Below are 41226 nucleotides of genomic sequence, written 5' to 3'. Positions count from 1 at the left end.
CGCCTCCCAGTCAACAGCTGCCCGTCCCCCTCCGCCACCCCGCCCGACGCCGCCGATCCCCTCACCGGCGAGGACCCGGTCCGCACGCCGCCCCTGCTCCACGACCTCGACGGAGTGGACGTCGACGTCGACATCACCCCTCCGGCGCAGCCCGGCTCCCTCTCGCTCTCCGTCGCCGCCGACGCCGTCGACCTCGCCGAGTCGGGCTCCACCGCCCTCCAGCGCCGGTTCACGGGCGGGCTCCCCACGGTCACCGTCACCGACTCGCGCGTCGGCGCGCAGAACGACTGGTACGTCCTCGCCTCGGCGAGCGCCCTCACCGGCCCGAGCGCCTCGATCGGAGCCGACCATCTCGGCTGGACCCCGCGCCTGATCACCGGCACCGGCGCCGTCGCGGGCGATCCGGTCGCCTCCTCCCTCGAGGGCGGCGCGGGCCTGCGCGACGCGCTGCTGCTCGGAGCCGCCGGCGGGGCCGGCACCTGGAGCGCCGACGCCGAGCTGCGGCTGCTGGCCGAGCCGGACGTCGAGGCCGGCTCCTACCGCTCGACGATCACGCTGTCGCTGTTCGCCTAGGCGCGGACCAGCGCAACGGCCGGGGACCGCGCCCCGCGGTCACTCCTGAGCGACCGCGACCGCCACGACGAGCGCGGAGTGGACCGTCGGCTCCGAGACGGCGAAGTAGCGGCTCGAGCCCTCGATCCAGGCCTCGGTCGCACCCTCCCTGGTGCGGAAGCGGACGGGCTCGTCGCTCGAGGTCCCGCGCCCGTCGGCCTTCGCGACCGCCTGCGAGCGCAGATCGGCGAGCACCTGCTCCGCCGTCGTCGCCCCGGAGGCCACGCGGTCGCGGACGGTGCGGGCGCGCACCGCGTCGATCCCGATGTCGCGTCCGGTCGCCAGCGCCGCGACCACCGCGCCGTCGCAGTGCGCGATGCTGATCCGCATCCGCTCCAGCGCCGGGTGCTCGCCGCGGAGCACCGGGCGGCCGTGCGGTCCGGAGCAGCGCTCGCAGCGCGCGTCCACGGCGACCTCGAGGGGATCGATCCCGAGCGTCTCGGCGGCAAGCTCGCGCACGAGGACCCGGCCGAGGAGGAAGCCGTCCCGGACCTCGCGCCGACTCGTCGCCTCGTAGCGCAGGCGCTCGGCGAGGGTGAGCAGGCGCAGCATCCGGTGGCGGGCGGAGTCGAGGACCTCGGGCCGCGCCCAGCGCAGCTGCACGTCGTCGGTGGCGAGGAGGGGGAGTCCGGTCATGGCCCGGACGCTACGCACGCCAGGCGACATCGGCGTGACGGGAGGGTGGCCGGAGGGAGACGGGCAGCTGTTGACTGGGAGGCGTGCAGACCTTCCTCCCCTACCCCGACTTCCACCGCAGCGTCCGCGCCCTCGACGGCAAGCGGCTCGGCAAGCAGCGCGTCGAGACGCTGCAGGTCATGCGGGCGCTGACCGTTCCGGGGTACGGCTGGCAGAACCACCCCGTCACGCGGATGTGGCGGGGCTACCGACCGGCGCTGATGACCTACCAGCGCGAGACCTGCGCGGAGTGGACGGAGCGCGGCTTCGCCGACACGTGCCTCGTGAAGACCGAGGAGGCCCTCGCCGCCGCCCCGGAGGATCTCGCCGCCTACCTGACCGGCGACTACCCGCTCCCGCCGTGGTTCGGCGACGAGCGGCTGCACCTCTCGCACCGCTCGAAGCTCGTGGCCAAGGACGAGGACCACTACGGCCCGCTGTTCCCCGGCACGCCGCCGGGGCTCGACTACCTCTGGCCCGTCGGCGCCTGAGCTCAGGCCGCGGGCGGGCGGAGGAACGGGATCGCGACGCGCGGACGGAACACCTCGCGCTGGTTCGCCTTCACCAGTCCGCAGATGATCAGCACGAAGTGCACCAGCCAGAGCACGGCGAACAGCGTGATCGGGATGCCGATCGGGTAGAAGCCCTTCGCGAGCGGGGTGTCGGAGGCGGCGAAGAGCAGCACGACGTGCGCGCCGAGCGTCACGACCCCGATCAGGATCACCGTCAGACCCCAGTTCGCCGCGTTCCGCGCGTTCTCGGCGGCGAGCCCGCCCTTTCTCCGGGCGGAGGGGTACACGGACGCCATGACGATGCCGCCCACGATCAGGCTGAGGAACGGGATCCCGATGAACGCGAGGAAGCCGAGAGCGTACGAGAGGGCGCCCGTGGGCGGTGCGGGGACGGCCTGCGGGGGCGCGACCGGAGCGGCCTCCGGGGTCGTCGCGTCGGCCGGTCCGGGGTCGGAGGAGGGGCTCGCCATGCCGACAGCCTAGGGAACACCGTCCCCCGGGTGGCGGTCAGGGTCTTTTCAGGCCTCTGGCCGGGCCTTCGTCTTCGGGGGCTCTCGGGTTAGTCTGTCGAGGTTGACCTGCCGCACGGAGCGTGCAGGGCGTCGGCCGCGGTCGTCGCAGCATCCGGGGGGATTCGCGAAGGAGAAGGTTTGGCGTCCGACAGAAGGACCACCGGTGGTGTGGTCAAGGCGATCGTGGGCTTCCTGGGCATGAGCGTCGTGGCCGGAGTCCTCGTGACCGCCACCGTCACCCCGGCTGTGGCGCTCGCCGGAGTCGCCGCGAACCAGTCGATCGGCGTCTTCGACGGCCTGCCCGACTACCTCGAGGTCGACAAGCTCTCCGAGAAGAGCAACATCTACGCGACCGGCTCCGACGGCCCTCAGCTGCTCGCCTCCTTCTACGTCGAGAACCGCGTCGAGGTGCCGCTCGACCGCATCGCCCAGGCCGCCAAGGACGCCGCCGTCTCGGGTGAGGACCCCCGCTTCTACGACCACGGCGGAGTCGACCTCCCCGGCACGCTCCGCGCCGTCGCGCAGACCTACGTGCTCGGCAACGACGTGCAGGGCGGATCCTCGATCACCCAGCAGTACGTGAAGAACGTCCTCGTCGAGAAGGCCGTCCGCAACATCTCGGACGACGCCGAGCGCGCGGCCGCGATCGACGAGGCCACCCGGACCTCCCCCGAGCGCAAGCTCCGCGAGATGAAGCTCGCCATCGGGCTCGAGAAGCAGTACACGAAGGACCAGATCCTCCAGGGCTACCTCAACATCGCGTTCTTCGGAGGCACCACCTACGGCCTCGAGACCGCCGCGAACTACTACTACGCGACCTCGGCCGCGGACCTCTCGATCGCCCAGGCCGCGAGCCTCATCGCGATCGTCAACAACCCGGCCGTCCTGCGGATCGACCAGCCCGACAACCCGGACAACGGCGCCGCGAACGGCTACGCCCGCAACAAGGACCGCCGCGACTACATCATCGGCAAGATGCTCGAGGAGGGGAAGATCTCGCAGGAGGACCACGACGCCGCCGTCGCCACTCCGATCGAGCCCCGCATCACCCAGCCCAGCACCGGCTGCTCGACCGCGGGCAACGCGGGCTTCTTCTGCGACTACGTCACCAACGTCCTGAAGAACAACGAGATCTTCGGCGCCGACGAGGACACCCGCTGGACGAACTTCCGCCGCGGCGGCCTCGACGTCTACACGACGCTCGACGTCGGCCTGCAGGACGCGGCCGTCGCCGCCGTCGACGCGCAGGTCCCGCAGACCTGGAACTTCGACGTCGGAGCCGTCTCCGTCAGCGTCGAGGTCGGATCCGGGCGCGTGCTCGCGATGACGCAGAACAAGAAGTACTCGCAGGATCCGGACGTCCTCACGACCGACCCGTCCTACAGCGCCGTGAACTACAGCACCGATCGGGCCAACGGCGGATCCTCCGGGATCCAGCCGGGCTCGACCTACAAGCTCTTCACGCTGGTGGAGTGGCTGAAGGAGGGCCACAGCATCAACGAGTCGGTCGACGGGACGCGCAAGTCCACCTGGGGCACCTTCACGGACTCCTGCGTCTCCGGCGGCACCGACACGAGCAACGAGACGAGCGCGAAGAACGACGAGGGCGGAACCGGCGAGGTCGGCACCCCGGTGTCCTTCACGAAGACCTCCCTCAACACCGGCTTCGTCGGCATGGCCCGTGAGCTCGACCTGTGCGGCATCCGCGACACCGCGGTCGACATGGGCGTGAAGCAGGGCAGCGGCGAGGAGCTCGAGCACAACCCGTCGTCGGTGCTCGGCACGAACTACGTCTCGCCCCTCTCGATGGCCGGCGCCTTCGCCACCATCGCCTCCGGCGGCACGACCTGCGACCCCGTCGCGATCGACCGCATCACCGACTCCGCCGGAGCCGACCAGCCGGTGCCCCCGGCGAACTGCCGCCAGTCGATCGACCGCAACGTCGCCGCCACCGCGGCCGTCGCGCTGCAGGCGACCTTCACCGGCGGAGGGACGGCCGTGGCCTCCCGCACCGGCGACGGCGTTCCGCTGATCGGCAAGACCGGCACCACCGACGACGCGAAGGCCACCTGGATGACCGGAGCGAGCACCCGCGTCGCGACCGCCGTCGGCGTGTTCAACGTGAAGGGCGACGCGAACCTGCGCCTCGGCCGCTACTCCTTCGACTCCGGATCCGCCGCCACCGCGCGCCACCGCATCTGGCCGGTCGTCATGCGCGCCGCCGACGCGACGTACGGCGGGACGGCGTTCCCGGAGGCCGACGGCTCGCTGCAGGTCGTCCCGAAGGTCGACATCCCGGATGTCGTCGGGCTCTCCTCCGCCGACGCCGAGGCCAAGCTCGAGGCGGCCGGCTTCGGCGTCGTGCAGGGCGGCACGGAGGCGAGCGACGCCGCGGTCGGGACGGTCACCCGCGCCGACCCGTCGGGCTCGGCCCCGCGCGGCACCGCGATCACCGTGTTCACCAGCTCCGGCAACCAGAAGACCGTGCCGAACGTGACGGGCCAGGATCTGGAGGCCGCGAAGAACGCCTTCGGCGCAGCCGGCTTCACGAAGATCACGCTCGCCTGCGCCGAGAACCCGAAGGCGCCCGACGCCGGTCAGGTCACCGGGCAGGAGCCGGCCGGCGGCTCCCCCGTCGCTCCGGACGCCACGCTGAAGGTGACGATCACCGCGAAGAAGTGCCCCTGACCGGCGCCTGACGGCTCGCGAGAACGCGTCCGGCCCGCGAGGATCCTCGGATCCCGCGGGCCGGACGCGTTCCTGTCGGACGACGGCGTCGGAGCCGGCGCTACTGCCCGCGGCCCCGGATCGCGCCGACCATCGCGACGGTCGCGAAGTAGACGATGAGGGCCAGCACGCCGAACGAGGCGAGCGCCCCGCTGGCCTCGGCCCAGGGCCGTCGCTCGTCCGTCATGGTGCCGGGCATGACGATATCGAGGGCGAACATGCCCACCGCCAGGGCGAAGCAGACGAGGCTCAGCACGAGCAGCGCCCGGACCGCCTTGCCCACGGGGTCGTAGTAGCGCGGGTTCGACATCGTGCCTCCGGTTCTCGTGCTCTCGTGTCTATCCCGCCCGGACCGCTGTGGCAAGCCGTGGGGACGCGAAGACCCCCGCCCCTCCCCCTCCGCGGGCGCCGCTCGCGACGACGGGCGGTGCCGTCGTCACGAGCGGTGTCTCGCGGGAGGAGGGGGACGGGGGTCGGAGCGGGACCGGCTACGCGGCCAGCGGGAGGGCGGCGGCCGAGGTCACCAGCAGTTCGCCGCCGACGGCGTCGACGCGGACCGCGCCTCCGTCGGAGACTTCGCCGCTGACGAACAGGTCGGCGATCCGGTCGTCGATGGAGCGCTGGACGAGCCGGCGCAGGGGCCTGGCGCCGTACTGCGGCTCGTAGCCGTTCTCGGCGAGCCAGTCGACGGCCGCCTCCGTCACCTCGAGCGTCACCTCGCGGGGAGCGAGGCGGGAGCGCGTGGTGTCGAGGACGATGCCGACGATCTCCCGCAGCTGCTCGCGGCCGAGGCGGCGGAACAGGACGATCTCGTCGATCCGGTTGAGGAACTCGGGGCGCATCGCCTCGCGGAGACGGCCCATGACGCGATCGCGCAGGTCCTTCTCCGAGGCGAAGCCCTCGGCCGACGCGTCGCTCTGAGCGACGAAGCCGAGCGCACCCGACCGCGAGGCCAGGAACTCCGAGCCGAGGTTCGAGGTCATGATGATCACCGTGTTGCGGAAGTCGACCGTCCGCCCCTGGCCGTCGGTCAGACGCCCGTCGTCGAGCACCTGCAGCAGCAGGTTGAACACGTCGGGGTGCGCCTTCTCGATCTCGTCGAAGAGGACCACCGAGTACGGGTTCCGGCGCACGCGCTCGGTCAGCTGACCGGCCTCGTCGTAGCCGACGTACCCGGGAGGGGCGCCGACCAGCCGCGAGACCGTGTGACGCTCGCCGAACTCGCTCATGTCGAAGCGGATGACCGACTGCTCATCGGCGAAGAGGGAGCCCGCGAGGGTGCGCGCCAGCTCCGTCTTGCCGACACCGGTCGGGCCGAGGAAGAGGAACGAGCCGACCGGGCGCGAGGAGTCGCCGAGGCCTGTGCGGCTGCGACGGACAGCCCGGGCGACCGCGGTGACCGCGTCGTCCTGGCCGATGACCCGCTGGTGCAGCTCGGTCTCGAGGTGCGCGAGGCGCTCGCGCTCCCCCTCCGTGAGCCGCGACACCGGGATGCCGGTGGCGCGGGCGATGACGGCCGCGATCTCGGTCTCGCCGACGACCGCTTCCGCGGGGGCACTGCCGGTGGCCGCGTCGAGCTCCGCCTGCACGGCGCTGATCTCGTCGCGGACGCGGGACGCCTCCTCGTAGTGCTCGGCCGAGACGGCCGCGTTCTTGTCGGCCTCCAGGGTCGCCAGACGCTCGAGCAGAGCTCCGGTGTCGACGCCGGCTCCGAGGCGGAGGCGGAGGCGCGCGCCGGCCTGGTCGATCAGGTCGATCGCCTTGTCGGGCAGCACGCGGTCGGTGAGGTACCGGGCCGAGAGCTCGACGGAGGCGCGCAGGGCCTCGTCCGTGAAGCGCACGCGGTGGTGCTCCTCGTAGGCGGGGCGCAGGCCGTGCAGGATGGCGACCGCGTCCTCGATGCCGGGCTCGCCGACGCGGACCGCCTGGAAGCGCCGCTCCAGTGCCGGGTCCTTCTCGATGGTGCGGTACTCCTTGAGCGTGGTGGCGCCGACGAGGTGCAGCTCGCCCCGGGCCAGACGCGGCTTGAGGATGTTGCCCGCGTCCATGCCGCCCTCGCCGCCGCCGCCCGCACCGACCACGGTGTGGACCTCGTCGATGAAGACGATCAGCTCGCCGGAGTGCGCCGCGATCTCGTCCATGGTGCCGGTGAGGCGCTCCTCGAAGTCGCCGCGGTAGCGGGTGCCGGCCAGCATGCCGGGGAGGTCGAGCGAGATCACGCGCTTGCCGCGCAGCTGCTCGGGGACCTCCTCCGCCACGATCGCGCGGGCCAGGCCCTCGACGATCGCGGTCTTGCCGACGCCGGCCTCGCCGACGAGCACCGGGTTGTTCTTGGTGCGGCGGCTGAGGATCTCGACGGTCTGCTCGATCTCGTCGGCGCGCCCGATGACCGGGTCGAGCCGGCCCTCGCGGGCGAGAGCGGTGAGGTCGGTACCGAACTTGTCGAGCAGCGGAGTGTCGGAGGCGGGCTGTCCCGCCTCCTGCTGCTGCGGGGCCTCGGTCTCGCGCATGCCCTGGGTGAGGGCCTCGGCGGTGACGCCGGCGCGGGCGAGGACCTGCCCGGCGGGGGCGTCCTGGCCGAGCACGAGCGCGAAGAAGAGGTGCTCGGGCTCGATGTAGGTCGAGCCGCTGGAGCGGGCGACCTGGTAGGCGTGGAACAGCGCGCGCTGCGCGCTGGGGGTGATGGTGGCCGCGTTCTGCGAGGCGTGGGCCTCGTCGGCCTGCGGGAGGCGCGCCTCCGCGGCGGTGGCGATGGCGGCGGGGTCGACGCCGATGCGGCGCACGGCCTGCGAGACGGTCTCGTCGTCGATGAGCACGCGGAGCACGTGCAGGGCGTCGAGCTCGGTCTGGCCGCGCTCGAGGGCGAAGCGTCCTGCGGACTGCAGGATGTCGCGGGTACGGGCGGTGAGGAATCGGCTGAGGTCGATCGACCGCGCCGCGCGGGCGCGCTCACCGTCGAGGTAGCGGGCGAGGAAGTCGTCGAACGAGCTCGCTCCGGCCTCGCTGTAGTTGTCGGGCACCTGTCCTCCTGAGGAAGTTGAGTCGGTTACGCTCAAGTTCAACGCAGGGGTGCCGTTCCTATTCCCGCCCCTCCCCCGCGAGATGCCGCTTCGGTCCGCGGCACACCGCGGCGGGCGTTCCGACCGGCGTCTCGCGGGGACGGGAAGAGGCACGGACTCCGGGGAGTCCGTGCCTCTCTGCGCCGACGCGCATTTCCTCCGGGGTGGGAGCTCTAGGGGACGAGGTAGCCCGCCGCGCGGAACAGCTCGTACCACTCCGGCCGCGTGAGCGGCAGATCGGAGCCGAGGGCCGCATCGCGCACGCGCTGCTCGTTGGTCGTGCCGAGCACGACCTGCATGCCCGCCGGGTGGCGGGTGATCCAGGCGGTGGCCACGGCGATCGCCGGGACCTCGTAGGTCGCTGCGAGCCGGTCGATGACGGCGTTCAGCTCGGGGTAGGCCGGGTTGTCGAGGAAGACGCCGGTGAAGAACCCCGCCTGGAAGGGCGACCAGGCCTGGACGGTGATGTCGTTCAGGCGGCAGTAGTCGAGGATGCCGGCGTCGCGCATGACGGACTGGTCCTCGCCGACCATGTTGGAGGCGACACCCTGCGCGATCAGCGGCGCATGGGTGATCGAGAGCTGCAGCTGGTTCGCCACGATCGGCTGGTTCAGCGACTTCTTCAGCAGCTCGATCTGGTACGGCGTCTGGTTCGAGACGCCGAAGTGCTTCACCTTGCCGGACGCGTGCAGCTCGTCGAACGCGCGGGCCACCTCATCGGGCTCGACGAGCGCGTCGGGCCGGTGCAGGAGCAGCACGTCGACGTAGTCGGTGCGCAGCGCCTTCAGCGAGCCCTCGACCGAGGCGATGAGGTGCTCGTACGAGAAGTCGAAGTAGGGGCCGTCCGGGACGATGCCCGCCTTGGTCTGCAGGACGACGTGCTCACGCTCCGACGGGGTGAGCGCCATCGCCTCGGCGAAGCGCTCCTCGCAGCGGTGCAGTTCGCCGCCGTACACGTCGGCGTGGTCGAAGAAGTCGATGCCGGAGTCGCGGGCGGCGCCGACGAGGCCGCGGATCGCCTCGTCGCTCATCTCGGGGATGCGCATGAGGCCGAGGACGACGTTCGGGGAGTCGACACCGGAGGTGCCGAGGGGGACGTGCTTCACAGGGAGTGCTCCTTCGTTGGATACCTCGTCCACGGTAGGCGCCCCGCCTGGGCGCCGTCCAACAGGGGGCGCTGGTGCGATTCATGCGGTGGAGTGGTGAATCGGCGGAGTGCGTTCACGATGCAGGACGAACGTGGTGCCACGACCCCGATTCCGCGGCAGGGAGGAAGTCCTTCGTCGTTCGTCCTGAGTTCTGAACGGCTTGTCCGCGCACCCCGACGGTGGAAGGCTGCGGCCATGACGATCGAGGTGCGCGCGGCCACCGTCTTCGACGACCTGGCGACGATGGTCGGCCCGAAGCGCCCCGACGCGAGCGTGTGCTGGTGCCTGAGCTACCGGCTCCGCTCCTCCGTCGAGAACCGGGCTCTCGCCGGTCCCGCTCGCGGTGCCCGGGTGCGGGAGCTCGTCGCGGAGGACCCTCCGCCCGGCGTCCTCGCGTACGACGGCGAGGAGGTGGTCGGCTGGGCGGCGGTGCACCCCCGGGCCGACACGAGCTACTCGACGAACCGGCGCATCCCGCACGTGGACGCCCTCGACGTGTGGAGCGTGTGGTGCCTGCGCGTGCGGCCCGGCTTCCGCGGGCGCGGGATCTCGCATCCGCTGCTCGAGGGCGCCGTCGAGTTCGCCCGAGCCCACGGGGCACCGGCGATCGAGGGCTATACGGTCGACAACCGCTGCGCGAAGGTCGAGCAGACGACGGCCAGCGTCGGCTGCACCGCCCCCCTCCGAGCGCGTCGGCTTCGCGTACGCGTCCGACGCGACCTCGGTGCTGAACGGGTTCCCGCGGGTCGTGATGCGTCTTTCTCTCGCACCCGTCAGGACCAGTCGCCGACGTACTAAGAGCGGGCACGCAGCAATGCCCAAAATGCAACAATCCTCTCGTCAGACGGTTCGTCCGATCCGATAATTACTGACGGTTCAACCACAAAAGAAATCTTCGCTTTCGCGAATCCAGCTGCATTTATCCGTTTACGCTGAGCCACACCCGAGTCGACGAGAGCATTCACTAACAATGGCCAGAGCGGGTCATCCGGCCGGGGGATCCAACTAGAAGCCGTTTCACCGGGCGTTGAAAATCTGTCATCAATAACAAAATTCATAGCTTGCCGACTTACGACCTTGCTGAGGAAGCTTTGGCTGAACACCTCTAGCGGCGTTAAGCCTCGATTCTGAACGACGAGTCGATCCAGCCCGTCGAAGCCGATGCGCGTGAGTTCCTCGGCCACTTTGCTAAGACCTGAGACAACCTCGAGCACCCGTCCGGTCGAATCGTCTACGATATGTAGCTCGCCTACGTCGATGCCTTCGCCCGGTTCGAACGTCAACGCTGGATCGGCTGCCCTAGAACCACTTACAATACGCAACACGTCCACTCGCGACCCGCTGAGACCAATAATACCGGTGGTTTCGAAATCAATAGTAAGGATGCGAACTGCACAGCGCACCAACTCAGTCCGCCCGACACTTAGGCCGACCATGTTCAACTTATCAATCGACAGATCGAGAAGCGCCGCGCCTCCCGCAAACCATTTCTGCGTCTCGGCATACGCCGAAATCATCGACCCCACATTCGCCGAGACATTCCCACCAAACTCCGAACCGGCGCCTGCTAAATTGACAAGCCGAGAGTGCATCTCGCCTTCCTGCCGAACAATAGCCTCGACAATTGAAGTGCCGAGAACTTCCTTACCGAATGTTATCCGGTCAGCCGCAAGCGATTGATTACCACTGCGGATACGTCTTAGAAGAAAAGGCACGATGAGCGCATCGTAGTACCGCTCGTGGTCGAAGGTGAAACTTAGGCGGTTTTCTTCTGCCGTTGCCGCGGAGATTCCGCAAAGCACAGTCAGGCGGTCACCCAAATACTGGTGACGTCCCGAAAAGGCCTCTATGCCCAACCCAACTAAAGCAGCAAGGAGGAAGTCCTCCTTGGAGAGCTCCCGCTCACCCAATTCCCACATCTGGCCCGCGCATTCAATCAAGATATCTCGAAGGTCTTCCACAGTCACGCCGACTACTCGCCCATGAGTAAGCTTATTCAGCTCGCGACGCAAGTATGCGTCGAGAAGTATATCGACGAGGTCGACCGTGTTCACCGCCGAATTCTGAATCCGACTCGTCTGTACAAAGTGGTCGAATACCCTTGCGAAAAATGGCAGACGGAGGAGCTCTTTATCCTGCTGCGTCAACGCGAAACGATAGTTGAACCAGGACGGATTTGTCTCAAATATCTGGTTGATTGTCTCAACAGGCCACCGTCCCATTTCGAGAATCCAATGGTCCGTCGACTCGAACGGATCAGCCGCGCTATCTAAGCTTGCACGATATTGGTTGGCAAGATACGAGGACCGCGCCGAGATAACAATCGTGCCATTATGTCCGAGCTTGCCGAGTAGCGGCTTGAGAGTGTCATAGGCATCTCGATAGCCAGCTCCACCCAGGAGTTCATCGAATCCGTCGATGACGAGAACGACAAGTCCATTTCGGCATAGGGTAGCAATTCGATCTGCAGTGAGTACGATGGTTGCCGCCACAGTCGCGTCAAGGACTGCCTCCAACGAAGAGAGTCGTACACCTGAGCAATCGATGTAGAGAAAAAGCGGCTCAATACTCTGAGACTCAGAAACATGGCGCAATCTTGTTCGAGCCATGTTGATGAGGTTGTGGGTCTTACCCACGCCGGCCTCACCGCTCAAGAAATATATTTGTGAAACCCCCTTATGAAGGGCTACCGACGAATCAAGCTTATTCACCAGCGTTGATTCGGAAGAAGCTCCTTGCAGTAAAAAGCTTTCTCCAATGCGATCAATATCTTTAACAAATGGCTCGAGTGGCAAAAGATTTTCTGGCACCGAAAATGAGCCAAAATTCTCCAGATCCCACCGGCTCTTAGTCTGGTAAGAATCAACAACCGCTTCTAGAAGTCGCGGTACGAGCACCGTCCAACTACTGATCTCCCGGAGAAGGTCCAAATATGACCCAAAACGATCGTCTGCTCCTTCTCTTTTCCATTCGCGAGCGCGGTCACCTGCGCGGATTCGAAAAGTGTCTACCCTCCTATCAACCCCTTCACTAATTCGTCGCTGCCATGTGACGACAAAGGGGCTAGTGGTCGACGCCACGTCAAATTGAATTGGCTGACCTCTTTCGGAAAATGGCTCAAGGTCGCGTCGAATTGCTGACTTGAACTGCTTTATCTCAGGATCTTCAGGCGCGATCGACGTCTGTAGGAAAGAGCGCAGCAATTCAAGCCTATCGGCATCTTCTATCTCCACTTCGCACTCGGGCTGCCAGCGATCGAGCATGTAGTAGTTCGCGGCAAAAATACCATCATTCACTCGAAGACTTTGAAAAAAGCCTATTGATCCATTCCTGATGCACACGAGCGGATTTTCGTAGACAACTCCCGTGTACGTTACTTTCAAAAACGGGGTGGAATCGTCCAGCCCAATTTCTTTACCTATTAAAAGCTGCTTTAAAGCATGAAATATTTCGCTGACGGCCGAGCGAAGCGCCTGAAAATCTTCCGGTGGAATGGGCGATGCAATGCCGCCATGACTGAGGAAATTTCGCAGTTGGTTTGCCGACTTGTCTCCTACCATCAGGCGAGCTGCGTCGAGCTGCAACGTGACAAGTCGTAAAATGTTTGGGTTGTGAGAAAACCGAACAGATACACTCCCAAGCAAATTCAAGTACGTTCGATACCCCCCTGAATTGGGGATTCGATCATCCGTGCCACGTAGGCCAATAAGAGGCAGTAGAAGGCAGTAGCTCAAACGCGCTTCCGCTTCGAGAAAAGAAAGCATTTCCCGCAACTTGTCTTCAGTGGGCTCGTTAAGCCCCACTTTTTGAAGTGTCAGGTCTAACGGTAAGGGCGTTACATGCGCATCCATTTTCAAATATTATCGCTCTGAGCGCCGTTGCTGCAAGCAGTGATTACCTAGGTTTATAGATCGAGCGAAAGGCTCCTCACGCGAAAGCAATACTTCGCTTGCCGCCCGCCGCCCGGAGACGAGGAACGGCCCCTCACCCGCGAGGGGAGGGGCCGTTCGCCGTGGAGGCCGGGACGTGGTGTCGACGCCTAGAAGTCCCAGTCCTCGTCCTCGGTGTTCACGGCCTTGCCGATCACGTAGGAGGAGCCGGAGCCCGAGAAGAAGTCGTGATTCTCGTCCGCGTTGGGCGAGAGGGCCGACAGGATCGCGGGGTTCACATCGGTGACCTGCTTGGGGAACATCGGCTCGTAGCCGAGGTTCATCAGCGCCTTGTTGGCGTTGTAGTGCAGGAACTTCTTGACGTCCTCGGTCAGGCCGAGCTGGTCGTAGAGGTCCTGCGTGTACTGCGCCTCGTTGTCGTAGAGCTCGTAGAGCAGCGAGAACGTGTAGTCCTTGATCTCGTCGCGCTTGGCCTGGTCGACCCGCTCGAGCCCCTTCTGGAACTTGTAGCCGATGTAGTAGCCGTGCACGGCCTCGTCGCGGATGATCAGGCGCACGAGGTCGGCCGTGTTGGTGAGCTTGGCGCGCGAGGACCAGTACATCGGCAGGTAGAAGCCCGAGTAGAAGAGGAACGACTCCAGCAGCGTGGAGGCGACCTTCCGCTTCAGCGGGTCGTCGCCGCGGTAGTAGTCCATCACGATGGACGCCTTCTTCTGCAGGTTCGGGTTCTCCATCGACCAGCGGAAGGCCTCGTCGATGTCCTGGGTGTTCGACAGGGTCGAGAACACCGAGGAGTACGACTTGGCGTGGACCGACTCCATGAACGCGATGTTCGTGTAGACGGCCTCCTCGTGAGGCGTGATCGCGTCCGGGATGAGCGAGACGGCGCCGACGGTGCCCTGCACGGTGTCGAGCAGGGTGAGCCCGGTGAACACGCGCATGGTGAGCTGCTGCTCCTGGTGCGTGAGCGTGTTCCACGACTGGATGTCGTTCGACAGCGGGACCTTTTCGGGCAGCCAGAAGTTGCTCGTGAGGCGGTTCCACACCTCGACGTCCTTGTCGTCCTGGATCCGGTTCCAGTTGATCGCCTGGACGGAGTCGACGAGCTTGAGCTTCTCGGGGGGAGTCATGATTCCTTCTCGCTGCTGCGGATGGGTCGTGCGGAGGGGGGTGGGGCTGCGTGCTCTAGAGCATGCACGAGACGCACTGGTCGAGCTCGGTGCCCTCGAGCGCCAGCTGACGGATGCGGATGTAGTAGATCGTCTTGATGCCCTTGCGCCAGGCGTAGATCTGAGCGCGGTTGACGTCGCGGGTGGTCGCCGTGTCCTTGAAGAAGAGCGTGAGCGAGAGGCCCTGGTCGACGTGCTGCGTGGCGGCGGCGTAGGTGTCGATGATCTTCTCGTAGCCGATCTCGTACGCGTCCTGGTAGTACTCCAGGTTGTCGTTCGTCATGAACGGCGCCGGGTAGTAGACGCGGCCGAGCTTGCCCTCCTTGCGGATCTCGATCTTCGACGCGATCGGGTGGATCGAGGACGTCGAGTTGTTGATGTACGAGATCGAGCCGGTCGGCGGGACGGCCTGCAGGTTCTGGTTGTAGATGCCGTGCTCCATGACCGAGGCCTTGAGCGCACGCCAGTCGTCCTGGGTGGGGACCACGATGCCCGAGTCGGCGAAGAGGCGGGAGACGCGCTCGGTGGCCGGCGCCCACTCCTTCTCCGTGTAGGTGTCGAAGAACTCGCCCGAGGCGTACTTCGAGTCGGCGAAGCCCTCGAAGGTGGTGCCGCGCTCGATGGAGAGGTTGTTGGAGGCGCGCAGGGCGTGGAACAGCACCGAGTAGAAGTAGATGTTGGTGAAGTCGATGCCCTCCTCGGATCCGTAGTGGATCCGCTCGCGGGCGAGGTAGCCGTGCAGGTTCATCTGGCCGAGGCCGATGGCGTGCGACTTGTCGTTGCCGTCCTCGATCGAGCGGACCGAGGTGATGTGCGACTGGTCGGACACCGAGGTGAGGCCGCGGATCGCGGTCTCGATGGTGCGGCCGAAGTCGGGCGAGTCCATCGTAAGCGCGATGTTCAGCGAGCCGAGGTTGCAGGAGATGTCCTTGCCGATCTCCGCGTAGGAGAGGTCCTCGTTGTAGGTCGTCGGGGTGTTGACCTGGAGGATCTCGGAGCAGAGGTTGGACATGTTGATGCGGCCCTTGATCGGGTTCGCCTGGTTCACCGTGTCCTCGAACACGATGTAGGGGTAGCCCGACTCGAACTGGATCTCGGCGATGGTCTGGAAGAACTCGCGCGCCGAGATCTTGGTCTTCTTGATGCGCGGGTCGTCGACCATCTCGCGGTACTTCTCCGAGAGGGAGATGTCGCCGAAGGGGATGCCGTAGACGCGCTCGACGTCGTAGGGCGAGAAGAGGTACATGTCCTCGTTGTTCTTCGCGAGCTCGAACGTGATGTCGGGCACGACGACGCCGAGGGAGAGCGTCTTGATGCGGATCTTCTCGTCGGCGTTCTCGCGCTTGGTGTCGAGGAAGCGGAGGATGTCGGGGTGGTGCGCCGAGAGGTACACCGCTCCCGCGCCCTGGCGCGCGCCGAGCTGGTTGGCGTAGCTGAAGCTGTCCTCGAGGAGCTTCATCACGGGGATGATGCCCGAGGACTGGTTCTCGATCTGCTTGATCGGGGCGCCGGCCTCGCGGATGTTCGAGAGCGAGAGGGCGACGCCGCCGCCGCGCTTGGAGAGCTGGAGCGCGGAGTTGATGCCGCGGGCGATCGACTCCATGTTGTCCTCGATGCGCAGCAGGAAGCAGGAGACGAGCTCGCCGCGCTGGGCCTTGCCGGTGTTGAGGAAGGTCGGGGTCGCGGGCTGGAAGCGGCCGGCGACGATCTCCTCGACGAGGGCGGTCGCGAGCGTCTCGTCGCCCTGGGCGAGGCCGAGGGCGGTCATCACGACGCGGTCCTCGAAGCGCTCGAGGTAGCGCTTCCCGTCGAACGTCTTGAGCGTGTACGAGGTGTAGTACTTGAACGCGCCGAGGAAGGTCGCGAAGCGGAACTTCTTCGAGTACGCCAGGTCGTTGAGCTGCTGGATGAACTCGAACGAGTACTGGTCGAGCACGGCCTGCTCGTAGTACTCCTTCTCGACCAGGTAGTCGAGGCGCTCCTTGAGCGTGTGGAAGAACACCGTGTTCTGGTTGACGTGCTGCAGGAAGAACTCGCGAGCGGCCTCGCGGTCCTTGTCGAACTGGATCTCTCCGTTCGGGCCGTAGAGGTTCAGCATCGCGTTGAGCGAGTGGTAGTCCATCTGTGCGGCGTCGCGGGGAGCGTCGATCACTGCTGCGTCCAAAACGTGTCCAATCCTTCGTCGACGGCGCGGACGTCGTCGGGTGTTCCGAATACTTCGAATCGATAGAGGTGCGGCACCTCGCACTTGCGGGCGATGATGTCGCCGGCGAGGCAGTACGCCTCGCCGAAGTTCGTGTTGCCGGCGCCGATGACGCCGCGGATCAGGGAGCGGTTGCACGGATCGTTGAGGAACCGGATGACCTGCTTGGGGACCGCTCCCCCGCCGTTGCCGCCGCCGTAGGTGGGGAGGACGAGCACGTACGGCTCGTGGACGTGGAGCGTGTCGAGGGCGGCTCCGTCGCGGCGGGCGTGGAGCGGGATGCGCTGCGCCGGCCGTCCGAGCTTCTCGATGAACCGGTGCGTGTTCCCCGAGCTGCTGGAGAAGTACACGAGCCCGCTCATCCTTCGGCCCCTCTCCCCGTCAGCTGCTGTTCTCGGTCCCGCCTCTGAGGCGGCTGCGCGGTGAGCCGCAAGGCGGAGGAGGAGGCCGCAGCGGCGCTACGGCGTCCGCCGACGACGCCGCGGATCGCCGTCCGTGCGCCTCAGAGGGTCGCGATCTTGTCGGGGCGGAAGCCGGACCAGTGGTCGTCGTCCGTGATGACGACCGGCGCCTGGAGGTAGCCGAGGGCCTTGACGGCCTCGAGGGCCTTCTCGTCCACGGAGAGGTCGAACACCTCGTAGTCGATGCCCTTGCTGTCGAGGGCGCGGTACGTCGCGGTGCACTGGACGCAGGAGGGCTTGGTGTAGACCGTCACAGCCATGGGTGTCGCCTTTCGGAGGGGGTGTCCCGGTGCCGCTCCCCGACCGGCGGCCCGCGATGCGGGCGGGGTCGGAGGGTGGTCCGGGTGAGTTCTGGGTGCCGGTGGGGCTCTCGCTCCGACCTGCTCAGCAATACTACATATAGGGGGCGGGCCGGTGTCAGCCCACTAGACGTAGTAGTTACAGCCGTGTAGTTATCCACCGGTTCCTCCCCCGTTCATCCACAGGCCGGAGCCCGTGGAACCGCGGGAGGACGCGGATCCGGACGAACCATCCACAGGTGTGGACAGAAGGATCCCGTTCACTGTGTACAACGCGCCACGGCGTGTCGGCATGCCCGACCGGTGGGGTCCGCGCGGCGGCTCGACCACAAGATGTGGTGGTCGGATCGCATCTCGGGGCATGCCCGGACGGTACGCCCGACCACCGACACCGCGAACGGTCAGAGGAGCTGCGCGGCCCACTCCCGGGCGACGGCGCGCAGGTGCGGGAACGGGTCCGCGAGGGCCGCGGACGAGGAGCCCGCCGCCTCCGTCAGCGACACCGCAGCGGTGAAGCCGGGAGTCGGCGCCGCGATCGCCCCGGCGACGAGGAGCGTCCGCGCCCCGGCCGCCTCGGCGAGCGCGAGGACGTGCACCGGGACCTTGCCGGCGGCGGACTGCGCGTCGAAGCGCCCCTCCCCCGTGATGACGACGTCCGCGCCCGCGAGGAGCGCCGGGAGCCCGATCGCCCGTCCGACGGCGTCGGCGCCGGAGGTCGGGCGCGCGCCCCAGGCGAGCAGCCCGAAGCCCGTCCCGCCCGCCGCCCCGGAGCCCGGCGCATCGGGATCCGCGTCCAGGTGCGCAGCGAGACGGCGGAGGCCGCTCTCGAGGAGGAGGACGTCCTCGGGGCCGGCCCCCTTCTGCGGTCCGAAGACGCGGGCCGCCCCGGAGTCGCCGAGCAGCGGGGTCGCGACGTCGCTGAGCACGACCGCGCCTCCGGGCGGCAGAGGACGCAGCCCGCGGACGTCGGCGGCGGCGAGCGCGGGCAGCGCACCGCCTCCCTCGCCGAGGTCGCGGCCGGAGGTGGTGGAGAAGCGTGCGCCGAGCTCGCGGAGCGCTCCGACTCCGCCGTCGGTCGAGGCGCTGCCGCCGATCGCCAGCAGCAGGGCGTGCGCCCCCGCGTCAAGGGCGGCGGCGATCGCGCGGCCGAAGCCGCGCGTGTGCGCGGTGAGCGGTCGGAGCGGGTCGAGCAGCGTGATGCCGCTCGTGGAGGCGAGCTCGACGACGGCTGTCCCGTCGGGGAGCAGCAGCCACCAGGCGCGGACCGGCCGGTCGTCCGGGCCGGGCACGACGACCGGCCGCCGAAGCGACCCCGGGACCGCGAGCGCGAAGGCCTCGACGGTGCCCTCTCCCCCGTCGGCCATCGGCGCGAGGACGATCTCGTCCCCCGCGCGCGCAGCGCTCCAGCCCTCGGCGATCGCCCGCGCGACCTCGACCGCGCTCGCCGACCCCTTGAAGGAGTCGGGCGCGACGACGACCCTCAGCCTGCCCACGCGCTCAGTGTGGCACCGCGCCCGGCGCGGCCTCGAGCGGTCGCCCGTCCGCGACCTCGGTCGCGTCGCCCCCGTCGCGCGTCCACTCGTGGTGAGCGGCGTGTGCCGAACGAGCGGAGTCGCGGCCTCCTCCGATCGACCCCTGGAGCCGCGCGAACGCGCGTGGAGAGGGCCGCAGCCGCACTGCGCCGCCGCTCAGAGCGGGGTCGCGAGCCGGTAGCCGCGCTTGATCACCGTCGCCACGAGCCGCGGTTCGGGGAGGGCCTGACGGAGGCGGCTGACGGCGACGTCGACCGCGTGGTCGTCGAGAGCCTCCGGCGCGGAGGCCGCGAGGACGTGACGCGCGACGGTCGCGCCCTCGGCGGCGACGAGAGTCCGGAACAGCGCGAGCGCGACCGGGGTCAGCGCCACCCGGGTCCCGGCCAGGACCGCGTGCCGGCCTCGGAGCTCGAGAGTGCCGAAGGCCGTCTCGATGCGGGGCGACGCCTGCTCGAGGTGCTCGCAGGTCAGGCGGATGAGCGCGCCCATCCGGAACCGGTCCGGCACGACCGGGAGGATCCCTGCCTCGACCAGGGGTGCTGCGGTCACCGGGCCGACGGCGGCGGCGACCACCGTCTCGCGGAAGGCCGCCTGGAGGTCGTCGAGGCGGCCCGCGGCCTCCGCGACCGTGAAGAGCGCCTCCACCGCCGGCGCGCTGGTGAAGGTGACGGCGTCGATGCCCCCTCCGCAGACCGCGTCGATCAGCCGCAGCACCCGGGCGGAGTCCTCGTGCACGCTCCAACGGTAGGGCGCGGCCGTGAGCACCCGGGCGCCGGCGTCGCAGAGACGCTGCAGCTGAGCCGGGTCGGTGAATCCGTGCAGCTGCACCGCGATCGTGCGGCCGGCGACGCCCTCGCGCAGAGCCAGGTCGACGAGGGAGGTGGTCGTCTCGCGCTCGCTCATCCCGTGGTCGTCGAGACCCGCCGCACGGATCGCTCCGCGCGCCTTGGGCCCGCGGACGAGGATCCGCGCGGAGGACAGCGCGTCGGCCAGCTCGATCCCCGCGGCGTCCGCGGCCTCGAGCCAGCGCCGCAGGCCGTAGGAGGTGGTGGCGAGGAGCACGTCGGGACGGGCGGCGACGATGGCGCGGGTCTCCTCCTCGAGCGCGCCCTCGGTGTCGACGCCGCGCATGCGGATGGTGGGGGCGTGCGTCACGGCGGCACCGCGGCGCTCGAACGCGGCGATCAGGTCCTCGGAGCGGCGGTCGGAGGTGACCCCGATGCGGAAGCCGTCCAGCTGGTCGGGTCGGAACCCCACGGCGGCGTCGGGATCGGTGCCGGTCATGCTCGGCCCCCTCGAGATCTCACGCGGTCAGTGCATCGACCGCTCGGGCGATGCTCTCGGGGTCCCCCGCATCATGGCACGCGGCCTGCCGGACCACCTCGCCGATGACGATCACGGCGGGCGAGCGCGGTGCCAGCTCGGCGAGCAGGCCGAGCACTCCGCCGACCGACGAGACCGTCGTGCGCTGGTCGCGCGACCAGCCCCGCTCGACGATCGCGAGGGGCGTGTCGGCGCGCATCCCCGCGCGCTGCAGCCCGGCGACGAGGTGCGGGAGGGTGTTCACGCCCATCAGCACCACGATCGTCCCGCCCAGCCCGGCCAGATGGCCGAGCTCCTGCTCGCTGAACGGCGCATGGCCCGAGACCACGGTGAAGGCCCTGCTGACCTCGCGATGGGTGACCGGGATCCCGGCGGCGGCGGGCACCGAGATCGCGCTGGTCACTCCGGGGACGACCGTGGAGCCGACGCCGGCCAGCCGGCACGCGCGCACCTCCTCCGACCCGCGGCCGAACACGAACGGATCGCCGCCCTTCAGGCGCACGACGTCCAGACCCGCGAGGGCCCGCTCGATCATCAGCCGCTCGATCTCGTGCTGCGGCACCGCGTGATGACCCGGCGTCTTGCCGACGTCGATCAGCTCGGCGCCGGGCGCCCACTCGGCCAGGCCCTCGTGCGGACCGAGCCGGTCGTAGAGCACCACGTCCGCGTCGCGGAGGGCGCGGCGGGCGGCGAGGGTCATCAGATCCGGATCGCCGGGGCCGCCGCCGACGATGCTGACGTGCCCGACCGGCCGGGTCGGCGCGGGGGCCTCGTCGACGATCCAGGGGCAGAGCTCGGCCGCCGCTGCTCGGAGCGGCGCCGGCCCCTCCACCCACACGATCAGGGCCGGGGGCGCCGGGGTGAGCGCGTCCTCCGCCTCGTGCCGCTCGACGAGTGCGCCGGCGGCTCGGTAGCGGGCGAGCACGCGGCGGGTCCCGGAGGCGGTGCCGATCACGAGCACACGGCGTCCGGCGAGGTCGAGGGAGAGCTGCATCACGAGTCCGATCCGATCCCGGCCGGACCGACGGGGATCCTCGGCCCCGCGACCAGCACGGGTCCGTCCGGTCTCTCGTCCCGGCCGGCGGGCCGGACCTGCCCGCGCTCGCGCACGGTCGCGACGCGCGGATCCGCGGTGTCCGGGGCGTTCACGAAGGAGCGGAAGCGGCGGAGCCGGTCGGGATCGGCGAGGGTCGCCGCCCACTCGTCGACGTAGGTGTCGACGTGCGTGGCCATGGCGGCCTCCAGCTCGGCGGCGATGCCGAGCGAGTCCTCGCAGACCACCTCGCGCACGTGCTCGAGTCCGCCGGGGAGCTCCTCCTGCCAGCGGGCGGTGCGCTGGAGCCGCTCGGCCGTGCGCACGTAGTACATGACGTAGCGGTCGATGTAGCGCACCAGGGTCTCGTCGTCGAGGTCCTGCGCGAGCAGCTGGGCGTGCGCCGGCTGGTAGCCGCCGTTGCCGCCGACGTAGAGGTTCCAGCCGAGGTCGCTCGCGATGACGCCGATGTCCTTCCCCCGCGCCTCGGCGCACTCGCGGGCGCAGCCGCTGACCCCGAGCTTGAACTTGTGCGGCGAGCGGAGACCCCGGTACCGCTCCTCGAGGAAGACCGCCATCCCGACCGCGTCCTGGACTCCGAAGCGGCACCAGGTCGATCCGACGCACGACTTGACCGTGCGCAGCGACTTGCCGTACGCCTGACCCGACTCGAAGCCGGCGTCGACGAGGAGGCGCCAGATCTCGGGCAGCTGCTCGAGGCGGGCGCCGAACATGTCGATCCGCTGCCCGCCGGTGATCTTCGTGTAGAGGCCGTACTGCTCGGCGACCTCGGCGATCACCTTGAGCTTCGCCGGCGTGATCTCGCCCCCGGGGATCCGCGGGACGACGGAGTAGGTGCCGTCCTTCTGCATGTTGGCCAGGGCGCGGTCGTTGGTGTCCTGCAGCGGCGCCTGGCCGCCGTCGAGGATGTAGGCGTTCGTCTGGGTGGCGAGGACGGAGGCGATCACCGGCTTGCAGACGTCGCAGCCCAGCCCGGAGCCGAAGCGCTCCATCACCTGCTCGGCCGAGTGCAGCCCGAGGATGCGGACCGACTCGAACAGCTCGCTGCGGCTGAGCGCCACGTGCTCGCAGAGGGCGCGGGAGACCTCGACGCCCGCACGGATCAGCTCCGTGTCGAGCAGCTTCTTCACCAGGGGCACGCACGATCCGCACTGGGTGCCCGCGCGGGTGCAGGCCTTGAGCGGCCCCAGCTCGGTGCACCCCTCGCCGATCGCGTGGCGGACCTCGCCGACCGAGACGTTGTTGCACGAGCAGACCTGGGCGTCGTCCGGAAGGTCGCCCGAGGGCGCCTCCGCCCCCGCCGCCGCGAGGTAGGCGCCGGGCTCGGCCGGCAGCTCGCGCCCCAGCAGCGGGCGGAGGGAGGAGTAGGGGCCCGCGTCGCCGACGAACATCCCGCCGAGCAGCGTGCGCGCATCGTCCGAGACGACGACCTTCTGGTAGAGACCGCGGGCCGGATCGGCGTAGACGACCTCGAGCGCTCCCTCCGTGGTGCCGAGGGCGTCGCCGAAGCTGGCGACCTCCACGCCCGAGAGCTTGAGCTTGGTGGCGTCGTCGACCCCCGGGAAGGTCGCGTCGCCGCCGAGGATCCGGTCGGCGACCACCTCCGCCATCGCGTTGGCGGGTGCGACGAGCCCGACCGTGCGGCCGGCGATCGCGGCGACCTCGCCGATGGCCCAGACTCCCGCCCTGCTGGTGCGGCAGGCCTCGTCGACGACCACGCCTCCGCGCGGTGCGACCTCGATCCCGACCGCTCGGGCGAGCTCGTCGCGCGCCGTGATCCCGATGGAGAAGACCACGAGATCGGCGCTGATGCTGCTGCCGTCGGTCAGCGCGACGCCGAGCACCGTCCCCGTCGGCGAGGTGAGGATCGCGGTGGGCCGGTTGCCGAGGTGCAGCGCGATCCCCTGCGCCGAGATGATGCGGCCGAGGGCCTGCCCGGCGCCCTCGTCGAGCTGCGCGCTCATCAGCCAGCGGCCGGAGTGGACGAGGGCGGTGCGCGCACCGAGCCGGTGCGCGCCTCCCGCCGCCTCGAGGCCGAGCAGACCGCCGCCGACCACGACCACGATCGCGGGGCGTCCGCGCCGGGCGCGGAACGCGGCGAGCTCGGCGACGAGCCCGTCCACGTCCTCGAGCGTGCGGTAGACGCGGCCGTGCTCGGCGCCCTCGATCGGCGGGACCGTGGCGGAGGAGCCCGTCGCCAGGACGATCTCGTCGCCCTCGAGGGAGCGGCCGTCCGCGAGCTCGACGCGCAGGCGGTCGGGATCGATCGCGACGACACGGGAGGAGGTGATCAGCCGCGCCGACTCCCACAGAGCGCCGTCGCCCAGAGTCAGGTCGTGCTCGCCGTCGAGGCGCTTCGAGAGTGCGACGCGGTCGTAGGGACGGTGCACCTCCTCGCCGAGGACGGTGATCTCCAGCGCCTGGTCGCCGGCCCGGGCGACGAGCGCGTCGACCAGGCGGTGCGCGGCGGGTCCCGCTCCGACGACGAGCACGCGTCGGGGCCGGGCGGCGGGGTTCGCTCCAGGAGTCATGACGTCCACCGTAGGGACGGCCCGTTTCCCCGCCGTTGCCCCTGTGTAACAGCGTGTGACGCGCGCCTCTCGGCGAGCGCCGCAGGCCGTGAGGGCTTCGTTACGCCCGTGACACCGGAGGCGTGCTCGCACGAAACGCGCGATCCCTACCGTTGCCTCATCGCGTCCGACCGGATGCGGTGGCCCACCCGCAGGAAGAAGGCGCAGCGATGACCCTCCTCGATCGGCTCGCCCCCGCGACCGCCACCACCTGGGTGCCGGTCTGCGCCGTCGGCGACCTCGAGCCGCTCTGGGGCGAGGCCGCCCTGGTCGGCGGTGTGCAGCTCGCCCTGTTCCTCCTGCCCGACGGGCGGGTGCGGGCCGTCTCGAACCTCGACCCCGCGACCGGCGCCGCCGTGCTCTCACGCGGCATCGTCGGCTCGCGTCTGGTCGACGGGGTGCAGCGGCCCACGATCGCCTCGCCCCTGCACAAGGACGTCTTCGACCTCGAGACCGGCGCCTGCTTCACACGAGCGGAGCTGCACCTCGCCACCTGGCAGGTGCGCGAGAGCGACGGCACGATCGAGGTCGCCCAGCGGACCGCTGTGGTCGCCGCGTCCCACGGGACCTCCGACGACGACGGGAGACGTGCCGTCGCCGCGCTGGTCGAGGCGGTCCGCCGGGCCAACCCGGCGCTGGACGTGCTCGACTCCTTCGTCGACGTGCAGCAGCCCGACGTCCCTGCGACCCTGGGCTCTCTCGAGCCGGGCCGGCCGGCGGTGGTCGTGCCGCTGCTGCTCTCGGCCGGCTACCACGTGCACGTCGACCTGGCCGAGGCCGCGGCGGAGGCGGAGCGGCCGGTGCGGGTCTCGGGCGCGCTCGGACCCGATCCCCGCCTGGCGCGCGTGCTCGCCCGCCGGCTCCACGAGGCAGGGCTCGACGACGGCGACCGCGTCGTGCTCGCCGCTGCCGGCTCGAGCGACGCCGGTGCCGTCGCGGACTGCTGGACCACCGGCCGCCTCCTCGCCGCCGAGCTCGGCCGCGAGGTGAGCACCTCGTTCATCTCGGCCGCCGAGCCGCGGATCGCGGAGGCGGTCGCCGCCGAGCGCGCCGCCCACCCCGGCGCGCGCGTCGTGGTCGCCACCTACCTGCTCGCGCCCGGCTACTTCGCCGGCCTGGCCGCCTCCGCGGGGGCCGACCTCGCCTCCGCTCCCCTCCTCACCGCCGTCGATCCGCCCGCCCGCGAGCTGGTCGACATCGTCTCGGAGCTGTTCGGGCGCAACGCCTGACGCCTCCTCCCCGCACCACCACCGCTCCACCTCCCCGTCCCGAGCGCGCCCTCGCGCGCGCCGCCCACCCTCCGGAGGACCACGATGACTGCTGCACCCCCGACCACCGTCCCCACGACCGCCGCCACATCCACCGGCATCATCCGACGGCCGGGCCGCTGGATCGACGGCTGGAACCCCGAGGACCCCGCCCAGTGGGAGGCGGAGGGACGCTCCGTCGCCGCTCGCAATCTGAGGTGGTCGATCTTCGCCGAGTTCCTCGGCTTCGTCGTCTGGCAGCTCTGGTCGGTCGTCGTCGTCTCGCTGCCGGCGGCCGGGTTCGCCTTCGACACCGGGCAGATCTTCTGGCTCATCTCGATGCCGAGCCTCGTCGGCGCCACCCTGCGGATCCCGTACACGTTCATGGTCCCCCGCTTCGGCGGCCGCAACTGGACGATCGTGTCGGCGGGCCTCCTGCTGATCCCGAGCGTCGGACTCGGCATCGCGGTCTCGAATCCGGAGACCCCGTTCGGCGTCATGCTCCTGGTGGCCGCGCTCGCCGGCTTCGGCGGCGGCAACTTCGCCAGCTCGATGGCGAACATCACCTTCTTCTACCCGCACGCGCAGAAGGGCTGGGCTCTGGGGCTCAACGCCGCGGGCGGCAACCTGGGCGCCTCCGTCGCGCAGCTCGTCGTGCCGATCGCGATCACCGTCGGCGCCGCGGCCACGCTGAACCTGCCGATCGCCGGCTTCCTCTGGGTCCCCCTGATCGTCGTGGCGATGATCGGCGCCGCCAAGCGCATGGACAACCTCTCGACCGCGAAGTCCGACGTCGCCGCCTCCCTCGCCGCGCTCCGCGAGCCGCACCTCTGGCTGCTGGCCGTGCTCTACATCGGCACCTTCGGGTCCTTCATCGGATTCGCCGGCGTGTTCCCGAAGCTCATCGCCGACACCTTCCCCGAGTTCTCCGGCTTCGCCGTCGGCTCGGCGACGGTCGGCCTCGCGTTCCTCGGCTCCCTGGTGGGCTCGCTGTCCCGCCCCTCCGGCGGCCGTCTGGCCGACCGCTTCGGCGGAGCGCCTGTCACGGTCCTCGCCTTCGTCGCCATGGGCGCCGGGATCCTCGGCGTGATCGCGACACTGCCGCTCGGCAGCTTCTGGCTCTTCCTCGCCTGCTTCCTCGTGCTCTTCTCGGCGGCCGGCATCGGCAACGGCGCGACCTACCGCATGATCCCCACGGTGTTCGCCCTCCGCGCCCGCCAGCGCGGTGACGACGGCATCGGCGCCCAGCGCACGTCCGCCGCGGCGCTCGGCCTGATCTCGGCGATCGGCGCCTACGGCGGCTTCGTGATCCCCCAGCTGCTCGGCTTCTCCAAGACCGAGTTCGGCGACTACACCACGGCGCTGGGCTGGTTCGTCGGCGCCTATGCGGTGATGCTCGCGATCACGGCCGGCGTCTACCTCCGCCTCGCCGCGAAGACGGGGACCCGGATCTGACGATGAGCGCACCCGCCCCGACCGACTCCCACTGCCCGTACTGCGCCCTGCAGTGCGCGATGACGCTGACACCCGCGGCGGGCCCCGTGCCCCTGGCGGTCGAGGGGAGGGAGTTCCCGACGAACCGGGGCGGGCTCTGCGCCAAGGGCTGGACCTCCGTCGAGCTGCTGGCGAGCGGACAGCGCCTGGTCTCCCCGCTGCTGCGCGGCGCCGACGGCGTCCTCGCGGAGGCGTCGTGGGAGGAGGCGCTCGACGCGGTCGCCGGGGCGGTGCGCGGCGTCCGGGAGCGGCACGGCGCCGACGCGGTGGCCGTCTTCGGCGGCGGGGGCCTCACCAACGAGAAGGCCTACCAGCTCGGGAAGTTCGCTCGGATCGCTCTCGGCACCTCCCGGATCGACTACAACGGCCGCTTCTGCATGTCCTCGGCCGCGGCGGCCGGCAACCGCGCCTTCGGCGTCGATCGCGGACTGCCGTTCCCGGTGTCCGACCTCGACGACGCCGACACGATCCTGCTCCTGGGCTCGAACGTCGCCGCGACGATGCCGCCGCTTCTCGCCCACTTCGCCGGTGCCCGCTCGCGGGGCGGCCTGGTGGTCGTCGACCCGCGCCGCTCGGCCACCGCGCGGCTGACGGAGGACGGCGCCGGCACGCATCTGCAGCCCGCTCCCGGGACGGATCTGCCGCTCCTCCTCGGGCTGATCCACCTGGTCTTCGCCGAGGGCCTCGCCGACACCGCCTACCTCGCCGCGCGCACGACCGGCGTCGAGGCCCTGCGCCGCAGCGTCTCGTCGTGGTGGCCGGAGCGCACCTCCGCGGTCACGGGCGTGCCGACCTCGCTCCTCCGCTCCCTGGCGCGCCGGCTCGCCGCGGGGCGGTCGTTCGTGCTGACCGGCCGCGGGGTCGAGCAGCACGTCGACGGCACCGACACCGCGACCGCCGCGATCAACCTCGCTCTCGTGCTCGGCCTGGTGGGTCGCGAGGGGTCGGGGTACGGCACGCTCACCGGTCAGGGCAACGGCCAGGGCGGACGCGAGCACGGACAGAAGGCCGATCAGCTCCCGGGGTACCGCTCCATCCGCGATCCGGAGGCGCGGCGCCACGTCGCCGCCGTCTGGGACGTGACGCCCGAATCGATCCCCGGCCCGGGCCTGCCCGCCACCGCCCTGCTCGCCGAGCTCGGACGCTCCGTGCACTGCCTGCTGGTGCACGGCTCCAACGTGGTCGTCTCGGCTCCGGACGCCGACGCCGTCCGCGCCGGGCTCGAGGCCCTGGACACGCTGGTCGTCTGCGACTTCTTCCTCTCCGAGACCGCCGCGCTAGCCGATGTGGTGCTCCCGGTGCCGCAGTGGGCGGAGGAGGAGGGCACGATGACCTCGCTCGAGGGCCGGGTGCTCCGCCGCCGCCGGGCGATCGACCCGCCGGCGGGAGTGCGCAGCGAGCTCTGGATCATGAGCGAACTGGCGCGCCGTCTCGACGCCCCCTCGAGCTGGTCGACCGTCCCCGCGGAGGTGTTCGACGAGCTGGCCCGCGCGTCCGCGGGAGGCGTGGCCGACTACTCCGGCCTCTCGCACGCCCTGCTCGACACCGGGATCGCCGCCCACTGGCCCTACCCAGCGGGCGGCACGGGGACGCCGCGCCTCTTCGCTGAGCGCTTCGGGCACCCCGACGGCCGGGCGCGCCTGGTCGCCGTCATCCCCGCCGTCCCCGTCGTCGTGGACCGCGGCGAGGAGCTGACCCTGGTGACCGGCCGCTACCTCCAGCAGTACCAGTCGGGCACCCAGACCCGGCGGGTCGCGGAGCTCGATGCGGCCCGCCCCGAGGCTCGGCTCGAGATCCACCCGGCGACCGCCTCCCGGCTCGGCGTCCGCGACGGAGCACCTGTGGCGATCGGGAACGCGCGCGGCGTGGTCCGCGCCCGCGCGAGCGTCACCGCGGACATCCGCCACGACACGGTGTTCCTGCCCTTCCACTACGCGGGTGAGCAGTGCGCGAACCTCCTCACCGAGGCCGTCGTGGACCCGGTGTCGTCGATGCCCGAGTTCAAGCGCACGCGGGTCTGGGTCCGCGCGGAAGGGACGGCACATGCCTGAGACACCTCCCGAGCGGATCGTCCTGATCGGCTATGGCCCCGTCGGCTCGCGCTTCGTCGAGGAGCTGCTGCCGGCCGTGCGGGCCGGTCTGGTCGCGCTGACGGTGGTCGGCGCCGAGAGCGACGACCCGTACAACCGTGTCCTGCTCGCGGAGTACGCCGTCGGCCGGGCGACCCGCGAGCGCCTCGACCTCGGCGACCGGACGGCGGCGGAGGCGGCGGGCGTCGTCCTGCGCCTGGGAGCGGCCGTCGTGGGGATCGACCGCGCGCGGAACGTCGTGCGGCTGCACGACGGCGAGCGGCTGCCCTACGACCGCCTCGTCCTGGCCACCGGCGCCCGGGCGAACGTGCCGACCCTCGCCGGGATGGAGCGGTCCCGACGCGAGCGGACGGTGCGCGCCGCCGATCCGGAGTCGCTCGACGCGGGCTCCCGGCCCCTCCCGGAGCGGGTGGTGGCGCTGCGCGACCTGGCCGACGCCCGGGTGGTCCGCGAGTCCGTGCGCTCCGGCGCTCGCCTCGTCGTGCTCGGGGCGGGAGTGCTCGGGATCGAGTTCGCCCTCGCCGCCGCCGAGCAGGGCGCGCAGGTGGTGGTCGTCTTCCACGGCGACATCCCGATGGCCCGCAATCTCGACACGGGCGGGGGGCGGATGCTGGCCGCGGCCGCTCGCGCGGCCGGCGTCGAGATGGTGGCGCACGCCCGGTCCGAGAGCGTCCTGCTCGCGCACGACGACCGCGGCCGTGCGCACTTCCAGGCGCTCGTCTGCGCTGACGGCAAGCAGATCGAGGGGGATCTGCTGGTGCTCTCGTGCGGTGTCGGTGCGCGGGTCGAGCTGGCCGCGGGCGCGGAGCTCGCCGTTTCGACCGGGATCCTGGTCGATGAGCAGCTGCGCAGCTGGAGCGACCCGGACGTCTTCGCGATCGGCGACTGCGCGCACGTCGCCCCCCGCGGCTCGGCCCTGCCCGACGGCCGCGTGCCCGGCGGACCGAGCGGACTGATCGGTCCGGGATGGGAGCAGGCGGACCGGCTCGCAGCGCGGATCCGGGCGGAGGCTGAGGGCCGCTGCGGCGAGGAGCGCGTCCCCGACGCCCGACCGGCGGTCGTGATGCTGAAGGCCGAGGGTGTCGACCTCGTGGCAGGAGGCGACGTGGCCCCGGAGCCGTGGGACCCGCACCGCCCGGGCGAGGAGCACCTCGAGGTGACGCTGTGGGCTGACCCCGCCCGCGGCGGCTACGCCAAGCTCGTGACCGCAGGAGGAGTGCTGCGCGGGTTCGTCTCGGTGGGTCTGCCCCGGGTCGGCGCCGAGCTCAGCCTCCTCTTCGAACGGGGCTCGGAGCTGCCGGCGGACCGGTCGAGCCTCCTGCGTCTGGACGCCCCGGATGCGGGCGCCGCGGCGACCGGCGATCCGTTCGCCCCCGATGCCACGGTCTGCTGGTGCAACGGCGTGACGGCGGCGGTGATCACCGATGCGGCTGCGGCGGGACACGGGACGGTCGCCTGCGTCGGGCGGGCGACCCGCGCCGGCACGGGCTGCGGCGGCTGCACCGGGCGTATCGCCGAGCTGCTCGCGCGGACGGCGGTCCCCGCCTGATCGCCGCGAGGACCGGGCCTCGCCGCCTCAGCGGTCGAGCGCCTCCGCGAGGCGCCGGGTGACCGCCCGCAGTTCGAGCTCGACCCCGCGGACGCGCTCGTCGAGAGCCGCTGCGCTGTCGGCGGCCTGCTCGGCGGCCGCCGCACCCGCCGCCTCGGACGAGGCGCGGTCGGCCGCGACCGACGCGCTGAGCTCGTCCAGCGCCTCCCGGAGGCCCGCCGACTCGTCGCGCAGCACGGAGACGTCGCCCTGCACCGCGCTCAGCTCGCCGCGGAGCCCGGCCACCTCGTCGCGCAGGGCCGCCGTCTCGGCGCGCAGCTCCTCCGTGCGCAGCCGCGCCTGCTCGAACCAGGGGGCGACCAGCCGGTGCACGGCGTCGCGGAGCACGACGCCGCCGCGGCCGAGCCGGGTGGGCGCCGAGCCGGGGTCCTGGAGGAAGTCGTGGTCAGTGGTCATCGTCGTGGTCCCGTCCGGAGAAGCGGCGGTGGAGCACGTCCATCGCCCGCAGATCCTTGTCCATGATGTCGGCCTCGAGGGTGGTGTCGGCGAGGCGGTCGGCGAGGCCCGGCCGGGAGCGGCGCTCGAGCGAGGCCTCGATCAGCTCGACGGAGCGCTCGAACGAGAGCGGTCCGCGCGCCGCGGCCCGGCCCCGCCGACCGAGCGCCTCGAGGTCCACCGCCCCGCTCGCCACGTCCCGCATCGCCTCGAGGAGCGCCGGGGCGGAGCGGGTGATCTTGATGCAGTCGACGCCGTCGATGAGGAACTCCGCTACTCCGCTGGCCGCCGTCACGATCGGCACGGCGCCCGCCGCGGCCGCCTCGACCGGCGCGACGCCGAACGCCTCTCCGGCCCAGGTCGGGAAGAGGAACGCGTCGGCGCGGCCGTGCGCGGCGAGCACCTCGGCGTGCGGCGTCGCTCCGTGGAACTCGACCAGGCCGGCCAGGCCCGCCTCGTCCGCCCGGGCGCGCCAGCCGTCCACGTCTCCGTCGCCGTAGAGGTCCACGCGGAAGTCGCGGGTCTCCTCCGCGAGAGACGCCGCCGCCTCCAGCACCAGCCCGACGCCCTTGTGCTCGCCGAGCGACGCGGCGAACGTGAACCGGGTGGTCCCGCCCTCGCGGTAGCGCCGCGGCTCCGCGGTGTCGGGGGGAACGGACACTCCGCGCCCGATCACCTCGACCTCGCCCAGGCTCAGCCCGCCGGCCTCGATCGCGTCGACGAGGGAGCGGCTGACCGCGACGATCTCGCCGCGGTCGAAGTGGTCGGGGGCCTGGGCGCCGTAGACGCGGAGCACGCGCTCGGGCAGCCCGTCGACCAGGGCGTTCGGGATGCGGTCGCCGAGGTTCCACATCCACGGCGCCTCCACCGCCCGCAGCAGGTCGATCATCGCGAGGCCGCCGATCCCGAGCAGGTTGAAGGCCACCACGTGGGTCGGCGCGAAGTCGCGCAGCTCCTCGAGCAGGATGCGGGTGTTCTCGAACCGCGAGACGGCGCTCTCGTGGTGCAGCAGCTGAGCGATCTCGCCGCCGGTCTGCGGCAGCGGGAAGTAGGTGCGCAGGCTCAGCGTGCGGTGCACCTCGACACCCGAGGGCTCCGGCGGCAGGTAGGTCGGCGTGGTCAGCACGCGCACGGTGTGGCCGCGGGCCGCCATCGCCTCCGCGACGCGCGCACAGGTCATCTCGTATCCGCCGAGCACCTGCGGCGGGTAGAGGTTGCTCACGAACAGCAGGCGCATCAGCGCACCTCCCCTCTCGCGGAGGCGTCCGCCGCGATCCGCGCCGTCACCTCGGGCGTGTAGGCCGCGCGGGCCTGGCGGTCGTTGCCGCCGTCCCAGTAGTTGACGAGGTAGAGCCCGGACTGCTGCGTGCGCGGCACGAACGGGAACAGCTGGGCCCGGGGCTCGATCTGCGCGATCCGGTAACCGGCGTCGACCGCGCGCACGTGCAGCCAGATGTCGTCGGCGTCCGGGGCGATCTCGCGGAACGCCTCCCCGTGCGCGGCGATCTCGCCGAGGAGCGGGGCGGGCAGCAGCTGCCCGGAGACGGAGGTGCCGAAGACATCGGTCGACGCGCGCGTGTCGGCGACCGGCGTCCAGCTCGTGTACGGAGCCACGGCGCCGTCGACGATCCCCACCCGGTGGGCGCGGTAGCAGAGCACGGTCTCTCGTGGGTAGCGCGAGCGGGCGTCGAGCAGGCCCCTCAGCCAGGTGCGCGGGTACACGATGTCGTCGTCGGAGGTGACGAGGTCGCGCTCCCCCGCCCGGCCCGAGAGCAGGTGCGGGTAGTACTTCGTGTGCACGCGGTAGCCGTCGACCAGGCGGATCTCGACGCCGCGGCGGCGGAGGCGTCGCAGCGGCGCGGGCAGGTCGGCGTGCAGGGCCGGGTCGTCGAGCCAGAGCACCAGGCGCGCGGGCCGGGCGTCGCCGCGGGCGATGGACTCGAGCGCCACGTGGACCCGCTGCAGCCGCTCGCCGTGCGTGGTCATCGTCACCACGACCTCGCCCGCCGGATCGACCGCGGAGCGGCGGGAGAAGCGGTTGGCCAGATCGAGCAGCAGCAGCTCGCGCCGGAGCGCGGGCGAGGGGTGGTCGATCGGCCGGGCGGCGATCACGGCGGCGCGGCGCTCCGAGAGGCGCTGAGGGGCGGAGCAGACGACCCGGGCCGCGGAGCGCAGCCGCGTGCGGGGGCGGACACGACGGCCCAGCGCCGCGAGGCGCGTGCGGGGCCGGACGCGCCGGCCGACGGCGGCGAGAGCGGGATGCATCGGTCCAGGTTAGCCGGAGGCGCCCGGGGCCCCTGCGCCGGTCAGGGCTCGTCGACGACCGCGAAGGCCCGCACCGGGAAGGTCCCGAAGCCCCGCACCTTCGGCGGCACGGCGGTGAAGCGCGCCCCTGTCGCCGGCAGCCCGCCGAGGCCGGTGAGGTGCTCGACGACGTGCACTCCCGCGGCGAGGAGTGCCGAGTGCGCGGGCCGCGATCCGCCCGACTCCGTGTCGTCGATGTTCACCGAGTCGATGCCGACCAGCACCGCGCCGGCGGCGACGAGCGCCTCCGCCGCCTCGCCGCTGAGGAAGGGGGCGCCCCTGCCGTACCCGGGCGTGGCGAAGTGCGCGTCCCAGCCGGTGCGGAGAAGGACGGCGGCGCCGCGGACGTCGAGTCCCGCGACCGCGTCAGCACTGATGCCCCGTCCGGTGGCTCCGGTCGCGTCGACCACGACGGCAGGCAGATCGACCAGCGTCTCGAGGCGGAGAGCGGCGAGATCGGCTCCGCCCTCGTAGCGGTGGAACGGGCTGTCGAGGTAGGTGCCCGTGTTCCCGATCATCTCGATGACGTCCATCGCGAACTCGGTGCCGGGCGCGTAGGAGGCGCGGGACGCCTCACGCGTGAGGTGCGGCCGGATGCGCGGAGCGGGCAGGCCCGGGTAGGTCACCAGCCCGTCCGCGACGGTGTGGCTGAGGTCGACGAAGCGGCGCGAGGAGGTCATGCGCCCGATCCTGGCAGGGGCCGGCTCGGGCGCACCATCGAGATGCCGCCCCGCGGGGCGGCGTTCCCGCCTCTACTTCTTCGGCAGCGCCGCCGACAGGTCCGCGATCAGGTCGGACGAGTCCTCGAGGCCCACCGAGAGGCGCACCAGCGACTCCGAGACCTCCAGCGGCGTGCCCTTCACCGACGCGTGCGTCATCTCGCTCGGGTAGCCGATCAGCGACTCGACGCCGCCCAGTGACTCCGCGAGCTGGAACAGCTCGGTCGACTCGGCGAACTTCCGGGCCGCGCGCGGCGTCGCGAGCTCGAGCGAGAGCATCCCGCCGAACCGCGACATCTGGCGCTTCGCCAGCTCGTGGCCGGGGTGCGAGGGCAGGCCCGGGTAGTGCACGGCCGTCACCGCCGGGTGCTCGACGAGGAACTCGGCGACCGCCTGCGCGTTGACGGAGTGGCGCTCCATCCGCACCCCGAGGGTCTTGATGCCGCGGACCGTGAGCCACGCGTCCATCGGGCCCGAGATCGCTCCGACCGCGAACTGCAGGAACGCGATCTTCTCGGCCAGCGGCCCCGAGCGCAGGGCGAGCGCGCCGCCGACGACGTCCGAGTGGCCACCGAGGTACTTCGTGGTCGAGTGCACGACCACGTCGGCACCGAGGGCCAGCGGCTGCTGCAGGGCGGAGGAGGCGAACGTGTTGTCGACGACGACGATCAGGTCGTGCGCGTGGGCCAGGTCGGCGAGCTCGGCGATGTCGCTGATGGTCATCAGCGGGTTCGACGGGGTCTCGACCCAGAGCATCTTCGTCTCACCGGGGACGATCGCCCGCTGCACCTCGCGGAGGTTCGACATGTCGACGGCCGTGTTGCGCACGCCCCAGGCGCTGTGCACCCGGTCGATCAGGCGGTGGCTGCCGCCGTACGCGTCGTTGCCCAGGACGACGTGGTCGCCGGGCGCGAGGGCGGCGCGCAGCAGGGTGTCCTCGGCCGCGAGGCCGGAGGAGAAGGAGTAGGCGACGTCCGCACCCTCGAGCGAGGCGATGAGCTCCTGGAGCGAGTCGCGCGTCGGGTTCGCCGAGCGGGCGTACTCGTAGCCGCCCCGGAGACCGCCGATGCCGTCCTGGACGAACGTGGAGGTCATGTAGACGGGCGGCACGACCGCGCCGGTGGTCGGATCGAACTCCTGGCCGGCGTGGATGGCGCGGGTGTCGAAGTGCTGCTTCTTGGGCATGGTGCGGGCTCCCTGGGTCGGAGGTGCGGAGGCGGCGGCCGTCAGGCCGTGGCGTAGGTGAGGAGGTCCTGTCGGGTGATCACCGCGACGGGCTTGCCCTCGTCGGTGACGAGGAGGGCGCTGCGCTCGGTGAGCGCGGCGCGGGCGGCGGTGATGCTCTCGCCGAGCCCGATCAGCGCGAGCGCGTCGCCCACGCAGTCGCCGAGCGGGTCGTTCATCGAGGCGGATCCGGCGAAGACGCGGTCGAGCAGCTCGCGCTCGTCGACGGCTCCGACGACCTCGCCCATCACGACGGGCGGCTCGGCGGTCAGCACCGGCAGCTGCGAGACGCCGTACTCGGTCATGATGCCGATCGCGTCGCGGATCGTGTCGGTCGGGTGAGCGTGCACGAGCGCCGGGAGGTCGGCCTGCCCGCTCGCCGCCCGCGCGCGGAGCACGTCGCGGACGGTGCCCTCGTCGCGCATCTCGAGGAAGCCGTAGGAGCGCATCCAGCGGTCGTTGAAGATCTTGCCGAGGTAGCCGCGCCCGCCGTCCGGAAGGAGCACGACGACGACGTCGTCCGGCCCGAGACCGGCGGCGGCCTTGAGCGCGACGGAGACGGCGAGCCCGCTCGATCCGCCGACGAGCAGCCCCTCCTCGCGGGCGAGGCGGCGGGTCATCGCGAACGACTCGGCGTCGCTGGAGGCGATGATCCGGTCGACCACGCTCGGGTCGTACGCGCTCGGCCAGAAGTCCTCGCCGACGCCCTCGGTCAGGTACGGGCGACCGCCGCCGCCCGAGTAGACGGAGCCCTCGGGGTCGGCGCCGACGATCTGCACGCGGCCCTCCGACACCTCCTTGAGGTAGCGGCCGACGCCGCTGATGGTGCCGCCCGTGCCGACTCCCGCGACGAAGTGGGTGAGCCGGCCGGCGGTGTCGCGCCAGATCTCGGGGCCCGTGGTCTCGTAGTGGCTGAGCGGTCCGTTGAGGTTCGCGTACTGGTTGGGCTTGAAGGCGCCGGGGATCTCGCGGGCGAGGCGGTCCGAGACGGAGTAGTAGGAGGCGGGGTCCTCCGGAGCGACGGCCGTCGGCGTCACGACGATCTCGGCCCCGTAGGCGGTGAGGACGTTGCGCTTGTCCTCCCCCACCTTGTCCGGCAGCACGAACACGCAGCGGTAGCCGCGCTGCTGCGCGACGAGGGCGAGGCCGATGCCGGTGTTGCCGCTGGTCGGCTCCACGATGGTGCCGCCGGGCTTCAGCAGCCCGTCGCGCTCGGCGGCGTCGATGATGCGGGTCGCGATGCGGTCCTTCGACGAGCCGCCGGGGTTCAGGTACTCGACCTTGACGAGCACGGTCGCCTGCACGCCCGCCGCGACCGGACCCAGCTTCACCAGCGGGGTGTCGCCGATGAGGTCGAGCACCGAATCGGCGTAGGCCATCCCGGTCTCCGGGCGTGCGGGAAGGGCGCGATCCAGGCTCATCCCGCCAGCGTAGCAACCGGCTGCGGGCGTGTGACGGGGGTGGGCGGAGGCACAGGGAGCGGTCTCGGGAGGGGAGTGCCGCCGGTCGCGCCGGTGCCCTATCGTGGGGGTCCGCGAGCGCCGCGGTCGACCCGGAACGGACCCCGAATGACCTCACCGATCGCCGCACCGCCGCGGCGTCCGGCCGACATCCACCTCCTCCGCCTGCTCGGCCCGGCGCTGGTCGCCGGAGTCGCCTACCTCGACCCGGGCAACGTCGCCAGCAACATGACGGCCGGCGCCCGGTTCGGCTACCTCCTGGTCTGGGTGGTGGTGCTCGGCAACCTGATGGCCTGGCTCATCCAGTACCTCTCGGCGAAGCTCGGCCTGATGACCGGCCGCAGCCTCCCCGAGCTGCTCGGCGACCGCCTGCGCGGCCGCTGGGGCCGCCGGGCCTACTGGCTGCAGGCCGAGACGGTCGCGATGGCGACCGACCTGGCCGAGGTGATCGGCGGCGCGATCGCGCTGAACCTGCTCTTCGGACTGCCGCTGCTGGCCGGCGGCGTGGTCACCGGCGCGGTCTCGCTGGTGCTGCTGCTCGTGCAGACGCGGGGCGGGGCGCAGCCGTTCGAGCGGGTGATCACGGCGCTGATGGTGCTGATCGCCGTCGGCTTCACGGTCGGCGTGGTCGTCGATCCGCCGGACGCGGGTGCGACCGTCGCCGGTCTCGTGCCGCGCTTCGAGGGCTCGGAGTCGGTGCTGCTCGCCGCCTCGATCCTCGGCGCGACCGTCATGCCCCACGCGATCTACGCCCACTCCGCGCTCGCCCGCGACCGCTTCGGCCACGTCGAGGGCGTCGGCGCGCGCCGGAGGATCCTGGTCGCCACCCGGATCGACGTGACGATCGCCCTCGCGATCGCCGGCACCGTGAACCTCGCGATCCTGCTCCTCGCCGCGCACTCCCTCGCGGGAGTCGCCGGGACCGACAGCCTCGAGGGCGCCCATGCGGCCATCGGAGCGGCGCTCGGACCGGTGGTCGCGACCCTGTTCGCCGTCGGCCTGCTCGCCTCCGGCCTCGCCTCGACCTCGGTCGGCGCGTACGCGGGGGCCGAGATCATGCACGGTCTGCTCCAGGTGCGGGTGCCGCTCGTCGCCCGTCGTCTGGTCACGCTGATCCCGGCGCTCCTGGTGCTCGCGATCGGCTTCGACCCGACGCGCGCGCTGGTGCTCAGCCAGGTGGTCCTGTCGTTCGGCATCCCCTTCGCGCTCGTGCCGCTCGTGATCCTGACCCGCGACCGCCGCCTGATGGGCGACCAGACGAACCGCTGGTTCACCACCCTCGCCGCCGCCCTGGCCGCCGTCTTCCTCATCGTCCTGAACGGCCTGCTGCTCTGGCTCACCTTCGCCCCCTGAGCGCAGCCGCGGCGCATCCTGCGGATCGAGCGGGCCCGTTGGGCATCCCGCTGATCGAGCGGCCCGCTCCTCGGGCGCATCGAGATTCCCCTGACCGCGCATTGATCCGATCCGAAGCCTCGCTCGTTATCCTCTGAGAGCGCCTCTCAGGCGCCTGCGCCCGCCCCAGGCGCCTTCCGCCCTCAGAACGAGAGACGCCGCCGTGCCCAAAGACACGATGTCCGCCAAGAACCGCGCCCGACAGGAGAAGCTCGAGGCCTACAAGCGCGAGCAGGACCGCCGCAAGCGCGGCTCCCGCATCTGGATCTGGTCGCTGTCGGCCCTGGCCGTCCTCGCTGTCGGCGGGATCGTCGCGGTCACCGTCTTCGGGAACCAGCAGATCGTCGAGGCGCGCGAGATCGACGGCCTGCAGACCTTCGACAACGACGCCACCCACGTCGCCGGCGCCGTCGACTACCCGCAGACCCCGCCGGCGGGCGGCCCGCACAACGCCGTGTGGATGAACTGCGGCGTCTACGACGAGCCCGTCCCGAACGAGAACGCGGTGCACGACCTCGAGCACGGCGCCGTCTGGGCCACCTACGACCCCGAGCTCCCGCAGAGCGAGGTCGACGCGCTGATCGCCGCGATGCCCGACACCTACTCCGTCGTCTCGCCCTACGAGGGCCTCGAGTCGCCCATCGTGCTGAGCGCCTGGGACGCCCAGGTCGCGATCGACTCGCCCGAGGACCCCCGCATCGACGCCTTCGTCGAGCGCTTCTGGCAGTCCTCGAGCGCTCCGGAGCCCGGCGCCCCCTGCACCGGAGGGATCGATGCGCCCGGCAAGCAGTAGGGGCCGGATCCTCGTCGCCGCGGTCGCCGTGGTCGCGCTCCTCCTCGGGGCGGCCGGCGGCTACCTCTTCGGCGCGCTCGCTCCGTTCGCCTCCGCCGCGACGCCCTCGAGCGCCAGCGCCGAAGCGGGCTTCGCGCGCGACATGCAGGTGCACCACCTGCAGGGCGCCGAGCTGGCGATGATCGCCCGCGAGCGCAGCGCCGACGACGAGGTCCTCACCGTCTCGAAGGACATCCTGCTCACCCAGCAGCAGCAGGCCGGGCAGCTCTTCGGCTGGCTGAACTCGTGGGGCCTGCCGCAGGCTGCTCCAGAGCCCTCGATGACCTGGATGGGCCGGCCGACCCTGGCCGGAGCCGCCGACGAGCACTCGTCGATGGGGATGGGGACCGAGGACGGCGTCGTGCCCGCGAGCATGCCCGGTCTCGCGACACCGGACCAGATCACCGCCCTCAGCAGCGCGTCGGGCCGAGACTTCGACCGGATGTTCCTCGAGCTGATGATCGCCCACCACCGCGGCGCGATCGACATGGCCGAGGCGCTGCTCGCCCGGAGCCGCGTGACGGTCGCCACCGACTTCGCCTCCTCCGTCGTGAAGGCCCAGGAGGCCGAGATCTCGCTGATGGAGCAGATGCTCGAGGACCGCCCGGCGGAGTGACCGCCTCCGGCGCGCACGACAGCGGCTGAGAGTGGTGCGCCTCCCCACCAGGGAGGGGCACGTGCTCTCCGCCGACGTCGTGCACGGGGCCCGGCGACTCAGACGGCGTCGGCTGCGAGTAGCCCCGCGGAGTCCGGCCGCCGATCCGCGGCTCAGCCCTGGAGGGCCGACTCCGTCTGCTGCGCGTAGAGCGAGGCGTAGAGTCCGCCGAGGCCAAGCAGCTCGCGGTGGGTGCCCGATTCGACGATCCGGCCGCCCTCGACGACGTGGATGACGTCGGCCGACACGATGGTCGAGAGCCGGTGAGCGATCGCGATGGTGGTGCGACCGCGGGCGGCGTCGTCGAGCGCGGTCTGGACGATCCGCTCCGAGACGGTGTCGAGGGCGCTGGTCGCCTCGTCGAGGATGAGGACCGCCGGGTCCTTCAACAGGACGCGTGCGATCGCGAGCCGCTGCTTCTCGCCTCCGGAGAGCCGGTAGCCGCGCTCGCCGACCAGCGTGTCGTAGCCGTCGGGGAACGACGTGATCGTCGCGTGGATGTTCGCGGCGCGGGCGGCCGCCTCCAGCTCCTCCTGCGTCGCGTCCGGGCGGGCGTAGCGGAGGTTGTCGCCGATCGTCGCGTGGAAGAGGTAGGTCTCCTGGCTGACGATGCCGATGTGCGAGACGAGCGACTCCTGCCGCAGCTCGCGCACGTCGGTGCCGGCGAAGCGCACCGCTCCCCCGGCCACGTCGTAGAGGCGCGGGACGAGGTACGAGATGGTGGTCTTGCCCGCGCCGGAGGGACCGACGAAGGCGACGAACTGGCCCGGCTCTATGGCGACCGAGACGTGGTCGAGCGTCGGGCGCGCGTCCTCCGCCTGGTCGGGGTAGCGGAACACGACGTCGTCGAGCTCGACCCGGCCGAGCTCGCCCGAGACCTCGCGTGCATCGGCCCGGTCCGTGATCGCCGGGCGCAGGTCCAGGTACTCGAAGATGCGGGCGAACAGCGCTCCGGCCGTCTGCAGGTCGAGCGCGACGCGCATCAGGCCCAGGAGCGGCCACATCAGGCGCGCCTGCACGGTGGTGAAGGCCACGACGGTCCCGGCGGTGACGGTGGTGCCGCCGAGGATCAGCCAGGCGGCCACGAGGTACACGATCACGGGGATGACGGAGAGGAAGATCTGCACCATCGCGAAGAACCACTGGCCGGACATCTGCTGCCGCACCTGGAGCTCGATCTGCCGGCCGTTCTCGTCGGCGTAGCGCGTCACCTCCGACTCCTGGCGGCCGAAGCTCTTGGCCAGGAGGATGCCCGAGACGCTCAGGGTCTCCTGGGTGATCGCGGTCATCTCGGACAGCGACTCCTGCGTCTTCGTCGCGATGCGCGCCCTCACCTGGCCGACGCGGCGCTGGGCCACGACGAGCACCGGAGTGAGGACGAGGGCGACGATCGTCATCTGCCACGAGAGCAGGAGCATCGCGACGACGGCCGCGATCACGGTGACGGTGTTGCCGAGGACGCTCGAGACGGTGTTCGTGAGCACGTTGGCCACGCCGCCCACGTCGTTGGCGAGGCGCGACTGGATGACGCCGGTGCGGGTGCGGGTGAAGAAGCCGAGCTCCATCGCCTGCAGGTGGCGGAAGAGGCGGATGCGCAGCTCCCCCATGACCGTGTTGCCGACGGTCGCGGTGAGGTAGGTCTGCCAGACGCCGAGGATCGCCGAGAACGCCCAGACCAGCACCATGACGCCGACCAGCTCGAGCAGCACCGGGAGGTTCGGGCGTCCGCCTGGCGGGAAGAGCCCACGGTCGAAGGCCAGCTGAGTGAGGAGCGGGGGCACCACCGTGAGGGCGGCGCCGACGAGCACGAGGATCACGGTGAGCGTGAGCTTGGGGCGGTGGTCGCGGAAGAGTCCCGCGATGCGCCGGAGCAGGTCGTCGACCTTCGGAGCCGCCGCGTTGATCTCCCGCTGGCTGTCCGGATCGCCATGACGGTGCTCTCCGCCGCCATCAAGGGCGTCCCCTCCGAGCAGCTCGAAGCGGCCTCGCTCGACGGAACCAGCGCGTGGCAGTCCTTCT

The 41226-nt window shown here is 70.8% G+C and carries 31 protein-coding genes and 1 pseudogene; 11 read left to right on the top strand and 21 right to left on the bottom strand.

Features of this window, described 5'->3' with window-relative positions:
• A partial coding sequence (locus C5C35_RS17065; protein WP_104263470.1) for a hypothetical protein occupies nt 1–573 on the top strand: 573 nt, incomplete at its 5' end.
• A 39-nt stretch (nt 574–612) separates the two neighbouring features.
• On the opposite strand, the gene C5C35_RS14915 is transcribed toward C5C35_RS17065, so the two are convergent.
• The gene (locus tag C5C35_RS14915; protein WP_104224364.1) at nt 613–1248 is read right to left on the bottom strand and encodes a 4'-phosphopantetheinyl transferase superfamily protein; all 636 of its coding nucleotides are present in this window, start codon (nt 1246–1248) and stop codon (nt 613–615) included.
• 83 nt (nt 1249–1331) lie between these two features.
• On the opposite strand from C5C35_RS14915, the gene C5C35_RS14910 reads away from it, so the two are divergent.
• Complete coding sequence (locus tag C5C35_RS14910; protein ID WP_104224363.1) at nt 1332–1778, top strand: MSMEG_6728 family protein; 447 nt, start codon at nt 1332–1334, stop codon at nt 1776–1778.
• Between the two features lie 2 nt (nt 1779–1780).
• On the opposite strand, the gene C5C35_RS14905 is transcribed toward C5C35_RS14910, so the two are convergent.
• Nucleotides 1781–2269, bottom strand: coding sequence for a DUF4870 domain-containing protein (locus C5C35_RS14905; RefSeq protein WP_104263469.1), 489 nt, complete (start codon nt 2267–2269; stop codon nt 1781–1783).
• A gap of 180 nt (nt 2270–2449) precedes the next feature.
• Between C5C35_RS14905 and C5C35_RS14900 the strand changes: the two genes are divergently transcribed.
• Complete coding sequence (locus C5C35_RS14900) at nt 2450–4999, top strand: transglycosylase domain-containing protein (RefSeq protein WP_258066424.1); 2550 nt, start codon at nt 2450–2452, stop codon at nt 4997–4999.
• 100 nt (nt 5000–5099) lie between these two features.
• On the opposite strand, the gene C5C35_RS14895 is transcribed toward C5C35_RS14900, so the two are convergent.
• The 3 genes from C5C35_RS14895 to C5C35_RS14885 form a co-directional block, all read right to left on the bottom strand.
• On the bottom strand, nt 5100–5348 hold the full coding sequence (locus C5C35_RS14895) for a hypothetical protein (RefSeq protein WP_104263468.1): 249 nt from the start codon (nt 5346–5348) through the stop codon (nt 5100–5102).
• A 178-nt stretch (nt 5349–5526) separates the two neighbouring features.
• Nucleotides 5527–8058: an ATP-dependent Clp protease ATP-binding subunit gene (locus tag C5C35_RS14890; RefSeq protein ID WP_104263467.1), complete on the bottom strand. Its 2532-nt coding sequence runs from the start codon at nt 8056–8058 to the stop codon at nt 5527–5529.
• A 212-nt stretch (nt 8059–8270) separates the two neighbouring features.
• A complete protein-coding gene (locus C5C35_RS14885) occupies nt 8271–9203 on the bottom strand; it encodes an aldo/keto reductase family oxidoreductase (protein WP_258063708.1) in 933 nt (310 codons plus the stop codon).
• A 237-nt stretch (nt 9204–9440) separates the two neighbouring features.
• On the opposite strand from C5C35_RS14885, the pseudogene C5C35_RS14880 reads away from it, so the two are divergent.
• Nucleotides 9441–10011: pseudogene (locus C5C35_RS14880) on the top strand (GNAT family N-acetyltransferase); the annotation flags it as partial.
• Between the two features lie 28 nt (nt 10012–10039).
• Here the strand turns inward: C5C35_RS14880 and C5C35_RS16790 are convergent.
• The 9 genes from C5C35_RS16790 to nirB form a co-directional block, all read right to left on the bottom strand.
• On the bottom strand, nt 10040–13096 hold the full coding sequence (locus tag C5C35_RS16790; RefSeq protein ID WP_146079003.1) for a hypothetical protein: 3057 nt from the start codon (nt 13094–13096) through the stop codon (nt 10040–10042).
• Between the two features lie 188 nt (nt 13097–13284).
• Nucleotides 13285–14265: a class 1b ribonucleoside-diphosphate reductase subunit beta gene (nrdF, locus tag C5C35_RS14875; RefSeq protein WP_104224358.1), complete on the bottom strand. Its 981-nt coding sequence runs from the start codon at nt 14263–14265 to the stop codon at nt 13285–13287.
• 55 nt (nt 14266–14320) lie between these two features.
• Nucleotides 14321–16426, bottom strand: a complete 2106-nt coding sequence (nrdE, locus tag C5C35_RS14870; protein ID WP_104227189.1) for a class 1b ribonucleoside-diphosphate reductase subunit alpha — start codon at nt 16424–16426, stop codon at nt 14321–14323.
• A gap of 26 nt (nt 16427–16452) precedes the next feature.
• On the bottom strand, nt 16453–16869 hold the full coding sequence (gene nrdI, locus C5C35_RS14865; protein WP_104224357.1) for a class Ib ribonucleoside-diphosphate reductase assembly flavoprotein NrdI: 417 nt from the start codon (nt 16867–16869) through the stop codon (nt 16453–16455).
• A 140-nt stretch (nt 16870–17009) separates the two neighbouring features.
• Nucleotides 17010–17228, bottom strand: coding sequence for a glutaredoxin-like protein NrdH (gene nrdH / locus C5C35_RS14860; RefSeq protein WP_068255139.1), 219 nt, complete (start codon nt 17226–17228; stop codon nt 17010–17012).
• A gap of 440 nt (nt 17229–17668) precedes the next feature.
• Entirely contained in the window at nt 17669–18751 is a 1083-nt protein-coding gene (locus tag C5C35_RS14855; RefSeq protein WP_104227190.1) for a glycerate kinase, read from the bottom strand.
• Between the two features lie 204 nt (nt 18752–18955).
• Nucleotides 18956–20083 carry a uroporphyrinogen-III synthase gene (locus C5C35_RS14850; RefSeq protein WP_104227171.1) on the bottom strand — a complete coding sequence of 376 codons (1128 nt, stop codon included), beginning with the start codon at nt 20081–20083 and terminating at the stop codon, nt 18956–18958.
• Between the two features lie 19 nt (nt 20084–20102).
• Nucleotides 20103–21116, bottom strand: coding sequence for a uroporphyrinogen-III C-methyltransferase (gene cobA / locus C5C35_RS14845; RefSeq protein WP_104227191.1), 1014 nt, complete (start codon nt 21114–21116; stop codon nt 20103–20105).
• Nucleotides 21116–23707, bottom strand: coding sequence for a nitrite reductase large subunit NirB (gene nirB / locus C5C35_RS14840; protein ID WP_104224354.1), 2592 nt, complete (start codon nt 23705–23707; stop codon nt 21116–21118). The genes cobA and nirB overlap by 1 nt, the downstream gene beginning before the upstream one ends.
• Nucleotides 23708–23916: 209 nt before the next feature.
• Here nirB and nirD point away from each other — a divergent pair, with 209 nt between their 5' ends.
• From nirD to C5C35_RS14820, 4 genes are all read left to right on the top strand, one after another.
• The gene (gene nirD / locus C5C35_RS17380) at nt 23917–24975 is read left to right on the top strand and encodes a nitrite reductase small subunit NirD (RefSeq protein ID WP_104263466.1); all 1059 of its coding nucleotides are present in this window, start codon (nt 23917–23919) and stop codon (nt 24973–24975) included.
• Nucleotides 24976–25059: 84 nt separating this feature from the next.
• On the top strand, nt 25060–26448 hold the full coding sequence (locus tag C5C35_RS14830) for an MFS transporter (RefSeq protein ID WP_104224352.1): 1389 nt from the start codon (nt 25060–25062) through the stop codon (nt 26446–26448).
• A 2-nt stretch (nt 26449–26450) separates the two neighbouring features.
• Nucleotides 26451–28538, top strand: a complete 2088-nt coding sequence (locus C5C35_RS14825) for a molybdopterin oxidoreductase family protein (protein WP_104263465.1) — start codon at nt 26451–26453, stop codon at nt 28536–28538.
• A complete protein-coding gene (locus C5C35_RS14820; protein WP_104227174.1) occupies nt 28531–30126 on the top strand; it encodes an NAD(P)/FAD-dependent oxidoreductase in 1596 nt (531 codons plus the stop codon). Before C5C35_RS14825 ends, C5C35_RS14820 begins: the two co-directional genes overlap by 8 nt.
• 27 nt (nt 30127–30153) lie before the next feature.
• Here the strand turns inward: C5C35_RS14820 and C5C35_RS14815 are convergent, their stop codons facing one another.
• The 6 genes from C5C35_RS14815 to C5C35_RS14790 all read right to left on the bottom strand — a co-directional run bounded on the left by C5C35_RS14815 (nt 30154) and on the right by C5C35_RS14790 (nt 36247).
• Nucleotides 30154–30582 (bottom strand): hypothetical protein, encoded by a 429-nt coding sequence (locus C5C35_RS14815; protein WP_104263464.1) that lies wholly within the window; start codon nt 30580–30582, stop codon nt 30154–30156.
• Complete coding sequence (locus C5C35_RS14810) at nt 30572–31858, bottom strand: glycosyltransferase (RefSeq protein WP_104224348.1); 1287 nt, start codon at nt 31856–31858, stop codon at nt 30572–30574. Before C5C35_RS14810 ends, C5C35_RS14815 begins: the two co-directional genes overlap by 11 nt.
• Nucleotides 31858–32886 carry a glycosyltransferase gene (locus C5C35_RS14805; protein WP_104263463.1) on the bottom strand — a complete coding sequence of 343 codons (1029 nt, stop codon included), beginning with the start codon at nt 32884–32886 and terminating at the stop codon, nt 31858–31860. The genes C5C35_RS14810 and C5C35_RS14805 overlap by 1 nt, the downstream gene beginning before the upstream one ends.
• Nucleotides 32887–32927: 41 nt before the next feature.
• Nucleotides 32928–33605: a cyclase family protein gene (locus tag C5C35_RS14800; protein ID WP_104247709.1), complete on the bottom strand. Its 678-nt coding sequence runs from the start codon at nt 33603–33605 to the stop codon at nt 32928–32930.
• A 72-nt stretch (nt 33606–33677) separates the two neighbouring features.
• Complete coding sequence (locus tag C5C35_RS14795; RefSeq protein ID WP_104224345.1) at nt 33678–34829, bottom strand: cystathionine gamma-synthase; 1152 nt, start codon at nt 34827–34829, stop codon at nt 33678–33680.
• Nucleotides 34830–34870: 41 nt separating this feature from the next.
• Nucleotides 34871–36247 carry a cystathionine beta-synthase gene (locus tag C5C35_RS14790; RefSeq protein ID WP_104227178.1) on the bottom strand — a complete coding sequence of 459 codons (1377 nt, stop codon included), beginning with the start codon at nt 36245–36247 and terminating at the stop codon, nt 34871–34873.
• A 189-nt stretch (nt 36248–36436) separates the two neighbouring features.
• Here C5C35_RS14790 and C5C35_RS14785 point away from each other — a divergent pair, with 189 nt between their 5' ends.
• The 3 genes from C5C35_RS14785 to C5C35_RS14775 all read left to right on the top strand — a co-directional run bounded on the left by C5C35_RS14785 (nt 36437) and on the right by C5C35_RS14775 (nt 39168).
• Complete coding sequence (locus C5C35_RS14785; protein ID WP_104227179.1) at nt 36437–37681, top strand: Nramp family divalent metal transporter; 1245 nt, start codon at nt 36437–36439, stop codon at nt 37679–37681.
• Nucleotides 37682–37883: 202 nt separating this feature from the next.
• Nucleotides 37884–38513: a DUF3105 domain-containing protein gene (locus C5C35_RS14780; protein WP_244230507.1), complete on the top strand. Its 630-nt coding sequence runs from the start codon at nt 37884–37886 to the stop codon at nt 38511–38513.
• Nucleotides 38494–39168 carry a DUF305 domain-containing protein gene (locus C5C35_RS14775; RefSeq protein ID WP_104224341.1) on the top strand — a complete coding sequence of 225 codons (675 nt, stop codon included), beginning with the start codon at nt 38494–38496 and terminating at the stop codon, nt 39166–39168. The genes C5C35_RS14780 and C5C35_RS14775 overlap by 20 nt, the downstream gene beginning before the upstream one ends.
• A 152-nt stretch (nt 39169–39320) precedes the next feature.
• Here C5C35_RS14775 and C5C35_RS14770 read toward each other — a convergent pair whose 3' ends face one another.
• Entirely contained in the window at nt 39321–41180 is a 1860-nt protein-coding gene (locus tag C5C35_RS14770; protein WP_104263462.1) for an ABC transporter ATP-binding protein, read from the bottom strand.
• Between the last annotated feature and the right edge of the window lie 46 nt (nt 41181–41226).

Source organism: Rathayibacter sp. AY1F8, from assembly GCF_002932165.1.
Lineage (GTDB): Bacteria > Actinomycetota > Actinomycetes > Actinomycetales > Microbacteriaceae > Rathayibacter.
This window is presented reverse-complemented; position numbering and strand designations above follow the sequence as displayed.

Coding starts and splice junctions, on each gene's coding strand:
- C5C35_RS14915 (WP_104224364.1), bottom strand. CDS start 1,248: ATGACCGGACTCCCCCTCCTCGCCACCGACGACGTGCAGCTGCGCTGG.
- C5C35_RS14905 (WP_104263469.1), bottom strand. CDS start 2,269: ATGGCGAGCCCCTCCTCCGACCCCGGACCGGCCGACGCGACGACCCCG.
- C5C35_RS14895 (WP_104263468.1), bottom strand. CDS start 5,348: ATGTCGAACCCGCGCTACTACGACCCCGTGGGCAAGGCGGTCCGGGCG.
- C5C35_RS16790 (WP_146079003.1), bottom strand. CDS start 13,096: ATGGATGCGCATGTAACGCCCTTACCGTTAGACCTGACACTTCAAAAA.
- nrdF (WP_104224358.1), bottom strand. CDS start 14,265: ATGACTCCCCCCGAGAAGCTCAAGCTCGTCGACTCCGTCCAGGCGATC.
- nrdE (WP_104227189.1), bottom strand. CDS start 16,426: ATGGACTACCACTCGCTCAACGCGATGCTGAACCTCTACGGCCCGAAC.
- nrdI (WP_104224357.1), bottom strand. CDS start 16,869: ATGAGCGGGCTCGTGTACTTCTCCAGCAGCTCGGGGAACACGCACCGG.
- nrdH (WP_068255139.1), bottom strand. CDS start 17,228: ATGGCTGTGACGGTCTACACCAAGCCCTCCTGCGTCCAGTGCACCGCG.
- C5C35_RS14850 (WP_104227171.1), bottom strand. CDS start 20,083: ATGACCGGCACCGATCCCGACGCCGCCGTGGGGTTCCGACCCGACCAG.
- cobA (WP_104227191.1), bottom strand. CDS start 21,116: ATGCAGCTCTCCCTCGACCTCGCCGGACGCCGTGTGCTCGTGATCGGC.
- nirB (WP_104224354.1), bottom strand. CDS start 23,707: ATGACTCCTGGAGCGAACCCCGCCGCCCGGCCCCGACGCGTGCTCGTC.
- nirD (WP_104263466.1), top strand. CDS start 23,917: ATGACCCTCCTCGATCGGCTCGCCCCCGCGACCGCCACCACCTGGGTG.
- C5C35_RS14830 (WP_104224352.1), top strand. CDS start 25,060: ATGACTGCTGCACCCCCGACCACCGTCCCCACGACCGCCGCCACATCC.
- C5C35_RS14825 (WP_104263465.1), top strand. CDS start 26,451: ATGAGCGCACCCGCCCCGACCGACTCCCACTGCCCGTACTGCGCCCTG.
- C5C35_RS14820 (WP_104227174.1), top strand. CDS start 28,531: ATGCCTGAGACACCTCCCGAGCGGATCGTCCTGATCGGCTATGGCCCC.
- C5C35_RS14815 (WP_104263464.1), bottom strand. CDS start 30,582: ATGACCACTGACCACGACTTCCTCCAGGACCCCGGCTCGGCGCCCACC.
- C5C35_RS14810 (WP_104224348.1), bottom strand. CDS start 31,858: ATGCGCCTGCTGTTCGTGAGCAACCTCTACCCGCCGCAGGTGCTCGGC.
- C5C35_RS14805 (WP_104263463.1), bottom strand. CDS start 32,886: ATGCATCCCGCTCTCGCCGCCGTCGGCCGGCGCGTCCGGCCCCGCACG.
- C5C35_RS14800 (WP_104247709.1), bottom strand. CDS start 33,605: ATGACCTCCTCGCGCCGCTTCGTCGACCTCAGCCACACCGTCGCGGAC.
- C5C35_RS14795 (WP_104224345.1), bottom strand. CDS start 34,829: ATGCCCAAGAAGCAGCACTTCGACACCCGCGCCATCCACGCCGGCCAG.
- C5C35_RS14790 (WP_104227178.1), bottom strand. CDS start 36,247: ATGGCCTACGCCGATTCGGTGCTCGACCTCATCGGCGACACCCCGCTG.
- C5C35_RS14785 (WP_104227179.1), top strand. CDS start 36,437: ATGACCTCACCGATCGCCGCACCGCCGCGGCGTCCGGCCGACATCCAC.
- C5C35_RS14775 (WP_104224341.1), top strand. CDS start 38,494: ATGCGCCCGGCAAGCAGTAGGGGCCGGATCCTCGTCGCCGCGGTCGCC.